The 57,048-nt window shown below is 66.0% G+C and carries 51 protein-coding genes (2 of these 51 only partly in view); 25 read left to right on the forward strand and 26 right to left on the reverse strand.

All coding sequences use genetic code 11. The features are described from left to right. From GUY30_RS16420 to GUY30_RS16440, 5 genes are all read left to right on the forward strand, one after another. A protein-coding gene (locus tag GUY30_RS16420) for a DUF5926 family protein (protein WP_167199925.1) crosses the window boundary here: on the forward strand, positions 1-874 show its 3' portion. It extends 5 nt beyond the left edge of the window; 874 of the gene's 879 nt are visible here — the last part of the coding sequence; its start codon lies off the left edge, out of view; it ends in the stop codon at positions 872-874. 78 nt (positions 875-952) lie between these two features. Continuing rightward, complete coding sequence (locus GUY30_RS16425; protein WP_167199928.1) at positions 953-1,729, forward strand: glycosyltransferase family 2 protein; 777 nt, start codon at positions 953-955, stop codon at positions 1,727-1,729. Then, on the forward strand, positions 1,726-2,664 hold the full coding sequence (gene pheA / locus GUY30_RS16430) for a prephenate dehydratase (protein WP_167199931.1): 939 nt from the start codon (positions 1,726-1,728) through the stop codon (positions 2,662-2,664). The genes GUY30_RS16425 and pheA overlap by 4 nt, the downstream gene beginning before the upstream one ends. A 196-nt stretch (positions 2,665-2,860) precedes the next feature. After that, positions 2,861-4,753, forward strand: coding sequence for an FAD-binding dehydrogenase (locus GUY30_RS16435; RefSeq protein WP_167199934.1), 1,893 nt, complete (start codon positions 2,861-2,863; stop codon positions 4,751-4,753). Then, a complete protein-coding gene (locus GUY30_RS16440) occupies positions 4,750-5,589 on the forward strand; it encodes an SDR family oxidoreductase (RefSeq protein ID WP_167199937.1) in 840 nt (279 codons plus the stop codon). Before GUY30_RS16435 ends, GUY30_RS16440 begins: the two co-directional genes overlap by 4 nt. 26 nt (positions 5,590-5,615) lie before the next feature. Here GUY30_RS16440 and GUY30_RS16445 read toward each other — a convergent pair whose 3' ends face one another. Then, positions 5,616-6,548: an NAD-dependent epimerase/dehydratase family protein gene (locus GUY30_RS16445; protein ID WP_167199939.1), complete on the reverse strand. Its 933-nt coding sequence runs from the start codon at positions 6,546-6,548 to the stop codon at positions 5,616-5,618. 33 nt (positions 6,549-6,581) lie between these two features. After that, positions 6,582-7,361 (reverse strand): enoyl-CoA hydratase, encoded by a 780-nt coding sequence (locus GUY30_RS16450; protein ID WP_167199942.1) that lies wholly within the window; start codon positions 7,359-7,361, stop codon positions 6,582-6,584. A 108-nt stretch (positions 7,362-7,469) separates the two neighbouring features. Between GUY30_RS16450 and GUY30_RS16455 the strand changes: the two genes are divergently transcribed. Both GUY30_RS16455 and clpB read left to right on the forward strand, forming a co-directional pair. Continuing rightward, positions 7,470-8,129, forward strand: a complete 660-nt coding sequence (locus GUY30_RS16455; protein WP_208091443.1) for a cation:proton antiporter family protein — start codon at positions 7,470-7,472, stop codon at positions 8,127-8,129. A 189-nt stretch (positions 8,130-8,318) separates the two neighbouring features. Further along, positions 8,319-10,925, forward strand: a complete 2,607-nt coding sequence (clpB, locus tag GUY30_RS16460; protein WP_167199945.1) for an ATP-dependent chaperone ClpB — start codon at positions 8,319-8,321, stop codon at positions 10,923-10,925. Between the two features lie 362 nt (positions 10,926-11,287). Here the strand turns inward: clpB and GUY30_RS16465 are convergent, their stop codons facing one another. The 3 genes from GUY30_RS16465 to GUY30_RS16475 form a co-directional block, all read right to left on the reverse strand. After that, positions 11,288-12,652, reverse strand: coding sequence for an HTTM domain-containing protein (locus GUY30_RS16465; protein ID WP_228281493.1), 1,365 nt, complete (start codon positions 12,650-12,652; stop codon positions 11,288-11,290). Continuing rightward, positions 12,642-13,430, reverse strand: a complete 789-nt coding sequence (locus tag GUY30_RS16470) for a DUF5819 family protein (RefSeq protein ID WP_167199948.1) — start codon at positions 13,428-13,430, stop codon at positions 12,642-12,644. The genes GUY30_RS16465 and GUY30_RS16470 overlap by 11 nt, the downstream gene beginning before the upstream one ends. 217 nt (positions 13,431-13,647) lie before the next feature. After that, positions 13,648-14,823 (reverse strand): CaiB/BaiF CoA transferase family protein, encoded by a 1,176-nt coding sequence (locus GUY30_RS16475; protein ID WP_228281496.1) that lies wholly within the window; start codon positions 14,821-14,823, stop codon positions 13,648-13,650. A gap of 250 nt (positions 14,824-15,073) precedes the next feature. Between GUY30_RS16475 and GUY30_RS16480 the strand changes: the two genes are divergently transcribed. Together GUY30_RS16480 and GUY30_RS16485 are read left to right on the forward strand one after the other, a co-directional pair. Then, the gene (locus GUY30_RS16480; RefSeq protein ID WP_167199951.1) at positions 15,074-16,108 is read left to right on the forward strand and encodes an agmatine deiminase family protein; all 1,035 of its coding nucleotides are present in this window, start codon (positions 15,074-15,076) and stop codon (positions 16,106-16,108) included. 241 nt (positions 16,109-16,349) lie between these two features. Then, on the forward strand, positions 16,350-16,787 hold the full coding sequence (locus GUY30_RS16485) for a hypothetical protein (protein WP_167199954.1): 438 nt from the start codon (positions 16,350-16,352) through the stop codon (positions 16,785-16,787). Positions 16,788-16,899: 112 nt separating this feature from the next. On the opposite strand, the gene cls is transcribed toward GUY30_RS16485, so the two are convergent. Beyond that, a complete protein-coding gene (gene cls, locus GUY30_RS16490) occupies positions 16,900-18,396 on the reverse strand; it encodes a cardiolipin synthase (RefSeq protein WP_167199957.1) in 1,497 nt (498 codons plus the stop codon). A gap of 232 nt (positions 18,397-18,628) precedes the next feature. Between cls and GUY30_RS16495 the strand changes: the two genes are divergently transcribed. Next, positions 18,629-19,330 (forward strand): NUDIX hydrolase, encoded by a 702-nt coding sequence (locus GUY30_RS16495; protein ID WP_062862988.1) that lies wholly within the window; start codon positions 18,629-18,631, stop codon positions 19,328-19,330. A 115-nt stretch (positions 19,331-19,445) separates the two neighbouring features. Here GUY30_RS16495 and GUY30_RS16500 read toward each other — a convergent pair whose 3' ends face one another. Together GUY30_RS16500 and GUY30_RS16505 are read right to left on the reverse strand one after the other, a co-directional pair. Next, the gene (locus GUY30_RS16500) at positions 19,446-20,333 is read right to left on the reverse strand and encodes an enoyl-CoA hydratase-related protein (RefSeq protein WP_167199960.1); all 888 of its coding nucleotides are present in this window, start codon (positions 20,331-20,333) and stop codon (positions 19,446-19,448) included. Positions 20,334-20,440: 107 nt separating this feature from the next. Further along, positions 20,441-21,730 carry an MFS transporter gene (locus tag GUY30_RS16505; RefSeq protein WP_167199964.1) on the reverse strand — a complete coding sequence of 430 codons (1,290 nt, stop codon included), beginning with the start codon at positions 21,728-21,730 and terminating at the stop codon, positions 20,441-20,443. Positions 21,731-21,964: 234 nt separating this feature from the next. On the opposite strand from GUY30_RS16505, the gene GUY30_RS16510 reads away from it, so the two are divergent. From GUY30_RS16510 to GUY30_RS16520, 3 genes are all read left to right on the forward strand, one after another. Beyond that, positions 21,965-22,405, forward strand: a complete 441-nt coding sequence (locus tag GUY30_RS16510; protein WP_167199967.1) for a TM2 domain-containing protein — start codon at positions 21,965-21,967, stop codon at positions 22,403-22,405. A gap of 169 nt (positions 22,406-22,574) precedes the next feature. Then, positions 22,575-24,158: an FMN-binding glutamate synthase family protein gene (locus GUY30_RS16515; RefSeq protein WP_167199971.1), complete on the forward strand. Its 1,584-nt coding sequence runs from the start codon at positions 22,575-22,577 to the stop codon at positions 24,156-24,158. A gap of 161 nt (positions 24,159-24,319) precedes the next feature. Then, positions 24,320-24,889: a dienelactone hydrolase family protein gene (locus GUY30_RS16520; RefSeq protein ID WP_167199974.1), complete on the forward strand. Its 570-nt coding sequence runs from the start codon at positions 24,320-24,322 to the stop codon at positions 24,887-24,889. A 51-nt stretch (positions 24,890-24,940) separates the two neighbouring features. On the opposite strand, the gene GUY30_RS16525 is transcribed toward GUY30_RS16520, so the two are convergent. Continuing rightward, positions 24,941-25,744 (reverse strand): 3-oxoacyl-ACP reductase, encoded by an 804-nt coding sequence (locus GUY30_RS16525; protein ID WP_208091444.1) that lies wholly within the window; start codon positions 25,742-25,744, stop codon positions 24,941-24,943. 329 nt (positions 25,745-26,073) lie between these two features. On the opposite strand from GUY30_RS16525, the gene GUY30_RS16530 reads away from it, so the two are divergent. From GUY30_RS16530 to GUY30_RS16545, 4 genes are all read left to right on the forward strand, one after another. Next, positions 26,074-27,090: a hypothetical protein gene (locus GUY30_RS16530; protein ID WP_167199977.1), complete on the forward strand. Its 1,017-nt coding sequence runs from the start codon at positions 26,074-26,076 to the stop codon at positions 27,088-27,090. Between the two features lie 123 nt (positions 27,091-27,213). Next, positions 27,214-28,242, forward strand: a complete 1,029-nt coding sequence (locus GUY30_RS16535; protein WP_167199980.1) for a 3-oxoacyl-ACP synthase III — start codon at positions 27,214-27,216, stop codon at positions 28,240-28,242. Positions 28,243-28,250: 8 nt separating this feature from the next. Then, positions 28,251-31,031, forward strand: coding sequence for an alpha/beta fold hydrolase (locus GUY30_RS16540; RefSeq protein WP_167199983.1), 2,781 nt, complete (start codon positions 28,251-28,253; stop codon positions 31,029-31,031). 9 nt (positions 31,032-31,040) lie between these two features. After that, positions 31,041-32,009, forward strand: coding sequence for an NAD-dependent epimerase/dehydratase family protein (locus GUY30_RS16545; RefSeq protein WP_167199986.1), 969 nt, complete (start codon positions 31,041-31,043; stop codon positions 32,007-32,009). Here the strand turns inward: GUY30_RS16545 and GUY30_RS16550 are convergent, their stop codons facing one another. From GUY30_RS16550 to GUY30_RS16560, 3 genes are all read right to left on the reverse strand, one after another. Further along, positions 32,010-32,225, reverse strand: coding sequence for a ferredoxin (locus GUY30_RS16550; RefSeq protein ID WP_167199989.1), 216 nt, complete (start codon positions 32,223-32,225; stop codon positions 32,010-32,012). It lies immediately after the preceding gene. Positions 32,226-32,281: 56 nt separating this feature from the next. After that, positions 32,282-33,325, reverse strand: coding sequence for a fatty acid desaturase family protein (locus GUY30_RS16555; RefSeq protein WP_167199992.1), 1,044 nt, complete (start codon positions 33,323-33,325; stop codon positions 32,282-32,284). A 225-nt stretch (positions 33,326-33,550) separates the two neighbouring features. Continuing rightward, a complete protein-coding gene (locus tag GUY30_RS16560) occupies positions 33,551-34,876 on the reverse strand; it encodes a hypothetical protein (protein ID WP_167199995.1) in 1,326 nt (441 codons plus the stop codon). Positions 34,877-34,982: 106 nt separating this feature from the next. Between GUY30_RS16560 and GUY30_RS16565 the strand changes: the two genes are divergently transcribed. Then, positions 34,983-36,929 carry an acetate--CoA ligase gene (locus GUY30_RS16565; protein ID WP_167199998.1) on the forward strand — a complete coding sequence of 649 codons (1,947 nt, stop codon included), beginning with the start codon at positions 34,983-34,985 and terminating at the stop codon, positions 36,927-36,929. A gap of 75 nt (positions 36,930-37,004) precedes the next feature. Here the strand turns inward: GUY30_RS16565 and GUY30_RS16570 are convergent, their stop codons facing one another. Then, positions 37,005-37,934, reverse strand: a complete 930-nt coding sequence (locus GUY30_RS16570; protein ID WP_167200001.1) for a hypothetical protein — start codon at positions 37,932-37,934, stop codon at positions 37,005-37,007. A gap of 85 nt (positions 37,935-38,019) precedes the next feature. On the opposite strand from GUY30_RS16570, the gene GUY30_RS16575 reads away from it, so the two are divergent. Further along, positions 38,020-38,589, forward strand: coding sequence for a MarR family winged helix-turn-helix transcriptional regulator (locus tag GUY30_RS16575; RefSeq protein WP_167200004.1), 570 nt, complete (start codon positions 38,020-38,022; stop codon positions 38,587-38,589). Positions 38,590-38,686: 97 nt separating this feature from the next. Here GUY30_RS16575 and GUY30_RS16580 read toward each other — a convergent pair whose 3' ends face one another. The 4 genes from GUY30_RS16580 to GUY30_RS16595 all read right to left on the reverse strand — a co-directional run bounded on the left by GUY30_RS16580 (position 38,687) and on the right by GUY30_RS16595 (position 42,842). Further along, entirely contained in the window at positions 38,687-39,172 is a 486-nt protein-coding gene (locus GUY30_RS16580) for an SRPBCC family protein (RefSeq protein ID WP_167200007.1), read from the reverse strand. 148 nt (positions 39,173-39,320) lie between these two features. Next, positions 39,321-40,790, reverse strand: a complete 1,470-nt coding sequence (locus tag GUY30_RS16585; protein ID WP_167200010.1) for an LssY C-terminal domain-containing protein — start codon at positions 40,788-40,790, stop codon at positions 39,321-39,323. 144 nt (positions 40,791-40,934) lie between these two features. After that, positions 40,935-41,984, reverse strand: coding sequence for a MerR family transcriptional regulator (locus GUY30_RS16590; protein WP_167200013.1), 1,050 nt, complete (start codon positions 41,982-41,984; stop codon positions 40,935-40,937). A 168-nt stretch (positions 41,985-42,152) separates the two neighbouring features. After that, positions 42,153-42,842, reverse strand: a complete 690-nt coding sequence (locus tag GUY30_RS16595) for a HEAT repeat domain-containing protein (protein ID WP_167200016.1) — start codon at positions 42,840-42,842, stop codon at positions 42,153-42,155. 99 nt (positions 42,843-42,941) lie between these two features. On the opposite strand from GUY30_RS16595, the gene GUY30_RS16600 reads away from it, so the two are divergent. Then, positions 42,942-43,625 carry a GyrI-like domain-containing protein gene (locus tag GUY30_RS16600; RefSeq protein WP_167200019.1) on the forward strand — a complete coding sequence of 228 codons (684 nt, stop codon included), beginning with the start codon at positions 42,942-42,944 and terminating at the stop codon, positions 43,623-43,625. On the opposite strand, the gene GUY30_RS16605 is transcribed toward GUY30_RS16600, so the two are convergent. Beyond that, the gene (locus GUY30_RS16605) at positions 43,560-43,838 is read right to left on the reverse strand and encodes a hypothetical protein (RefSeq protein ID WP_167200022.1); all 279 of its coding nucleotides are present in this window, start codon (positions 43,836-43,838) and stop codon (positions 43,560-43,562) included. The two genes, GUY30_RS16600 and GUY30_RS16605, sit on opposite strands and share 66 nt — an antisense overlap. Before the next feature lie 110 nt (positions 43,839-43,948). On the opposite strand from GUY30_RS16605, the gene GUY30_RS16610 reads away from it, so the two are divergent. Further along, complete coding sequence (locus GUY30_RS16610; protein WP_228281498.1) at positions 43,949-44,536, forward strand: peptidoglycan-binding protein; 588 nt, start codon at positions 43,949-43,951, stop codon at positions 44,534-44,536. A gap of 112 nt (positions 44,537-44,648) precedes the next feature. Beyond that, positions 44,649-45,008 (forward strand): ArsR/SmtB family transcription factor, encoded by a 360-nt coding sequence (locus GUY30_RS16615; protein WP_025777104.1) that lies wholly within the window; start codon positions 44,649-44,651, stop codon positions 45,006-45,008. Positions 45,009-45,133: 125 nt separating this feature from the next. On the opposite strand, the gene GUY30_RS16620 is transcribed toward GUY30_RS16615, so the two are convergent. The 3 genes from GUY30_RS16620 to GUY30_RS16630 are packed head-to-tail and all read right to left on the reverse strand — an operon-like array spanning position 45,134 to position 47,925. Next, a complete protein-coding gene (locus GUY30_RS16620; RefSeq protein ID WP_167200025.1) occupies positions 45,134-46,069 on the reverse strand; it encodes a DMT family transporter in 936 nt (311 codons plus the stop codon). A gap of 40 nt (positions 46,070-46,109) precedes the next feature. After that, entirely contained in the window at positions 46,110-47,348 is a 1,239-nt protein-coding gene (locus GUY30_RS16625; protein WP_407645289.1) for a pyridoxal phosphate-dependent aminotransferase, read from the reverse strand. A 4-nt stretch (positions 47,349-47,352) separates the two neighbouring features. Continuing rightward, positions 47,353-47,925 carry a peroxidase-related enzyme gene (locus tag GUY30_RS16630; RefSeq protein WP_208091445.1) on the reverse strand — a complete coding sequence of 191 codons (573 nt, stop codon included), beginning with the start codon at positions 47,923-47,925 and terminating at the stop codon, positions 47,353-47,355. Positions 47,926-48,054: 129 nt separating this feature from the next. Between GUY30_RS16630 and GUY30_RS16635 the strand changes: the two genes are divergently transcribed. After that, positions 48,055-48,360 (forward strand): cupin domain-containing protein, encoded by a 306-nt coding sequence (locus GUY30_RS16635; RefSeq protein ID WP_167200034.1) that lies wholly within the window; start codon positions 48,055-48,057, stop codon positions 48,358-48,360. A gap of 230 nt (positions 48,361-48,590) precedes the next feature. Here the strand turns inward: GUY30_RS16635 and GUY30_RS16640 are convergent, their stop codons facing one another. Beyond that, positions 48,591-50,072, reverse strand: coding sequence for a glutamate-cysteine ligase family protein (locus GUY30_RS16640; RefSeq protein WP_167200037.1), 1,482 nt, complete (start codon positions 50,070-50,072; stop codon positions 48,591-48,593). A gap of 127 nt (positions 50,073-50,199) precedes the next feature. On the opposite strand from GUY30_RS16640, the gene GUY30_RS16645 reads away from it, so the two are divergent. Further along, a complete protein-coding gene (locus GUY30_RS16645; RefSeq protein ID WP_167200040.1) occupies positions 50,200-51,372 on the forward strand; it encodes a M20 family metallopeptidase in 1,173 nt (390 codons plus the stop codon). 239 nt (positions 51,373-51,611) lie between these two features. On the opposite strand, the gene GUY30_RS16650 is transcribed toward GUY30_RS16645, so the two are convergent. Next, on the reverse strand, positions 51,612-52,628 hold the full coding sequence (locus GUY30_RS16650; RefSeq protein ID WP_228281499.1) for an FkbM family methyltransferase: 1,017 nt from the start codon (positions 52,626-52,628) through the stop codon (positions 51,612-51,614). A gap of 195 nt (positions 52,629-52,823) precedes the next feature. Here GUY30_RS16650 and menC point away from each other — a divergent pair, with 195 nt between their 5' ends. Next, a complete protein-coding gene (gene menC, locus GUY30_RS16655; protein WP_167200049.1) occupies positions 52,824-53,948 on the forward strand; it encodes an o-succinylbenzoate synthase in 1,125 nt (374 codons plus the stop codon). 59 nt (positions 53,949-54,007) lie between these two features. Here menC and GUY30_RS16660 read toward each other — a convergent pair whose 3' ends face one another. The 3 genes from GUY30_RS16660 to GUY30_RS16670 form a co-directional block, all read right to left on the reverse strand. Continuing rightward, positions 54,008-54,916, reverse strand: a complete 909-nt coding sequence (locus GUY30_RS16660) for a cation diffusion facilitator family transporter (RefSeq protein WP_167200052.1) — start codon at positions 54,914-54,916, stop codon at positions 54,008-54,010. A gap of 215 nt (positions 54,917-55,131) precedes the next feature. Further along, positions 55,132-56,871 carry a flotillin family protein gene (locus tag GUY30_RS16665; RefSeq protein WP_167200055.1) on the reverse strand — a complete coding sequence of 580 codons (1,740 nt, stop codon included), beginning with the start codon at positions 56,869-56,871 and terminating at the stop codon, positions 55,132-55,134. A 174-nt stretch (positions 56,872-57,045) separates the two neighbouring features. Further along, positions 57,046-57,048 carry the end of a DUF3817 domain-containing protein gene (locus GUY30_RS16670; RefSeq protein WP_098731896.1) on the reverse strand. The gene runs 459 nt beyond the window's last position, so the window shows 3 of its 462 coding nt (coding positions 460-462); its start codon lies off the right edge, out of view; it ends in the stop codon at positions 57,046-57,048.

Here is a 57,048-nt window from a genome sequence, read left to right on the forward strand (position 1 = left end):
AAAGAAGTCGAAGCGCTCCAAGGAAGAACTCATCGCCAAACGCCTCGCCAGGGCGCAGGCCACGGCATTCGTCGCACGTCCCTTCGCGGACCTGCCGTTCGAAGCCGACCTCATCTGCCTGCGTGAGCTCGTGCCCGCGGCCACCGCGACCGCGAGGCTGACCGAGGAATACGGCGGCCACGAGGTGACCATCACTTCCCTGCTGCCCGCGGCATGGCAGGCGTGGCACCGCGACGACGGTGAGATCCTGGCCGGAATGCAGGTGCCCGTGTCCTCGACCGACGCCTCCCGCGATGTCGCCCGCGGACTGCTGGCCGCCGTCGATGCCGAACCCGGCACCTCCATCGAAGCCACCACCGAACCCGGCGAGGGCCCGCGCCTGCAGGACATCCTCGACACCTCTCATCCGTTCGACGTCCGCGTGCTCGAGAACTTCGACTACTGGGCCCTGCCCGAGGCGGAGAGCGACCCCGACGTCGCCGCCGCCCTCCAGCAGGCCAACGACTCCGTGGCCCCGACGGAGAAGCTCGCCTCCGTCGACTCCGCCTACTGGACCGAGATGTCCGGCCGCACCTACGTCCGCTGGGCTCGCCCCGAGGGTGAGGACCGCGTCGTCGACGCGATGGCCCGCCTGCAGGCCGAGAACGCCAACGACCTCGGCGGAATCGGCACCTTCCTCGGCTACTTCCGCGCCCACGGCATCATCGTCCCCGTCTGGGAACTCGAGTTCGGCACGCAGGTCGACGACGTCGAAGAGCCCATCGCCGCCTTCGGCAAGCGCCTCGACGAAGCTCTGAACACGACCGAGCCGATGAGCACCGAGGCCCGCCGCGTCCGCTCGGGCATCGTGTCCCGCCAGCTGACCATCCACTGATATCCGTCGCCCCATCACCGAGGCGGGACCCGGGAACGGCGCCCCGCCTCGGTGCCGGTGACGGACAGGAGAACCGACATGAGCGCACAGCCGCACCCTGCCCCCGAGGCGGTCGCTGCCATCATCCCCGCGATGGACGAATCCGCGCGGATCGCTGCCACCGTCACTGCGGCCAAGCAGATCCCCGGGGTCGACATCGTCCTCGTCGTCGACGACGGATCGTCTGACGACACGGGGGTCCTGGCCCGCCGGGCCGGCGCCGAGGTGATCACCCACCCGAAGAACAAGGGCAAGGCCGCGGCCATGATGACCGGGGCGTTCGCTCTGCGCAATCGGGAGATCTCCGACGCCGATCCGGGTGCCGATCCGCACCACCGGGCGCTGCTGTTCATCGACGGCGACCTCGAGGACTCCGCGATCAATACCGCTCCCCTGGCCGCCCCGGTGCTCGCAGGGGAAGCCGATATGACGATCGCGATCCTGCCCACCCAGAAGCGCAAGGGCGGCGGCTTCGGCTTCGTCGTCGGATTGGCGAAGAAAGGGATCGCCGAGCTCTCCGGGTTCGACGCCACCCAACCCCTGTCGGGAATGCGCTGCCTGTCGCGGGAGGCCTTCGACGCGGCCCTGCCGTTCGCCGCCGGATGGGGCGTCGAGGCGGCCATGACCATCGACGTCGTCAACGCCGGACTGCGCGTCGAAGAAGTCGAGTGCGACCTCCACCACCGCGTCACCGGTCGCGATCTGAAAGCGCAGCTGCACCGCGCCGCCCAGTACCGCGATGTCGCCCGCGCCATCCTCGTCCGCCGCCTCCGCGCGAAGCGGAATGGCGATAACCACAAGGAGACCGGCAAGTGAGCCTCAACCGTTTCGCGTATCTCGGCCCCGAGGCCACCTTCACCGAGGCGGCCCTGCTCAGCTTCCTCGACTCCCGGAACCTGCGTGCCGACGCCTCGACGCACCCGATGCGCAATGCACCCTCGGCACTCGATTCGGTGCTCGAGGGCGACTGCGATGCCGCGGTCGTGCCGATCGAGAACTCCCTCGAAGGCGGAGTACCGGCCACGATCGATGCGCTGACGGAGAACGGACGCCTGCAGATCATCGCCGAGGTGGTCGTGCCCGTCCGCTTCGTCCTCGCCGTCAAGCCCGGCACCACCAAGGAGGAGATCTCCTCCTTCGGCTCCCACCCGCACGGCGAGGCACAGGTGCGCGCGTTCATGAACGAGCACTTCCCCGAAGCCGTCTACCTGCCGACGTCCTCAACTGCCGCGGCCGCCAGGGATCTGGCCAATGACGCCGGCGACCATATGGCCGCGGTCTGCCCGGCTCTGGCCGCGCAGCGGTATGGACTCGAAGTCGTCGCCGAGGACATCGGCGACCGCAAGGACGCAGTCACCCGATTCGTCGTGGTCACCCGCCCAGGTCCTCTGCCGACTCCAACAGGGGCCGATAAGACGACCATCGTGGCGGCGCTGCGCTCGGACCGTGCTGGTTCGCTGCTCGAACTGCTCGAACAGTTCTCCAGCCGCGGGATCAATATGTCCCGCATCGAATCCCGTCCGACCGGTGACGGACTGGGCCTCTACCAGTTCTCCATCGACCTGCTCGGACACATCCATGAGGCACGCATGGCCGAGGCCCTGCAGGGCGTTCACCGGGCGGCTCTCACACTGCACTTCCTCGGCAGCTACCCGAGCTCCGACGGAGCCGTGGTGCCGATCGACCCGACGACGACGGACGAGTCCTTCGCCGCGGCCGCCGACTGGCTGGAGTCGACCCTGGGCGCCTGAACGTGTGGTGCGGTGCCCCGTCCCGGCTCGTTGCTGAACGCGGCGCCTGATCGTCCCCTACTCGCCGCCGAATCTGCAATACTGAAGCCTACTGGTAGGTAAGTGTGCGCAGATTGCCAGAAACTGGTCTGTTTCTGGCAATCTGCGCACACTTAAGTCGGTTCACCCGCCGACGAATGCGACAGAGGAGTCGACGATGAGTTCTTTTGGCAGCACGGACCCGTCCCCCACAGCCGATGACCGCGGCGGCAGCTCCGCGGTTGGAGATCTCTCCGCTCCGGGCCGCCCCTCCCCCGATGCGATCATCGTCGGAGCCGGGCTCGCCGGACTCGTCGCCGCCCACGAACTCACTCAGGCCGGCAAGCGCGTGCTCATCCTCGACCAGGAGAACCGCGCGAACCTCGGCGGGCAGGCCTTCTGGTCGCTCGGCGGGCTCTTCCTCATCGACTCCCCCGAACAGCGCCGACTGCGCATCCACGATTCGCTCGAGCTCGCCAAGGACGACTGGGCCACCTCGGCGGGCTTCGACCGAGACGAGGACCATTGGCCCAGGAAGTGGGCGGAGGCCTACCTCGAGTTCGCGGCCGGCGAGAAGCGCGAGTACCTGCGTGACCTCGGACTGAAGCTGACGCCGATCGTCGGCTGGGCCGAACGCGGCGGCTCCGGGGCCGGCGAGCACGGCAATTCCGTCCCCCGCTTCCACCTGACCTGGGGCACCGGCCCCGAGGTGGTCCGGGTCTTCCGCGAACCCGTCGAATCCGCGGAGGCCGCCGGACTCGTCGAGTTCGCCTTCGGGCACCGCGTCGACGAACTCATCACCGAGGGTGGTGCCGTCGTCGGGGTCCGCGGACGCACACTGGCCCTCAGCCACACGGCCCGCGGAGTCGAGTCGAACCGGGAGGAAGTCGCGGACTTCGACCTCCGCGCTCCCGCCGTCATCGTCACCACCGGCGGGATCGGACACAATTTCGAGCTGATGAGGAAATACTGGCCGACCGACCGCCTCGGCGAGTTCCCGGATACGATGCTCGCCGGAGTCCCCGCGCACGTGGACGGGCGGATGCTGCAGATCGCCGAGGATGCCGGAGCCAGCCTCATCAACCGGGACCGCATCTGGGCATATACGGAGGGCATCGAGAACTGGAATCCGATCTGGCCGGGGCACGGGATCCGCATCATTCCGGGACCATCGTCGCTGTGGTTCGACGCCGAGGGCAACCGCTTCCCGGCCCCGAACTACCCCGGTTTCGATACGAATCGGACGATGCGCACGATCCTGGACACCGGACACGACTATTCGTGGTTCGTGCTCAACGAGTCGATCATCCGCAAGGAATTCGCGCTCTCCGGTTCGGAGCAGAACCCGGACCTCACGGAGAAGGACATTCGGATCACGCTCGATCGGGTGCGCTCCTCCGATGCCCCGGGACCGATCGAGGCCTTCAAGAAGTACGGCTCCGACTTCGTCGTGGCCGAAACCACCGAGGAACTGGTCGCGGGAATGAACGAACGCTCCCGGGGACCGGTCATCGATCATGACCACATCGTGGAGCAGATCCGGCAGCGGGACCGGCAGACCGAGCACGGCTTCTCCAAAGATGCGCAGGTCCAAGCCATCCACAATGCGCGGTCCTATCTGGGCGATAAGATCGTGCGCGCGGTCAAGCCGCACAAGATCCTCGACCCCGCGCACGGACCGCTCATCGCGGTGCGGCTGAGCCTGCTCTCGCGCAAGACGCTCGGAGGGCTGGAGACGAACCTCGACGGGCAGGTCCTGGCGGGATCCGGCCCGGCTGCACTCGGCGGGCCCGGTGGCGGCGACAATGCAGGTGGTCCAGGCGCCGAAGACTCGAACACACCGATCCCCGGCCTCTATGCGGCCGGCGAGGTGACCGGTTTCGGCGGCGGCGGAATGCACGGCTACAACGCGCTCGAGGGCACCTTCCTCGGCGGGTGCATCTTCTCCGGCATGCGCGCCGGCCGCGCTGCTGCCAAGCAGGGCCGGGCCGCGGCGACGCAGGTGAGTCTTGAGGCGACGCCTGGACACCCGCAAACCGCATCCGCACCCAACGATGGAGAACACACATGACCACCACCGCGCAGGCAGACCTCACCATCCTTGTCACGGGCGGCACCTCGGGCATCGGCCGAGCCCTCGCCGAGGCGCTGGCGGCGAAGCGCTGCACGGTACTGACGACCAGCCGGAACCCCGACCGCCTCGCACCTGCCGAGCGGATCCCCGGTGTCCGGTATCTGCAACTCGATCTGGCCGACCCGGATGGTCCGGACGCCCTGGCAGAGGAACTCGAGGATCTCGGCCTGCTCGACGACATCGATGTGCTCATCAACAACGCCGGTGAGAGCCAGTCGGGTCCGTTCGAAGAGCTGCCGGCCGAGGCCATTGAGCGACTCTTCCGCACCAACGTGTTCGGACCCGTTCGGCTGAGCCAGCTCGTTCTGCCCGGTATGCGTGCGCGCCGCCGGGGGCGCATCATCATGGTCGGGTCGATGCTCGGCAGCTTTCCCTTGGCCCACCGCAGTTCGTATTCAGCGGCGAAGGCGGCTCTGCGCACTTTCGCCACGGCGGCACGGCAGGAGCTTTCACCCTTCGGTGTGTGGGTGAGCACCGTCGAACCGGGTTCGATCGCCACGGGAATCGGGCTGCGGCGGACGAAGTACCTCGAGGAGGGCTCACCCTATACGGACGACGTCACGACGATGCTCGAGCATCTCGATGCCAACGAACGCGGAGGCATTCCTGCTGAGAAGGTCGCCGCCACGATCGTCGATGCGATGGTCGCGCCGAGGCCGCGAGAGTTCTACGCCGTCGGCAGCAGGGCACCGCTGCCGTTTCTGCTCAAGCGCGCACTTCCGCGCGAACTCCTGTCGAAGATCGTCGCCGCCCAGCACGGTCTGAAGCGGTGAGCGCAGGCGGTCCGTTCCCAACCGCCCTACTGCAGGCGGGACGGGATGAGGTGTTGGGTGGTCGAGATGCCGAGCACCCGCTGCTGCCGGGACAGGTTGTACGTCCGATCCGACTGCAGGTATCTGACGAGGAAGAGCTTCGCTCGGTCCCCGCGCTTGAACACGCCCTTGATCTTGAGCCCCAGCTTCGCCGACACCAGCGCCTTGTCCTTCGCGACACCCTCGATGACGACCTGGTCATAGCCCATCCGAGCAAAGTGAGTGACCACAGCCTCTTTGAGCCGGTACGGAATCGGGTCACCGATGTTGAAGGGACCCGCCGCCGAAGGCACGTCGAGGCAGGCGAGCGCTGCCCGCACCACATTGCCGACATGCGTCAGGGTGATCTTCTGTCGTCCGCCGCCGGGCAGCCGCAGCACACCCTTCTTCGACATCCGCGACAGGAGCGGCATGAGCATCGTCTCCCCCGGACCGTAGACAGCCGCAGGACGCAGGATCGCAGCATCGGGACGGAGCCTCATGACGAGCTGCTCGGCGAGAGCATGGGTGCGAGAGTACGCGTCGGCGAAGTCGTTGGGATCCTTCGGCCCGGCCTCCTCCCACAACTCTGCGTGGGGTTCGGACTCGGAGTACACCGTCGTCGAGGACACATGGACGATGCGAGCCGTCGGGAAGGCGTCGAGGACATTGCGCGTGCCCGTCACCTTCACGTCATAGAGAGCGTCGTCATCGGCGCTGACGGAGGCGATTCCGGCACAGTGGAAGACCGCGGTCACATTCTTGGCCAACGAGGTCACCGAGGCGGACGCGGGTTCGGTGATGTCCCAGTGCTGGAAGTTCACCCCGGGGATCTCGGGATCTCGCCGGCACAGCGCGTAGACCGTTTCGTCCCTTTCGGCGAGTGCCCGTGCAATGGCACCACCGATGAAGCCGCTGGCTCCGGTCACTATCACCGCCACGACGTTCCCTTCCTCATCTTCACAACCGCCGCCTCAGCGACGGTGCTGCCACTGCGGCTCCCTCTTCGTCAGGAAGGCGTCGATCCCCTCCTGCGCATCGGCCGCGACGGCATTGTCCGCCATCACCTGCGACATCCGCGCATAGGCATCAGCCACAGGCAGTTCCCGCTGTTCGTAGAACGCGGCCTTTCCTACGGCAACTGTAGCCGACGAGGCGGACGCAACTTTGAGAGCCAATTCCAAGGTGGCGGACTCGAGGTCGGCGCCGGCGACGACGTCGGAGACGAGACCGAACTTCAGCGCATCCTCAGCGGTCACGAAATCACCGGTCAGCAGCATCCGCATCGCCTGCTTAGCCGGCACCGCACGGGAGAGCGCCACCATCGGAGTCGAACAGAACAGACCGATCTTCACTCCCGGAGTTGCGAATCTGGCCGACTCGGCGGCAACGGCCAGATCGCAGGTCGCCACCAGCTGGCAGCCGGCCGCCGTGGCCACTCCCTGCACCTGCGCGATGACCGGCTGCGGGATGGTCTGGATGAGCTGCATCAGTCGGGCACAGGCATCGAACGTAACCTGCTGCGTCTCATGGTCGGCCCCGCGGATCTCGGTGAGGTCATGACCGGAGCTGAACACATGGCCGGCGGTCGACAAGATGACCGCGCGGACATCGGTGCGGTCGGCCACCTCGTTGAGGGTGTCGATGAGGTCTTCCATGACCGTCAGCGACAGCGCGTTGCGCGTGGACGGCCGATTGATCGTCACGGACGCGACCCCGCCGTCGAGCTGCGCGAATACAATTGATTCCGACATAGCCTCATTCTGCCAAAGGTCACCGGGCCCGGCGCGGAATCTGCGCCGACATTTTCCGCCCGCCTCCGGACACATCCGCCCCAGTGGGAGCGGTTCGGAAGGACTGGCATGACCACACTGCTGATGATCATCGGATTCGGAGCCGCCACCTCGGTGGTGGTCGGACGCAAGAGACGCGAGGAGGATCCGGATGCCGCGCCTTTGAGCGTTCGCGATGCGACTCTGATGACCTGGGGCGGGATGCGCGGTCTGGCCACCGTTGCCCTGGCTCTGTCGATCCCGGCCACGACGAGCGCAGGCGCTCCGTTCCCCGGCCGGTCCTATATCGTCGTTGCGGTTGCGGTGGCCCTGCTGGTCACACTGGTGCTGGCGGGCTTGAGCTTTCCGACGGTCGTCGCCGTCCTCGGCATCGACGACGAAGCGGAGAAGGAGCATCAGGCGACGAGGGACATCGCCCTGCGCGCCTATAAGGCCGCGATGCGCGAGGTCAAGAACGATGACACCCTGCCCGACGACGTCATCGAACCGCTGCGGGCCAGGTTCAAGGTCCTCCATGATCAGCTCAGCGGAACCACCGACGACCAGGCAAGTTCGGAACAGGCGATGGCGTTCAAGGAGCACCGGGAGCAGATGATGCAGGTGCAGAAGAAGGCCATGCAGTCTGCGCGTGCCGCGGTGCTCAAGGCCCGGCGCGAACGCGGCACCGATCCGGAGATCGCCGACCGCGTGCTCCACCGCTTCGACCTCCAGTCAGTCATCACGCGGTAGGGGCTGGTCGGTCCCGACCGGACGGGATTCCGGGCCGGTCCCGGTGGGGCAGGGGCACACATCCGGGCGGGATACTTCGACGAAGATTCCTCTGGAAATTCAAAGTTGAGCGGAATAGACTCAACTTTGTCGATGTTGTTCTTGGTGAGAGTTCAAATCAGCCCAGAATCTTAAGAAGGAGATGCGCAGATGGACGCACAGATGACAACCAAATCCCGGGAGGCGCTGCAGACTGCGGTCAACGACGTCGTCGCCCGGCACAACAACCAGATCGAACCGGCCCACCTCGTGGCCGCGCTGCTCAAGCAGCCCGACTCCCTGGCCTCGGCCCTGCTGACGAAGGTCGGCGCCAACCCGCAGTCGGTGCTCACCGCGATTGAAGCAGTGATCGGCGGGTTCCCCACGGTCAGCGGAGCCTCGGTCAGCCAGCCGGGCCTGTCCCGCGCCGGACTCGAGATGATGAACCTCGCGCAGGAGGAGATGACCGCCCTGGGCGATCAGTTCGTTTCGACCGAGCACCTGCTGCTCGCAGCGGCGGCCGGAGATGACGGAGCCGGTGAGACGCTGCGCGCGAATGGGGCGAACCGGGACGCACTGCTTGCGGCCCTGCCCGAACTGCGCGGAGGCAAGAAGGTCACTTCGGAGAACCCCGAGGAGACCATGCAGTCGCTGGAGAAGTTCGGTGTCGACCTCACCGCCACCGCCCGCGAAGGCAAGCTCGACCCGGTGATCGGCCGCGACAAGGAAGTGCGCCGCGTCGTCCAGGTGCTCTCGCGCAGGACGAAGAACAACCCCGTCCTCATCGGTGATCCCGGCGTCGGCAAGACCGCCGTCGTCGAGGGCCTGGCCCAGCGGATCGTGGCCGGAGACGTGCCCGAATCGCTGCGGGACAAGACGCTGATCAGCCTCGACCTGTCCGCCATGGTCGCCGGTGCGAAGTACCGCGGCGAGTTCGAGGAGCGGCTCAAGGCCGTGCTCGAGGAGATCAAGAACTCCGACGGGCAGATCATCACCTTCATCGACGAGCTCCACACGATCGTCGGCGCCGGCGCCGGCGGGGACTCATCGATGGACGCGGGCAATATGCTCAAGCCGATGCTCGCCCGCGGCGAGCTGCGGATGATCGGCGCCACGACCCTGGACGAGTACCGCGAGAACATCGAAAAGGACCCCGCCCTTGAGCGCAGGTTCCAGCAGGTGTTCGTCGGAGAGCCCAGCGTCGAGGACACGATCGCGATCCTCCGCGGGCTCAAGGAACGCTACGAAGCCCACCACAAGGTCTCGATCAATGACGGCGCGCTGGTGGCCGCGGCGACGATGTCGGACCGGTACATCACCGGCAGGCAGCTGCCGGACAAGGCCATCGACCTCGTCGACGAGGCGGCCTCCCGCCTGCGGATGGAGATCGACTCGGCTCCGGTCGAGATCGATGAGCTCCGCCGCGCCGTGGACCGCCTGAAGATGGAGGAAATGGCCCTGTCGAAGGAGACCGATTCCGCATCGGCCGAGCGGTTGAGCGCCCTGCGTGCCGATCTCGCCGACAAGGAGGAGGAGTTGCGTTCGCTCGAAGCGACGTGGGAGTCCCAGCGTGCCGGCCTCAACCGGGTCGGTGAGCTGAAGACGAAGCTCGACGAACTGCGCTCGCAGGCCGAGAGGGCTCAGCGCGACACGGACCTCGAGACCGCATCCCGCCTGCTCTACGGGGAGATCCCCGCAGTGCAGAAGGAGATCGCCGAAGCCGAAGCAGCAGAGGCTCAGGCCGACGCCGGTCAGACCACGGATCCGATGGTCTCGGACAAGGTCTCGAGCAGCGATATCGCCGAGGTGGTCTCCTCCTGGACGGGCATCCCCGCAGGACGCCTCGTCCAAGGTGAGGTCGAGAAGCTGCTCGAAGCCGAGAACATCCTCGGTGAGCGCCTCATCGGTCAGAAGAACGCCGTCGCCGCGGTCTCCGACGCCATCCGCCGTTCGCGTGCGGGTGTCGCCGACCCCGACCGTCCGACCGGTTCGTTCCTGTTCCTCGGGCCCACCGGTGTTGGTAAGACGGAGCTCGCGAAGTCTCTCGCGGACTTCCTCTTCGACGATGAGAAGGCCCTGATCAGGATCGATATGAGCGAATACGGTGAGAAGCACACTGTGTCCCGCCTCGTCGGTGCCCCTCCGGGCTACGTCGGATACGACGAGGGCGGCCAGCTCACCGAAGCGGTCCGCCGTCGTCCGTACTCCGTCGTCCTGCTCGACGAGGTGGAGAAGGCGCACCCGTCCGTCTTCGACATCCTGCTGCAGGTCCTCGATGACGGCCGCCTCACCGATGGTCAGGGACGTACGGTCGACTTCAGGAACACCATCCTGATCCTGACTTCGAACCTCGGTTCGCAGTTCCTCGTCGACACGAACCTGTCGACCGAGGAGCAGAGGTCCAAGGTGCTCGATGTCGTGCATTCGACGTTCAAGCCCGAGTTCCTCAACCGGCTCGACGACATCGTGCTCTTCGATGCGCTCAGCCAGGCAGAGCTCGCCTCGATCGTCGATCTGCAGATCGCGCACATGGCACGCAGGCTCTCGGACCGTCGGGTCTCGCTCGAGGTCACTCAGGGTGCCGAGGACTGGTTGGCCCTCGAAGGCTACGATCCGGCGTTCGGTGCCCGGCCGCTGCGCAGGCTGGTCCAGCGCGAGATCGGCGACAAGCTGGCCCGCGCCCTGCTCGCCGGCGACATCGTCGACGGAGATACCGTGGTCGTCGACCTGCCCGAGGACCCGGAGGCTACCGGCTTGGAGCTGCGCCCCAAGCGGTAAGCCTCCCGCCGGTGGGTGCGCCTCGCGGGTCTCCCGGCTCCGAGCGCGCCTCGCGGATTCCGCCCGGTTTGAGGTGAGCAGCCCTAGTTTGAACATGGGCTGCTCACCTCAGACTGGGCTGTTCTGCTGACCGTCGCAGGCTGCCTGCGGGAATCACGAGTGTCTGCGTCGACAGCACGAGTGGCTCGCAGCCTCTGCGGCGCAGCTACTTGAGCGGCGCAATGCCGAGAATGGGACATGTTTCTCTGAAATGCTCACCGAAGAAAGTGAGCATTTCAGAGGAACATGTCCCATTCGGCTTCTTTTGACAGTGGTGGACTGCGCGCGGTCTACCTCCGGCGCGGCCCAGGTGCACGTGCGGGCTACGTCTTGCGCGGCCCTGAAGACGTCTTCGCCCCGGACTTCGTCGCACCGCTCTTGGAACCGGAGTTGCCCTTCGAACCGGCACCGCCTTTCGAACCGGCGCCGCGAGCAGCCGAACCAGCGTTCGCCCCGGACTTCGCTGCCTTGGCATTCGAACCGCCACGGGCAGCACCCGAACCGCGTCCACCGCCCGCGGCCACGCCGGCGCCCGCGGCCCCGTCGGCGCCCGCGGCCCCGCCGGCGCCCGCGGCCCCGCCGGTCGACCGCGGCGCCGATGATGCCCACCAATGCCGCAGGTAGACGCTGACCTTCGCGAACGAACGGTCGCGGATGAAGATCGCATCGACGGCGATCATCGTCAGCGAGAACCACGGCAGGCCCATGAGCAGCGCGATGCCGAGGTGGAAGGACAGGATGCCCAGCAGCGCGATGATGCGGGTGTAGCGGTTGAAGAGCATGAACGGGAAAGCGCACTGGAAGAGGATCGATCCCCACGAGATCGCCACGACCATCGGTCCCCACGCCGTCATCAGGTCCGACAGCACCGGCCATGTGCCGAACTGCTGAGTGTGCAGCGGGTTGTACACGGCGAATCCGTGCTGCCAGGCTTCGCCACCGGCTTTGTACAGACCGCCGGACATGTAGATCGCGCACACCTGGAATGCGAGCACGACGATCGCAAGATTGTTGGCCATGATGAGCGCCCAGCGCCACTGCCCGCCGTCGTTGTCAGGGAACTCCGGACTCCGCGCCCGCCGCCTCGCGTCAAGCGACCAGCGACGGGTCGTATCGGCGAAGAGCAGGGCGATCATGAACATCCGGTAGGCGTTGTCCCCCTGGTCGCCGGCCCCGTCGTTGAGCTCGATGAAGCTCACCCACAGCACGAGATAGATCGGCAGGATGATCCGAGTGCGCCAACCGAGGATGATGACGACCGCCAGCAGCGCAAGGCCGATCATCATCGCCGTGAACAGCGGCGGCGTCGTCACCGCCCGATGGAAGAGGGAGAAGAGCCAGATGGTCGGGAAGTCGCTCTTGGGTTCGGCGATCTCCCCATTCCACGCCGATCCCACACCGAAGGTGTAGTGCCGCGCATTGAAGTTCGTGAGGATGAGGCCGAGACCGGTCAACCCGATGAGGATCCGCGTCACCGCCAGCCCGTACGTCGCGTGGTACCGGCCGGTGAGCATCTCCTCGAGCCAGTTCCACCCCTGCGCGAGCTTCGTCCGCACGAGGGTCGTCACCGGGACGAGCCCGAATTCGGGTGCGGATTCCTCCGCCGAGGAGGCCGCGCCGGTCCGGTGGTCCGTGACCTCACCATTGCGGTCGTCCCCGTCCTTGCGGGTCGTATCGTCACTGTTCACCGACGCACCTCACTTCGTCGGAGGCGCAGAAGTACTTCGTGAACTCCTCCTGGGACTGATGTTCTTCGACGACGAGTGCGCGCCACCCCACGGGGACGGGCTGGATGTTCGGACGCTTCGCGTCTTTGTCGTTGCGTTCGGCGAAGGGCACGACGTTCTGACGGGCGGCCTGGTATTGGACGCGCTGGACGTCGTCGCCCCAGATGGCCTTCGCCACCTGCGTCGCATACGCGGTCGCCAGGTGTTCGCTCTCCAGGTACTCCGGAATCGCATTCTGCGGGTCGTCGTACTCCCCCAGCTTCGTCTCCAGCCTGTCGACGGAGTCATCGCCCTTGAAATAGTCGAGTTTGACGATCGCCTTCTGATCGTCGGGCAGCTCTTCCCAGGACCCCTTGATGTCCGAGGCCACTCCGACACCCAGTCCCGCCGACCGCGGCGGGAAGAGCTTGTAGGTCGAGTGGTCGAGCTCGACATCGGTGGCCCGGACCCACTGGGTGATCTCTTCGCCGCTGTCGGTCTTGATCACCGCGCGCACGTCGAAGTAGTAGTCGCCATTGATCGGTTCGGGGGCGAACACGCTCCACGACTGCCCCCACAGCGGGATCATGTACTTGGAGAGCAGGTCACCGGGAATCACCTCCCGCATCGTCGACGCAGGGGCGATCCACAGGAAGCTGGCGAAGATATGGAAGCCCGTGATCGCCATGGCGACGACCATCAGGGTCCGTTTCACCGCCGAACGTCGCCGAGGTGTGACCTCGGTCGGCTCATTGTCCATCTCGGTTCCGGATTTCTCTTGGGAGTACGACAGTCGTCACCGCTGGTCCCGCGCCTCATTGCTGGCGTGGCGGTTCCCTCGGTGACAACACACAGTCAATAGCGTACTTCAGCTGTCCCACTGCCCGCCCGGGCAACGACAGAATCACTCGCGGTCACAGCGCACACGATGACTTGCCGATTCGCGGCACACAGTCGACGTCGAACTCGGCCGAGGTCTACTTGGACGCCCGAAGCCACGCCTTGACCGCTTCGGTGGAATCACCGAGCGTCGGCGGGGCCAGTTCGTAGCTGGGCGGAGTCTCGGACAGTCGGATCGGGTTGCGGACTGTGGGGATGACGCGATCGCCGGTCCCCGTCTCGGCGACGGGCTCGAGTCCCAGCGACGATGCCAGGTCCACACCTTGGGCGATCGAGTTGATCGGCGCACACGGCAGCCCCGCCTCGGTGAGGATGTCGAACCATTCCTGGTTCGTCTTCTCACTCAGCGCGGCGATGAGTTCGGGTTCGAGGTCGTCGCGGTTGACGTTGCGGTCGGCGAAGTTCGCGAACCGTTCATCGGCAGCCCATTCGGGATGGCCGAGCACCTCGGCAAGTCGGGCGAACTGTTTGTCGTTGCCGCACGCGATGATGATCTGCCCCTCGGCGGTGGGCATCGGCTGGTACGGGTAGAGACTCGGGTGCTTGTTGCCCATTGCCTGCGGAGTCACGCCGCCGGCCACATACGCCGAGGTCTGATTCGCCAGTCCGGACAGAGCCGAGGACAGCAGGTTGGTCTCCACCAGCTGACCGACGCCGGTGTCCTTCCGATGGGTGAGCGCACCGAGGATGCCCACCGCCGTGTGCAGACCCGTGATCACGTCGACGACGGCGACACCGGCCTTGACCGGGCCCGATTCCTCGGAGCCGGTGACCGACATGAATCCGGACAGGCCCTGGATGAGCAGATCGTAGCCCGGCTGCGAGTTGCCCCGACCGAACCCCGTCACCGACGCGTAGACGATTCCGGGATTGCCCGCGCTGACCGTCTCATAGTCGAGGCCGTACTTCGCCAGTCCCCCGGCCTTGAAGTTCTCGACGAGCACGTCGGCACGCGCGGCGAGCCGCTGAGCGAAGGCGAGGTCCTCCTCGTCCTTGAAGTCGAGGACGACGGAGTGCTTGTTCCGATTCGCCGTGAGGAAATACGTCGCGTCGTCCCCTCGCCGAGGCGGCGCCCAGTGACGTGTATCGTCCCCGGTCTTCCCCTCGACCTTGATGACGGTGGCACCGAGATCCGCAAGCATCATCGTCGCGTAGGGTCCGGCGAGGACTCGAGAGAAGTCGGCCACGATGGTTCCGGCCAGCGGCCCCGTCCCCCGCCTGCCGAACATCTCCTCCAGATCCTGGTCTTCCACTTCCTGCCTCCTTCGGCACGCGATCGAATGCTGGCTCCGGGTCCGGTGTGCGGTGCCCCGGCCAGCTCTGTGACTCCCTGCCAGACTATACGGACTCTTATGAGCGCTCATCGCCCGGGCTGACTACGTGGACTCTCCCGAACCGTCTGGTGCGCGGATCCAGGGAACGGACCTGCGAAATCCGTCGACCGCCTCGGCGAGATTCTGGCTACACTCGGGCTAAGCGACTGGCCAAGCGAAGGGACGAACGATGACGTTGCACATGCCGGCGGAGACCGCCGCCCAGGACCGAGTCTGGATGGCGTTCCCGTCCTCCGGCTACGCCCTCGGCGATACGGAGTCGGAGGCCGAGGCCGCACGCGCCACCTGGGCCGCCGTTGCCCGTGCCACCAGCGAATTCACCCCTGTAACGGTCGTGGTGACCGAGGCACAGACAGAGCACGCGCGGGCCCACCTCGGCGAGGGCATCAATCATGAGATCACCGTCGTCAATGCCGAGCTCGACGATGCGTGGATGCGCGATATCGGGCCGAGCTTCGTCATCGACGACGCGGGAGCGCTGCACGCGGTGGACTGGGTGTTCAACGGATGGGGCGCGCAGGCATGGGCGACGTGGGATCACGATGAGCTCATCGGACGATTCGTCGCGGACCTCGCTGGGGCTCCCGTGATGTCCTCGGATCTGCGCAACGAAGGCGGCGGATTCCACGTCGACGGTATGGGCACGGTGCTCGCAACGCGCAGCGTCCAGCTCGATCCCGGCCGCAATCCTGGCCTGACCGAAGCCGATGTGGAAGCCGAGTTCGCACGCACGATCGGGGCGAAGAAGGTCATCTGGCTCGACCGCGGACTCCACCGGGACAATCAGACCTTCGGCACGCGGGGACATGTCGACATCGTGGCCGCGATGCCCACCCCCGGGGTCGTCCTCGTCCATGATCAGCGCAATCCCGACCATCCCGACTTCGAATTCAGTCGCGCACTCAAGGAGCAGTTCGCGGCCGAGACCACCGCCGACGGCACCCCCTTCGACGTGGTGCCGATCCCGGCTCCCGAAGTGCTGCGCGACGAGGAGGGGTGGGTCGACTACTCGTATGTCAATCACCTCGTCACCAACGGCGGCGTCATCGCCTGCACCTTCGATGATCCGATGGACGCCGAGGCGGCCGCCGTGCTCGAACGCGTCTACCCGGGCCGGAAGGTCGTCGGAGTCGATGCACGCGAACTCTTCGCTCGCGGCGGCGGGATCCACTGCATCACCCAGCAGCAGCCGAGTCTCGGCTGAGCCTCGAAGCCGGGTCTCAGTTGAGCCGCGCGGGGTACGCCTGCACGCGCCACGTGCCGACCCGACGGCTGTGACGATTCCGCGATGACGACGCGGGTGAATCCATACCCGCACGGGCCCGACTCGGTATAAGGTGGATCTCAAGGGCACAGTCCCCGTGCGCTGCCACATCGTTGCCCGGACCTGTGTCGCACAGCAGAACCGAATACGGTGACGTCGAGTTGCGAAGAGGAGCAAGACCATGAAGAAGAGATTGATTCTCCTGGCCGGTCTCGGAGTCGGATTCATTCTGGGTTCACGCACCGGGCGTCAGAGCTACGAACGGCTGAAGGCCCAGGCTCAGGAACTGTGGACCGACCCGCGAGTTCAGGACACCGTCGAGAAGGCCAACCAATCGATCCGCGAGAAGTCGCCGGCCGTCGCCGATGCCGTCCAGACCGCGGCCGACAAGGTCAATGCCGCCGCAGCCACGAACACTCCCGTCTCAGAGTTCGATGGTGACGAGGATTCGGCTGCCGCGAAGAACACCACGGCCGCGCATGATACAGCGAAGTCGGGCACGACGGCGAAGCACACGCCCTCGCCGAAGGCCCAGGACGTGGTCGCCGATCCCGAGCGTCGCCTCGACGACGAGGGTCCGGCCGGAGTCGCCGACGACGACCAAGAGCCACCCGACTGACTGAGTCAGTCGGCTACGGCACAGAAAGAGGTGAACAGCCCATGTTTGAAACTGGGCTGTTCACCTTTTTCTGTGCCGTTAGCGGATTCCGCCGGCAGCGACCTCTCCGCGCCTACAGCAGTGAGCTCGTCAGGCGGGCCACGTTCTCCAGATACTTCTTCAGCAGCGGTCGCGACTGCCATTCCTCGGCATTGAGCTCGACGGAGTTCGGTGCATAGCGTTCGGCTTCGAGGTCGTACATGCGCTGGGTGAATTCCTTGTTGACGATGAAGAGCGTGGCCTCGAGGTTCATCGCGAAGGACCGTTCGTCCATATTCGACGAGCCGATGATCGAGACCTCGTCGTCGATCATGAGGAACTTCGAGTGCAGCACCGTCGGTGCGTGGTACATGAAGATCCGCACTCCAGCCCGCACCAGCTCGTCATAGTAGGACTGCTGCGCTTTATGGGTCAGCCAGTGGTCGCTCGTCTCCCCGACGTAGAGACGCACTTCGACCCCGGATCTCGCCTCCGTGGTCAGTGCGTGCAGCAGTGATTCGTCGGGCACGAAATACGGTGAGCAGACGACGACGCGGCGGTTGGCGTTGTAGATGAGGTGGTTGAACAGCCGCAGATTGTTCTCGTCTTCGAAACCCGGACCCGAAGGCACGACCTGCGCCTGGATACCGCCGAATTCAGGAGCTTCGAGTTCGAAGCTGTCGGGTTCGTCGAGGATCTCGTCGGTCTCCGAATACCAGTCGGTGATGAACACGGCATCGAGCTCTTCGACGACCGGCCCACGACATTCCACAGACAGGTCCTTCCACTGGAAGCCCTTCCTGCGGTTGCGGGCCTTGTTGTAGGTGCGGTCGATGATGTTCTGCGAACCGGTGAACGCGACCTTCCCGTCGACCACGAGGATCTTGCGGTGATTGCGCAAATCGGGACGCTGGTACTCGCCCTTCCAGGGGCGGATCGGCAGGGCACGGCGCCAGCTGATGCCCGACCGGTCGAGCTTCTTCACGAGCTCCGAATACCCCGGGTAGCCCAGCGATCCCACGTGGTCGATGAGCACCCGCACACTCACCCCGCGTTGATGCGCGGCCAAGAGCGATTCGAGCAGCCGCCTCGTCGTGTCATCGATGGCGACGATGTAGAACTCGAAGTGGACGAACCGCTGTGCTCGGTCGACGGCATCGGCCATCGCCTCCATGCAGGCGTGGTTGTCGACGTGGAGGTCGAAGGAGTTGCCGTGCGTCATCGGCAGGGCACCGAGGTCGAAGTTGAGCTGCGCGGCAGTGCTCAGGGGTTCGGGCATATGGTCTTGGCGCCCGACGATCGCCTGGTGGCGGATCTGATCGCGGAAGAGGTGATTCATCTTCGACTGCTTGTCCCGCCGCCGCTTCGGCAGCTTCGCCGAACCCAGCAGCAGGAAGGCCGCAATGCCCACATAGGGGATGAGGAAGATCGCGAGCAGCCAGCCGAGCGCGACCGACGGCCTGCGATTGTGCGGAATCCACCCGAGCGCGATGATGCGGATGATCAGATCGACCAGCAGCAGGATGATGATCACCCAGTTCGGCCAAGCCTGGTTGATCGTGAAGAACGGATAGATCCCGAAACTGCTCATAAATTGCCCGTTCAGCCCGCCCTGTTCGTCACCGGTTGGGTTATCGGCCTCCGATGGAGGATGTCAGATTGTCACCCATCGTATCCTGCCCGTCACCTGCGCACTCGGCCCACCCCTCCGCCCGTCGCCCGCTCGGGCCCGAACGCACTCGACCCACCCCGCCGACCGCTGCTCGTCGCTTCCCCGGCATACTGGATGAAGACATCAATTGCTGAGAGCGAAGGTGCTGAACGTGATTCGAGACATCAACCCTGAGGGCTCCGACCGTTCGGATACCGCCGACAGCGCGAGCCGCGGTCCCGATATCGCCGACGCCGAGGCGGTCCCGATCAGGCCCGCCGTCAGCGTGCTCATGCTCCGCGACGGGGACGAAGGACTCGAGGTCTTCGTCCAGCACCGGGTGTCGACGATGGACTTCGCCGCCGGTGTCGTCGTCTTCCCCGGCGGCCGCGTCGACCCCATCGATTACACGACCGCACCGTCCATCACCGTCCCCGATCCGCAGGTGCACACCTCCGCCTGGTCGAAATCGACCATCGCCGAGGATGCCGAGGGTTGGCGCGTTCTGCTCGCCACCGCTGTGCGTGAGGTCGAGGAGGAGACCGGCGCGGTCCTCGATCCCGCAGGGCTGACGCCGTGGGCGAACTGGGTGACTCCCCTGGGCCGGCCGAAGCGCTTCGACACGTACTTCTATACGATCGCCGCTCCCGAACTCGCCGCCGCCAAGCATCAGACGACGGAGGCGCACACGAGCGAGTGGCGCTCGGTGACCGGGATCCTCGCCGATGAGGGCGAGGGCAAGCTCAAGCTGATGCGTCCGACGTTCGTGCTGCTGCGTGAGCTTTCGGAGTTCTCGACCGTCGCCGAGGCGGTCAACGCCGACCGGATCATCGACCCCGTTCGCCCGGAGTTCCCCTCCAATCGCGGTTCCTAAGTCACCTCATTCGCCTGAGCCCCACATCCCGCGCCTGAGTCCCGCATCCCGCTGTTCGCAGGACGGCGCGGGCTGTTCGCAGCAGAATGCGGCTGTCCGAGACAGCGCCCGGATCTCAGCCCTTCGCGCGAGCCTTCATCGCAGCCAGTCGAGTGGCGACGACCTGTTTCTGCTCGTCGGTGCCGAGCAGCGCGGCGAGCGCTTCCTGCTCCGCGTCGAGTCCGGTGCTGAGATCGGATTCGTAGGACAGGTCGACGAGCCGCTTCGCCCACACCAGTGCCGACCGTGACTGGCCGGCGATCTGCCCCGCCAGTTCGAGAGCACGAGCCAGAGGATCCTCGGCGACTTCGTCGACGAGGCCGATGCGCAGGGCTTCTTCGGCCCCGACAGTGTCGGCGGTGACGATGAGCTTCTTCGCCTGAGCCGGTCCGACGAGCCGTGGCAGCAGCTGGGTGCCGCACATATCGGGGATGATTCCCCAGTTGAGTTCCATGAGCGAGAGCTTCGCATCGGGTCCGGCCACCCGCATGTCCGCACCGAGGGCGATCTGCAGCCCGCCGCCGAGCGCGGCCCCGCGCACGGCCGCGATGACCGGAACCTCGACGAGCGACCACACATGCACGGCCTTCTGGGCCAGGGCCCGGGCCGAACCGAGTCGCTCTCCGACGTCGACGGCGGAGGCCACGGAGTCCGCCCCACCCGACTCACCGGCGCCGGCGTCCTTCTCAGCTGCCGCTTCCTCAGCGGATGAACGGGTAGCGGCCCCCGCCTCGGCGATTCGGGCGAGCTCGGTGAAGTCGAGGCCGGCGCTGAAGGCGCGACCGCGACCGGACAGGACCACGGCCTTGACCTCACTCGAGTCCTTCAGCGCCAGACCTGCCTCGACGAGGTCTTCGAAGACCTCGCGAGTGAGCGAATTGAGTTTGTCGGCACGGTCGATCTCGACGTGGGCGATGCCGTCGGCGATCGAGCAGACGACGGTCGAATTGGTGGTCTCGGGCATGAGGTGGCCTTTCGAAGACGGTGCCGGTGATGCATCAGCCGGCGGAAGCGGAACACGCTGCGACCGCAGGCTCCCCGGCGCAGGCACCGGCGACCCTGAACGAGCGATCAGTTGCGTTTCCTGAACCCTATCGGAGCTCCCGTCAGGGTCAAGACCAACACGGCGATCAGCGAGGCCGCGCACATGCCGACGACGCCGGGCCACGAGAAATCGGCGAAGAGGACCGCCGAGAGCCAGGCGCCGAGGCTCGTGCCGAGGTAGTAGACGGTGAGGTAGATGGCCGCGGACCGGGTCGAGTCGACTCCCGGCCGGGCGGCGCTGGCCGCCGCGGAGGCGCCCGTATGGCCGAGAAAGAATCCGGCGGTGAGCAGCGACATGCCGATGATGATCACCACGAGCGAATCGACGAGGGTCAGACCCGCACCGGCTAGCGCGATGACCATTCCGGCCAGGGTGATCCGCGTGCGCGGGTACTTCGTGGCCAGGCGGCCGTAATACGTGGTCACGACGGTGCCGACGAGGTAGATGAGGAAGAACAGAGCGACCGCGCCCTCGCTCAGCCGCCACGGGTCCTGCTGCAGGCGGGTACCGAGCATCGTGAATGATCCGCCGAAGACGATCATGCACAGGAACCCGGTGAGGTAGATCCGCCACAGTCCCCCGCGCAGCGGAATCGCTCGCCGAGGCGGCTGTGCACTCCCGGTCCCGCCGTCGCCGACTTCGGTGACGCCGTCACCTGCAGTGACAGCGTCGGGGTCGGCCGCCTCGGTGGGGGTGGGATCCGTGTCGGCCGGGACGGCCCGGCTGCGGGCGGTGGAGAAGAGGTCGTGGCGCAGCAGCCAGACGACGATGAGGCCGAAGACCAGTGACACGACCGCGGTGAACGCGAGGCCTCCGTGCCAGCCGAGGAATTCGGAGGCCAGTCCGGTGAGCAGTCGCGAGCACAGTCCGCCGATCGTGTTGCCGGCGATGTAGATGCCGATCGCTCCGGGCAGGGCGGCGGGTGGCAGGCGCAGGGACAGGTAGGCCATGGCCGTGGCCGGCACCGAGGCGATCGCCACGCCCTGCAGGAACCGGACGACGATGAGCAGCTCCGGAGTCGGAGTGAAGGGAAGGACGAGCGCGAGGATCGCCGCAACGATCACTCCGGCACCGATCTGGCGGGCGTGGCCGATGCGCGGGGCGAGCATGGAGAACGGGATGAGGAAGCAGGCCATGGCCACGTTCGTCGCGGACACGGTCAGGCTCGCCGTTGGTCCGTCGATTCCGTAGGCATCCCGGATCGCCGGCAGCAGACCCTGGGTCTCGTAGAGGACGAGGAAGACGGAGACTCCCGCGAGGAAGACCGCAGCGACGGTACGCCGAGTGCTCGTCGGACTCGGCTCACCTGTGCTCATGAGCTCAACGCTATGCCTCCGATGATCGCGACTCAAACGATTCCGGGTCCCGGACCGTGTGAATCCCGACACCGCGGGACTCGCTGACCCGAGAGGCGTAGTCCCGCGTGGACTCCCTGTGCACCTTCACCAAGATTGTCGCGGATGTGGAGGATAACCCCATCGCCGAGGCGGCCCTGCACTTCATAGGCTGAAGACCAGAATTCGACGCACAGTGAATGGAAGTGCCCAGCGATGACGGCGACCAGCGAGATTCCCGCACTCAGCGCAGACCCCGCGAACCGCCCTGCCGCGCCCTCCCCCAGCGTCCCCACCTCGTCGCTGGAATCGCTTGCGCCAACCGAAGGCCAGCACACGGACGTCCCCGCCAACCGTTCCTTCGTCGTCACCTGGCTGCTGTCGATGCTCTTCGGCATCCTCGGTCTTGATCGGTTCTACACCGGCCGGTACCTCACGGGCGCACTCAAGCTGCTCAGCCTCGGCGGTCTGGGGATCTGGTGGATCATCGATCTCGGCATCGTTCTGGCCGGCGGTCTGCGCTACGGGCGGGGTCCGCTGCGCGGTTACGCCCAGGACAAGGAGATCGCGTGGATCGCCACCGGCTTCACGCTCATCGTCGCCTACTCGCTGCAGGTCGACGAACTGGTCGCGACGCTGGTCACCGGACTGTTCTGAGCAGTCTCGGGCGCCTGTCCTGGTGCGTCCCGGCGGTCTGTCCTGAAGCGTCTCAGCTGACGGTTCTTATGCGGTTCGCCGGCAGTTCACAACCGTCCTAGGTCTGCCTTTCCTGAAATCTGCGCCTCCCGGGTCTAGGCTCGAGGTGAGGACAGTTCAAGGAGGCACTATGAAACGGCAAGTCCCCATTGTCAGAATGGTCACCGGCGACTCGGCAGGCAGACAGTTCGCGGGAGTGGCGGCGGCCGCCTCGGCGATCGGGCTCGGCGCACTCGCCGCGTGGGATCTCACGCAGAAGAAGCACTCGATCCTGCGCAACTATCCGGTCGCCGGCCACGCCCGGTTCCTGCTGGAGTCGATCCGGCCGGAGATCCAGCAGTACTTCATCGAACGCAACTGGGACGGGCGTCCATTCAGCCGGGATACCCGCACCACTATCTACGAACGCGCCAAAGGCACCCACTCCGAGCACGCATTCGGCACCGAGCACGATGTCGACCGCGCCGGCTACGAGGCGCTCATGCACTCGAATATGCCGATCCCCAATCCGCCCCGGCCGCCGCGCGTGCGGGTCGGCGGTGACGAGTGCACTCAGCCCTACGACATCTCGCTGCTCAACGTCTCGGCGATGAGCTTCGGCTCGCTGAGCAACAACGCCATCCGCGCCCTGAACAAGGGCGCGGCGATGGGCGGATTCGCCCACGACACCGGCGAGGGATCCATTTCGCCGTATCACCGTGAACACGGCGGCGACCTCATCTGGGAGCTCGGCACCGGATACTTCGGTGCCCGCACCCCCGAAGGGAAGTTCTCCCCCGAGATCTTCGCCGAGAAGGCCAGGGACCCGCAGGTGAAGATGGTGTCACTCAAGCTCTCTCAGGGCGCGAAGCCGGGCATCGGCGGCGTGCTGCCCGGGCCCAAGGTCACCGAGGAGATCTCGGAGATCCGCGGCATCCCCGTCGGCCAGACCTGCATCAGCCCTCCCGGACACACGGTGTTCTCCACCCCGATCGAGCTCCTCGAGTTCATCCGGCAGATGCGTGAGCTCTCCGGCGGCAAGCCCGCCGGCTTCAAGCTGTGCGTGGGTTCGCGCACGGAGTTCCTCTCGATCGTCAAGGCCATGGTGGAGACCCACATTCTGCCGGACTTCATCATCGTCGACGGCTCCGAGGGCGGCACCGGTGCGGCACCGCTGGAGTTCGAGGACAACGTCGGTCTGCCGCTGACCCAGGGGCTGATGATCGTGCACAACGCGCTCGTCGGCGCGGGGCTGCGGAAGAAGATCAAGGTCGGCGCCTCGGGCAAGATCGCCACCGGCACCGATATCGTCAAACGCCTCATCCAAGGTGCTGACTTCACGAACTCCGCCCGCGCCATGATGATGGCCGTCGGCTGCATCCAGGCGCAGGTCTGCCATACCGGCAAGTGCCCCGTCGGCGTCGCCACTCAGGATCCGCGGCGCGCACGCGCCATCGACGTGCCCACGAAGGCCGATCGTGTGCGCAATTTCCATGACGGAGTCGTCGCCGAGGCGGTCCGGCTCATGGCGTCGATGGGCGCGGCCTCCCCAGAGGAGTTGGAACCGACGATGCTACGTCGCAATGTCTCGGCATCCGAGTCCTGGTCCTACGCCCGCCTCTACGAGTGGCTCAAACCGGGAGAACTGCTCGAAGACACTCCCGAGGAATGGGCCGATGACTGGGCCACGGCCCGGGCAGACACCTTCACCATTCCCCGCGGCCACAGCCGATAGGCCGTCGCCGCAGCCCGGCCACAGCCGCTAGTCCGGCACCGCAGCCCGGCCCCGTTGCCCATCCTCCCGTCGCCGGGATGCCTCCCGTTGCCGGGATGCCGCCCGCTGCCGGGAGATGGGGATGGAATCGGCCTCAGTGAACTCTGTCGAAAGGAACCTTGATGACCACGCTCGTTCTTCTCCACTCAGCCCTGGGGCGCACATCCGGAATGGACGCCATCGCCGAACGCTTCGCTCTGGCCGGCTATGCCGTGCACACCCCCGATGTCTACGCGGGACGGACCTTCGACTCCGCCGAACCGGGAGTCGCTCACTCCCAAGAGGTCGGGTTCTCGACCCTCGTGGATCGAGCGAAGGACGCGTGCGAGGACCTCGGGGATGACCTCATCTTCGGCGGATTCTCGCTGGGAGCGGCACTGGCACAGCAGATGGGCAAAAACGATCCGCGGGCCCGCGGCGTCCTGCTCTTCCACGGCGGCGGCTTCCCGAAGCCGACGCGCTGGCAGGCCGGAGTGCCGGTGCAGGCTCACTTCGCCGTCGATGACTCGTGGCGCAGTCCGGGCACGATCGAGACCCTGATGGAATCCGCGACGAAGGCCGGAGCGCAGGCGGAGTACTTCCTCTACCCGGGCAGCACCCACCTGTTCAGCGACCCGACTACCCCGGACTACCGCGAGGACAGCGCCGAACTGCTCTATGAGAGGGCCTTGGCCTTCCTCGACCGCTTCTGATCGTTCGTCGGCTCAAGGGCTAGGATTCTGGGCGCCGGCTGACAGTCGGCTTCACCCCATGACGAGGCCGTTGTCGACGATGAGGTTCTGACCGGTCACCGCTCTGGAGGCGGGAGACGCGAAGAACACCACCGCCGAGGCGAAGTCCTCCGGAGTCGTCACCCGCCTCAGCGCACTGGCTGCGGCAATCTGGTCGAAGACCTCCTCGGGAGTCGCCGACGACGCATCCGTGGTCCGCAGCAGTCCGCCGGAGACCATGTTCACCCGCACCCCGGCCGGTCCGAGATCCTTCGCGAACGTCCTGGTCAGCGACAGCAGAGCCGCCTTGCCTGCCGTGTAGTCGTGGTACGGCACGACCGGGTCCTGGAACAGATTGGTGCCGATGTTGATGACCCGGCCGGAACCGAGCTCACGGAAACCGTGCATCGCGGCTTGGATCGTGTTGACCGCACCTTCGACCGAACCGCGGAACTGTTCGGCGAAATCCGAATAGTCGATCTCATCGGCCGGTTGGCGCTCATCTCCGTTGAACGAGAAGTCTGCGAGCGCATTGTTGACCACGGTGGATACGGGAGTACCGAACTCGGCGGCCGCGGTTTCGAACATGGCATCGACGGCGCGGGAGTCCGTGACATCGGCCTCGATGGCCACGGCACGTCCACCGCGAGCGCGGACCGCCTCGGCGAGCTCTTCTGCAGTCTCGGCAGAGTACCGGTAGTTGATGACCAGGGCCGCACCCTCGGGCGCGAAGGCCTTCGCGATCGCAGCGCCCAGGCCGCGACCGGACCCGGTGACGAGCACGACCTGCTCATCGAGTGGCAGGGCCTCGGAGGTGAATGCCTGTGGGTTGCTCATCGCGTGTCTCCTTCGGACGTCGGTGGGCGGATGTCGCAGACCTGATCCCACCCTACCCAGGAAGCGGGCTCGCCGAGACTGAGCGGCGCGAGACGGGCAGCAGCGCGGCGATTGTTGGGTCGATCCACGGTGATATCGAGGCTTAGAACACCGCGGATCGACCCAACAATCGCGCAATGGCCGTGCTCGCACCTCCTCCAGCAGGAAGCAGATCGGCCACAGAACTGCCCCGAACCGCGCACACATCGGCCACGGAACGTGCTCTGAGCGGCATGAGTCCATAGACTGAAACGAAGACCACCGTTGTCCATCCCCAGGAAGTCACCCTTATGAACGAGCTCGGCGCCGGCATCTCCATCGGAGTCCTCGCGGCTCTCGTCGTCTTCGTCATCTACTTCGTCGGAGCGAAGATCGGACGATGGCAGCCCCGGAACCAAAGCGCCGGAGCGGGCGCTCAGGGCGGCTACCCGCAGACACAGGGCTACGGTCAGAACCCCTACGGTCAGTCCGGGTACAACCAGTCCGGCCGCCCGTGGAGCAGCGAGGATGAGACTCGCGTCCTTCCCAGCAATTCGCAGGGCTATGACGACGTCGACGCCGATCCGCCACGGGCCACTAAGAACGAACTCGCCGGCAACATCCAGCACTCCGGCCAGATGATCGAGGCCAATCGGCGGGCCGCCACCGCGGCCAACGGCGACACCGTCGCGGTGTTCACCTACATCCTCGGCGCCGCACTCATCGCCGTCGTCGCCTTCGTGTTCTTCAACAACCTGCTGCTTCCTGCCACCATCGGCGCACTGACGGGCGCGATCATCTGCGTCGCCCTCTCGGCGACCTACACGATCAAGCACCTGGACTTCTGGCCGGACAATGCGACGATCTCGATCATCAACCTGCTCGTCGCCCTGGCCGCCTCGATCGTCATGTACATCGGGTCCGTGCAGACGGTGCGCGACAACATCAGCCTGTCCACGATCACCGACTCGTTCGAGGCTCTTCCCTTCAGCGACGGCTTCTCCGCCTTCGCCATAGCCATCGGCGACCGGGTGGTGACGTTCTTCAAGGACTTCGGCTTCCTGGGCTTCGTGTTCCTGCTGTTCATGGGCATCGGCTGCATCATCGTCTTCACCCTAGCGGCGAAGTCGCTCATCGACGTCATGGACTGGCGGATCTTCGCTCAGTTCGGCCACAACGTCACCGATCGTCCCATGTCGTATTCGCGTGCCGTGCGCTTCCAGACCTCGAAGGTCTCACACACTGTGACCTCGCTCGTTCTGGCCGTCATCGCTGTGCTCGCCGCCACAGGATTGCTCTATGACGGCTTCACCTGGTTCACGCGCTGATGAACATCTCAGAAACCGGGCGGTAGGATAGGTCCGGAAATCCCCGTCGTGACGCGTCACGTGCGCGCCTCTGCGGCCGATAACGACACCGACGAACGACCCGAAAAGGGATGAGTACCTCAATTGGCGAACGGCAACGCAACATTTCGGCACTCGAACGTGGCCTTGCTCGGCCTGACCGAGATCCTGGCCCCGAATGAAGTGACCTCACAGGAATTCGACGAGCGCCTCGCCGATACGCTGTCATCCCTCAAACTGCCGACGGGTCTGCTCCAACGCGTCGCCGGCGTCTACGCCCGCCGCAACTGGGATGAACCCCACCAATTCGCCGATGGTGCGATCGCGGCCGGAAAGAAGGCCCTCGCCGAGGCGGGTGTCCCTCCCGACGCCATCGGACTGATGGTCAACACTTCCGTGACCCGTGAACACCTGGAACCCTCCGTGGCCGTCGGCGTCCACGCCGGAATCGGGCTCGGCCCGCAGGCGATGAACTTCGACATCGCCAACGCCTGCCTCGGATTCGTCAACGGAATGACTCTGGCCGCGAACATGATCGACGCCGGACAGATCGAATACGCCCTCATCGTCGCCGGCGAAGACGCCTCCCGCGTCCAGGATGCAACGCTGCGCCGCCTCAACCGTCCGGAGATCACCCGCGAGGAGTACCTCAACGAATTCGCGTCCCTGACCCTGGGCTCCGGCGCTGCCGCCGCCGTTCTCGGCCCGGCCGACAAACATCCGGAAGGCCACCGCATCCTCGGCGGAATCACCCGTGCGGCCACACAGCATCACGAACTCTGCGTCGGCGACCACAACGGAATGTTCACCGACACGAAGGGCCTGCTCTCCGGCGGCATGGAACTCGTCGTCGCCGCGTGGGAGGAAGCCCACGAGACCGGTTGGGACTGGCGGGAGATGGACCGCTACGTCATGCACCAGGTCTCCGATGTGCACACGAATTCGATCACGAAGGCCGCGAACCTCGACCCCGACCGGATCCCCGTGAGCTACCCGGAGCTGGGCAACGTCGGCCCCGCCTCCCTGCCCATCACCCTGTCCCGCGAGGCCGAGAACCTCAAACCCGGCGACCGCATCCTGTGCATGGGCGTCGGCTCCGGCCTCAACACCGCCATGACCGAGATCGAGTGGTAAAGACTTTCATGAGAATTCCTGCACGGCCGGCCACGATTCCCCCGCAGCTGCCCGAGTGGGACCCCGCCTGGTCCCGAATCGTCGAGGCGAGAACCTCCGACGGGACGCATGCGTTCCATGTGCTCGACACGCTGCCCACCCTGACCGCAGCCGGTGTGGAGCCGGCGGGCACGATCGTCGCCCTCCACGGCAATCCGACCTGGTCGTATCTGTGGCGTCGGCTGGCCCGCGCCACCGTCGATGCCGCGCAGTCCGGCGGCCGCGCCTGGCGGCTCATCGCCCCCGACCAGCTCGAGATGGGCTTCTCCGAACGGCTCGCCCACGAGTCGATGCCCGCCCCGAAGTCCCCCGAGGTGCGTCGCATCGCCGATCGCATCGCCGATTTCGATGCCGTCGTCTCCGATCTGTTCGCCGAGGTGGCCGCCACCGGATCCGACACCCACCCGATCGTGACGATCGGTCACGACTGGGGCGGCGTCCTCTCGCTCGGCTGGGCGGCCCGGAACACAGACCGCGTGTCCGCGGCCATCAGCCTCAACACGGCCGTCCACCAGCCCGAGGATGCCCCGGTGCCTGCACCGCTGCGCGCGACCTTGGCCGGGCCCATGCTGCCGACGGCCACCGTGCTCACCGACTGGTTCCTGCGCGTGACACTGAGCCTCGGCGATCTCGATGCCGAGACGAAGGACGCATTCCACGCCCCGTACCGGAAGGCAGAGGACCGGTGGGCGATCGGCAATTTCGTCGCCGATATCCCCGTCGACGACACTCATGCCTCCGATCCCGAACTCCAGCGCATCGGCAAGGACATCGCCGCCTTCGACAAGCCGGCTCTGCTCATCTGGGGCCCGAAGGATCCGGTGTTCCTCGAACGCTATCTGCGGGACCTGCGCCAGCGTCTGCCGCAAGCCGATGTGCACCGGTTCGAAACGGCTTCCCACCTCGTCAGCGAAGATCACGATGTTCCCGGTCTCGTCCTCGACTGGCTCAGCGCCCGGTTCGATTCGCCCGACACGGCGAACACCCCCACCGAGGCGGCCCCCGCGAAGGGATCGTCCGCACGGTCGGGAACGGCCGCCTCGGCGAAGGGATCGACTTCCGATGCCGCGGATGACTCCGCCGACAGCGGCGCGGACGTGCGCGCGGTGACGGCGATCCTCGATGCACGCCGTGACGACGAGGCGATCGCCTCGGTCGACTTCGCACAGAACCCCGCGCAGCAGATCACGTGGCGCCACCTGTGGCACGTCACGACGTCGATCGCGAACGGGCTGCTCGACCTCGGCGTGAAACCCGGGGATCGGGTGTCCATGCTCGTGCCTCCGGGCAACAATCTCACCGCCGCGCTCTATGCGTGTCTGAAGATCGGTGCGGTCGCCGTCGTCGCCGACGCCGGACTCGGCCCGAAGGGGATGACCCGGGCGGTCACCTCGGCAGATCCGCAGTGGATCATCGGCGAGCTGCCCGGACTCACCCTGGCACGAGCCTTCGGTTGGCCGGGGCGGCGGATCTCCGTGCGTCCGCTCGGGCCCGTACGCTTCCGCCTGTTCAAAACGGAGACGAGCCTGACCGAACTCTCCCGCACACCGCACCGGGACGCGCTGCCGACCCCGGCACCGGATGCCGATGCGGCGATCCTCTTCACCTCCGGGTCGACCGGACCCGCGAAGGGTGTGCGCTATACGCATGCGGACATCTCCTCGTTGGCGGCCGTGCTGACCAGGACCTTCAACGTCACGGAGGGCACCGGTCTGGTGGCCGGCTTCCCACCGTTCGCGCTGTTGGGACCGGCCATCGGGGCCACCTCGGTGACACCGGACATGTCGGTGACGAAACCGAAGACGCTCACGGCCACGGCGATCGCCGATGCGATCATCGCCGGACGAGCGACCATGGTCTTCGCCTCCCCTGCGGCCTACACGAACGTCGCCGCGACCGCTGCGGACCTCGACGAGCAGCAGCGAGCAGCGTGCGCCGGAGTCGAACTCGTGCTCTCGGCTGGTGCGCCCGTGCCTCTGGAGCTCATGGACGCCATCGCCGAGGTGTTCCCGAACGCGTCCATCCACTCCCCCTACGGTATGACCGAAGGGCTCCTGCTCACCGACATCGACCGTGACGGAGTCGCTGCCGCCGACGCCACCGGCGGCCTCGGAGTGTGCGTGGGGCAGCCGATCGACGGCGTCGAACTCGCTCTGGCACCCATCGATGAGTCGGGCGCATCCTCCGATGAGCTGCTGCAGGGCGAGGCCGCGCAGGGCCGCCTCGGCGAATTCGTCGTCAGCGCCGCCCATATCAAGTCCGGCTACGACAACCTGTGGCGCACCACTGCGGATTCGGCTCGCGACGATCTGCACGGTCTGACCTGGCACCGGACGAACGACATCGGCCATATCGATGACGCCGGTCGGGTGTGGCTCGAAGGACGCCTGCAGCATGTCGTCACGACGCCACGTGGGCCGGTCGGGCCCGGTGGTCTCGAGGCGCTCATCGACGCCGACGAACAGGTCAGCCGCAGCTCCGTCGTCGGAATCGGCCCCGTCGGCACTCAGGCTCTCGTGGCGGTGCTCGACGCCGAGGGCACCTCGCTCTCACCGGGTCTGGCGCCCTTGGACCTGACGGAACGTCTGCGGGAGACGGTCGCCGAGGCTGGCGGTCATGATCTGGCTGCGGTGCTCGTGGCGCCCGAATTCCCCACCGACATCCGCCACAATTCGAAGATCGACCGTTCCCGCCTCGCCGCCTGGGCCGACAGCGTCCTGGCCGGTGGGCAGGTGCGTGGAAGCGTCTGAGGAGTTGAAGTGAGAATCACCGTCACCGGAGCCTCCGGACTGCTCGGTTCGTCCGTCGCTCGTGAGCTCGTCACCGCTGGTCACGAGGTCACGACCCTGCAGCGTCGCCCCTCTGGGGTCGACGGCGCCACCGATGTGGTGGGGTCGGTGACCGATGCGGCTGCCGTTGAGAAGGCGGTCACCGGCGCCGAGGCGGTCGTGCACTTGGCCGCGAAGGTGTCCATGATGGGTGACCCCAAGGAATTCGAGGCCGTGAACATCGGCGGCACCCGCACTCTCGTCGATGCGGCTCGGGCCGCCGGCGTACAGCGCCTGGTCCATATCTCATCGCCGTCGGTGGCCCATACCGGTGAGTCGATCATCGGCGACGGCGCCGAACCGGCATCTCCGGAGTCTGCGCGCGGCGAGTATGCGCGGACCAAGGGGGCCGGTGAGCGGATTGCCCTGGGAGCGGACTCGTCCGACTTCCGGGTACTCGTCCTGCGGCCCCACCTCATGTGGGGTCCTGGTGACACTCAGCTCACGGAACGGGTCATCGATCGCGCCCGATCGGGGCGGATGCCGGTGCTCGGTTCGGGAGCGGCGTTGGTCGACACCCTGTTCGTCGACAATGCAGTGGAGGCGATCGTCGCGGCGGTGACCGCGGTCGATTCCACCCATGGTGAGGCATTGGTGGTGACGAACGGTCAGCCTCGGCCGATCGGTGAGCTGATGTCACGCATCGCGATCGCCGGCGGTGCGGCGGAGCCGAAGCTGCGCATTCCGGTGGCACCGGCGCTGGCAGCAGGGTCTGTGGTCGAAAAGGTGTGGGAGTTCGGAGAGCATGACGACGAACCGCCGTTGACGAGGTTCCTCGCCGAACAGCTGTCGACCGCGCATTGGTTCGATCAGCGGCGGACGCAGGAAGTCCTCGGTTGGGCTCCCCGAGTCAGCATCGAAGAGGGGCTGGAGAAGTTGGCACAGCACTACCGGCCCTGATCAGCGCGGAGGGATCTGATGCTCGTCGAGCTGGATCGCCTTCGACGGGCACAGGTACTCTGCTGCCCGGACGGCCTCCCGCTGCGATTCGGGAGGTGACGTGTCGTTGAGCTTCGCAAATCCCTCATTCTCATCTGGGTTCGAAGAGACTTCGGGCGCGACGAATCCGCAATTGCCGGACGCAACGCACATGCTCGAATGCAGTGTGATCTTCATCGGTTCGCTCCTGAGTGGTGGATGCGGCACATCGGTTTGAGGATCAGGCATGGACGTCACCCTCGGTATCGTCGCACGAGCGGACAGGTGTAGGGATCCTGTCCTCTCACGCCGACCTGGCTGAGATAGGCGACAACCGTGGCCGCTGCCTCGGTCAGTGTCCTCTCCGTGTACGGGATGTCGTAGCGGGCGCAGCGCTCGCGGACGATCGTCTGCATCTTCGGGAGGCTGGTGCGCGGCGCGGCCGGGAACAGGTGATGTTCGATCTGGAACTGCAGACCGCCGAGGAAGAATCGTGCCACCGGCCCGTCCTTGATATTCCTGGACATGACCACCTGCCTGCGCAGGAAGTCGATGTGGATTCCCTTCTCGACGGTGGGCATCCCGATGTGGTTGAGGGCGAAGGCCCCACCGAGAAGGATCCCGAAGAAGCCGACCTGCACACCGAAGAACGCGCACGCCATGCCGAATGGCAGCACAACGAAGAGAAGCGAGAGATAGCCTCCATGCCGGACCGCGATCAGCACGATCTCGGTGATGCGGTGAGGCACATTCGGAGCCGAGAACAGGGTCTTCAGCGATGCGTAATGAAGGTTCGCTCCCTCCAAGAACAGCAGGGGGACGAAGAACGCGCCCTGGTGACTGGAGAGAAAGGCTCCTATCCCTCTGCGACGGCCCGCGGCGTTGGGGGTCATCGCAATGAGATTGGAGTCGATGTCGGGGTCGACGCCCTCCTGATTCGGATAGGCGTGATGCGTGTTGTGTTTGGCCATCCACCAGCTGAAGCTGAGCCCCATGAACAATCCCGCGATGATGCGCGATGTCCACTCGTTCCATCCCCTTGAGGCGAAGATCTCACGATGGGCGGCTTCATGCGAGAGGAAGCCGAGCTGAGCCATGACCATCCCGATCAACCCGGCAGTGATGAGTTGGAACCATGTGGCTCCGAAGGCGATGACGGCTGCGAGCAAACCGGCCAGAACCACCAGCCAGGCAACGATCCGGCTGAGATAGAAGCTTCGGTGTCGACGCATCAGACCAGCGTCATGGATGGTCCCGCTGAGTTGCCGATACGACTCGACGTACTTGGCGACCGCCATTGATATCACCCCGCCCGAGAATGGTCGACGGGTTCAGAGGCTGGGACCATTTGTCCAGTACTGTGCTAAACCCTTTTCAACATCGTAGGTTCGCTGGTCGTAAACAGCAATGGACGAGTCTCATAGACAGACCACGCACAGCCAGGGGTCGTGCCTCACATAGATTTCCGCGCGGAACTCTTCGCTCTCAAACGTCGACACTCACCCCACGTCGGCGCGAGGGCTTCAGAGCCGGTACTGGTTGTTCTCCTCGGCTGAGGGACCTCTGCGTTCCGGTGCCTGGTCTTCCGCAGTCTCGTCTTCGACAGGCTCTTCTTCAGCCGAGTCTGCAGACTCCTCGGCCTCGTCCGGCATCTTGCCGGAGAGCGCGTCGGCCGACATTCCGGGTTCACCGGTCGGCGGCGCCTCGAGCGAGGAGCCGCTCGCGGATTCGTCGAATTCCTCGGGGTCGAGCGTCGCCGGGTCTTCGGCGGGTCCTTCGAGTTCGGGGTCGGACGCCGAGGCGGACCCGCTGTCACTGACATCGTCCTTATCCAGTGACGAAGCGGACATGGTCACGTTCGTCGTATCCGCAGCCTGTGGGGCGGCGGGCTGGCCCGGGAACGACGGCGGCATCGGCGGAGGCGGCGGCAGTTCGGACGAATCCCCTGACTGCGCGGCTGTCTTCTCATCGGCTTTCGACGGGATGTTTTCGACACCTTCTGCACCGGCGGCATCGGCGGGTGCGATGGGCTTGACTGCCTCTGCGGGCTGCGCGGGCTTCACCAGCAGATCGGGCTTCGCAGACTCAGTGCCACCGGTCGTGTCCTCGCCAGATTTCGGTGTTTCGATCGGTGCCGCGGCTTCATTCGGGGCAACTGCTTCGGACTCCATCGCATCCGCGGGCTGCCTCTCATCCTGCGAGGTCACGTCGTCTCCGGTTCCGTCCGATTCCAGGGACGATTCCGTTTCCCCGTTCGGATCGGCGGCACCCTCGGTCGCATCATCGTCGGCGCCGCTTTCGGGATTATTCTCCTCAGAGGTCGAGCCGTCAGTCGCTTCGGCGTCTGTGGCAGCGGAAGGCTCATCATCGGCACGGTCACCGGCCTGGTCGGTCCCTTCGCTCTCGAAAGACGCTCCCTCGGTGGGAGCCGCCTCCGCAGACTCACCCTCGGCAGCCGAATCACCTTCGGCAGCAGGCGCGCCCTCAGAGGCCGACTCACCGTCGGTGGAGGTCGCCTCGGAGGATTGGGCGGTCGATCCCGGCAGGGCACCGTCGACGCCTTCGAGGCTCACTCCCGCCTCGGCGGCGAGTCGGGCACGTCGTTCGGCACGGGCCTTCGCTCGGTCGTCTTCGCTCTTCTGCGCCTTGGCCTTGGCCTTCGCCGATTCGCCCTTCGGCTGGGTCGGGCGCACGGCCTCCCAGATGAGCAGGACGACGAGCATGGTCAGTCCGACGATGACGCCCATGAGGATCGAACCCCACGGTCGCGCCATCGCAAAGAAGTCGAAGATGGCGTTCAGACCGAACATGACCGCCAGGCCGAGGATCAGTGCAACCAGGAATCTCATAACCCCATTGTGCCCTCTCCTGGTCCGAGTGCAGGGAAATGGGTCGACTTTCGTGCCGATGGCACTCCCCGAGGATGTGCACCCCACCTCTTCACATCACTGTGCCATGCGTCACAATAGGATCATGAACACCACCGAGAACTCCGCACCCAGCTACGACGACGTCGTGTCACGCATCGCCGAGGACCCCGAGGGGTTCTGGCTCGAGCAGGCCAGGAACCACATCGACTGGATCACCGAACCGACGAAGGCCGTCGACGATTCGAATGCGCCGATCTATCGCTGGTTCCCCGACGGCGAGCTCAACGTCTGCTACAACGCGATCGACCGCCATGTCGCGAACGGCCGCGGCGATCAGGCCGCCATCATCTACGACTCGCCGGTCACCGACACCGTCCGTTCAATCACCTACGCAGAACTGCTCGACGAGGTCTCCCGCTTCGCGCGGGCTCTGTCCGACAAGGGCGTGACCAAGGGCGATCGAGTCGTCATCTACATGCCGATGATCCCCGAGGCGGCCGTGGCCATGCTCGCCTGCGCCCGCCTCGGCGCGATCCACTCGGTCGTCTTCGGCGGCTTCGCCCCGAACGAACTGGCCGTGCGCATCGACGACACCGCCCCGAAGGCCGTCATCTCCACCTCCTGCGGTGTCGAGAAGAGCCGAGTCCTCGAATACAAGCCGATGCTCGATGAGGCGATCGAGATCGCTGAGAACAAACCGGACTTCACCGTCATCGTCCAACGAGACGAACACCGCTGCGAACTCGGCGAGACCGACCTCGACTACGCCGAACTGCTCGACCAGACACCCGAGGGCATCGACCCCGTGCCCGTTAAGGCCACCGACGAGCTCTACGTCCTCTACACCTCGGGCACCACCGGCAAACCGAAGGGAATCGTCCGCGATTCCGGCGGATACGCGGTGGCCGGCGCTTTCTCGATGCCGACCGTCTTCGGTCTTCAGCCCGGCGACACGATGTTCACCGCCTCCGATGTCGGGTGGGTCGTCGGGCACACGTACATCATCTACGCACCCCTGCTCGCCGGCGTCACCTCGGTGCTCTATGAAGGCAAACCCGTGGGCACCCCCGATGCCGGAGCCTTCTTCCGCGCCATCGAGCAGCACAAGGTCAACGTCCACTTCACCGCCCCGACGGCCATGCGCGTGGTGCGCAAGGAGGATCCGAACGGTGAGTTGATGAAGAAGTACGACCTGTCGTCCCTGCGTGCGGAATTCCTCGCTGGGGAACGTCTCGATCCCGACACGTACGAGTGGACGACGAAGATCCTCGCCGAGGCGACCGGACGCGACATCCCCGTCGTCGACAACTGGTGGCAGACGGAGACCGGCTGGCCGATCACGGCCAATCCCCTGGGACTGAACCGATTCCCCCTCAAAGCAGGGTCGTCGACGAAGCCGACTCCCGGCTTCCAGGTCGAGGTCGTCGACCCCGGCGGCAAACCCGTTCCGGCCGGAGAGGAAGGGCTCATCGTCATCAAGCTGCCGCTGCCTCCGGGCACCATGGCAACCGTGTGGGGCGATGACGAGCGGTTCATCTCCTCTTACCTCGCCGCCTTTGACGGCTATTACCTCACCGGCGATTCCGGCTACCTCGATGAGGACGGCTACGTCTTCGTCATGGGCCGCACCGACGATGTCATCAACGTTGCCGGTCACCGCCTGTCCACCGGCATCATCGAGGCGGTCGTCGCTTCCCACCCGGCCGTGGCCGAGGCAGCTGTGATCGGCGTCCACGATGACGTGAAGGGGCAGATCCCGCGTGCCCTCGTCGTCCTCGGGGATTCCGCCGAGGCGGCCGACCCGGACACCGTCGTCGACGAACTCGTGGCGCTCGTGCGCAAGGAGATCGGGCCGGTCGCCGCATTCAAACGCGTCGACATTGTCTCGGGTCTGCCGAAGACCCGGTCGGGCAAGATCCTGCGCAAGACGATGCGGCAGATCGCCGACGGCGACGCCGATCCGGCAGTGCCCTCGACGATCGAAGATCGCAGCGTTCTCGATGATCTCGGGGCGGTGCTCGCCCGCAGCTGAGAAGCCGGAGCCTTCAGCACGCAGACGCGATCCGGTGCGAACCTCGGAGGTTCGCACCGGATCGAGGCGGTTACGTTACGAGTTGCGCCCCTGTTCGAAGCCCGCGGCGAATCCGCGCTCGAAGGCCTCTTGGACCTCCTGTTCGCGGCTGCGACGCTCATCGGCCCAGCCGAAGGGGTCGAATCCTCGTCGGCCCGGTCCGAAGCCAGGACCGAAGTTCGGGCTGAACCCGCGGCGTCCGCGGCCTCCCCCGCGGCGGTCACGATCGCCATGCCCGTGCGCCTCGTGGCGGTCAGGGCCGCCTCGGTGATCGTCGTGATTATGGAAGCGTTTGTGATCGTGCGGTCCGTCGTGGCGGTCTGAGTCGTCTCCGCAGCGGTCGGGGCCGAGGTTCTCGACGATCTTCGACAGGGAGGCTTTGAGGTTCTCGAACTCTTCGGAGGTGAGCACCTCTTCGATGTGGTCGCCGACTCCGTCGCGCATATCGCGGAAGCGCTGGCGCAGCTCTTCGGGATCGATGTTCTTCGACGGACCCCAACCGCCCCGCCCGCGCGGCGGACCGTAGGTCACCGGCTCTTCGGGGTAAGCGGCACCGTCGGCGACCACTTCATCGGAGTCCCAGCGACGACGTCCGCGCCGCATGCGCCCGAAGTCGCGAGGGTCGAATCCGGAGTCCGCCGCGACCGAACGGAATTCGCGGCGCAGCACGTGGCTGAATTCGCGCAGCAGCTGCGGCAGATCGGCGTCGGTGTCATTGCTCTTGTCGTCGCCCGAACCGGCGTCGCCCACAGGTTCATCGCCTGCGGTCGCGGCATTGTCCGCGTCGACTGCGTCTGCCGCGCCGAGCTTGTCGCGACCGGCATCAGAGCGTGAGGCATCGCCCGTGGCGGTGTTCTCGTCTGAGTTCATAGAGTCCTCGCTGCCTTTTGCGCCGGCGCCTGCTGCGCCTGCGGTCGGGGTGGTGAAGTCGTCGTTGTCATCGTTGAAGGCTTTGTTATCGGTCATGTCATCTCCTTAGTTGTCATCTGACATGTACATGCAGAATGACATGCAATTCGATTGCATGTCAAGTAGCATGTAAAATCGAATCATGAGCACGAACGATGACATTCAGGCGATCGCCGAGGCGCTCACCCGACTGCAATGGCGGCGCGGGCCCGGCGGTCCGCGCGGATTCGGACCCTTCGGCGGGTTCGGTGAGCACGGTAGACCCGCCGAACGCGGGGGGTTCGGTGAGCGCGGAGGATTCGGAGGCGGTCGGCACTCAGACGACTTCCCCTTCGGCGGCAAGCGTCATCCCGGCGGACCGTTCGCCGCACACGGCCGCGGGCGTGCGCTCATCCGCCTGCTCGTCTCCCTCGTCCAGGCGGGCACGGCACTGGGAGTCAGCGCGCTCGGCGATGCAATCGGCGTCGATCAGCCGCGCGCGTCCCGACTCGTGTCCCAAGGTGTCGAGCTCGGCTTCCTGCGTCGCGAGGCCGACCCGGATGATGCCCGGCGGACCCTCATCGCGCTGACGGACAAGGGCCGCGCGATCACCAACAGGTTCCGCGGCGCTCAGCGTGAGAACGTCGATCAGGCGCTGAGCGCATTCACCGAGGAGGAGCGCGCTCAGCTGGCCTCGCTGCTCACTCGTTTGGCGGATGCCTGGCCGAAATAAGCGTCTCGGCGCCACTCCGGTCAGTCGGCCGTTGACTATTCCGGGCAGACGACTGCTGACAACTCCGGTCAGAACGCGGCCTGCCCGGAGCCTGACCTCAGCTCTCAGCGAGCTGTTTGAGTCGCTTGAGTGACGCGAGCAGATTCTGGGCCGTTGTCGACTGTGCCCGCGGCAGGCGCTGAGGATCGCGCAGCTCGGTCCAGTCATAGGTGTGACGGACCAGGACCGAATCATCCCCTGTCGGTTCGATCTCCCAGACCCACTTCTGCCCGAACGGCTCTCCCCCGACCTCGGAAGGCTTCCAGGCGATGAGCCTGCCCTCGGCGAAGTCGACGATGTGGTTCTCGCGGTCCACTCCCATGGTCAGGGTCGTGAAGAAGGAACCGCCTGTCCCACGCACCCGCTGACCGTCGACGGCCGAACCGAGGTTGTCGTTTCCGTCCCATTCCGGCTGTCGCTGCGGATCGGCGATGAGGTCGAAGACCGCCTCGGCGGGGGCCACAATCTCGATCTCGGCGGTGACCACCCTGAGGACCGGATCGATCGAATCGAAGACGGAAGCATCGGGGGTCTGGTCGGTCATGGAGTCCTGCCTTCGTGTGTGGTCCTGCCTCGGCGTCGAGCTGGGCTGCGGAGTGGATCGGACACGGTCAGAATACACGCGCCCGCCATCGCGGTCCTCCGGCCGACGGCCCCGCCAACGTGGCCTTCGGTTCCGCGAGTCTCCAGCCTCAGTCCTCGAGCGCGCGGTCCTGGCGCTCGGCGCGCAGGGCCGCCGTGCTGAACCGGGTGAACATCCGGGAGGAGTCGCTCGACAGCGCCAACAGCACTGCCACCTGCATCGCGATCGTCGTCAGCGCGTACATGTTCGTCGCCAGGTCGCGGTCGCCGGTGAAGTAGTTCGTCATCGACACGATCACAGAGATCGTCGAGAGAGTGAGGATCCACAGTCGGGCCCGGTTGCTGCCGCGGAAGACCGAGGTCGAAGCGATGACCTGCAGACACCCGATGAGGAGACTGACGCCGACAAGCACTCCCGCGACGATGCGCGTGGCAGTGTCGTCGCTGACGGCCGCGATGTCCGAGCTGTAGTCGACGACTTCGGACCGCAGCCCGTTCCAGTCGAGGAGCATGCTGATCACGTCCCACGCTTGGAAGAGCAGCAGGACGAGCACGAGGGCGGCCCCGACGACGGTCTGCAGGGGGCGCCGCCGCCACAGCGTCTTCGTCACTTCGGACACGCTGCGAGATTCGGAGTAGATGCTGGTGGCGTCGAGGGCCAGCTCCAAACGTTCCGGATGGTCGGCTTCGTCGGCGACCACCTCGGTGACGTCGACGATCGGCAGGTGCCCATCGGTGATGATCGAATCGCCGCCGCCGTTGCGAGAGTGGTATCCGGTGGAGAAGTCCTTGATCCGATCGACCGAGATCGCGTCGTTGACGCTTGTGACGGTGTCGACGATATGGTCGCGTTCGACGTCGGTGTTCTCTTCGATCTTGTGGGTGAACTGGAGGGTGAACAGGGAGATGCCGACGGCTTTGTCGTAGGTACCAGCGGCCAGCCAATCGGCCTGATGACCGCCGGGCAGCAGCCATCCGCTGGGGCATTTCCAGAACCGCACGTGGTGACGCTGCCCCGGATCGCCGTCGACTTCCTGCTGGTAGGCGAAGTCCTGGCGTCGACCGAACAGCAGCAGCGGGGACACCGGAGCCTCCGGGTAGCTGCGATTCGTCACTGTCGAGCGGATGATCTCCCACGTCGAAGCGGGGGTGATGCTGTCGGCGAGGATCCACCCTGCTTCCCGCATCGCGTGGTGGATCTGCGCTTCCTCACCGCGCCAGGCGAGGTTGACCGGATCGCCGAGCAGACCGTCGGAGGTGCGGGTACGGCCGATGAAGTAGTTCGGCACATAGATCTGGGACAGGATGCGGTGCAGTCTGGGCAGAGCCAGGTAGGACACGACTCCCCAGAACACGAGCAGCGTCAGCACCTGCCACCAGCCGAGGCTGAATCCTTTGAGCAGGATCAGCAGCGCCAGCCAGGTCGAGGCCGCACCGGCGAAGAGGAAGAACAGGTAGTCGAGCACCCCGGTGGGCGTGAAGTGGTGTCGCCGAAAGATGAACGGCTGCCTCAGCCGCCGTTTCTGCCCGACCGCCGCGCCGGCTGCATCCGTTCCACTTGTCGTCCCTCCCGTTGCCATGGGCGCCAGTTTAGCCAACCGACTGACGCGCCCGGAATGCGGATTCCCGCCTTCCCCTCACCGAGGTGACCCCACCGGAACCGCTCACGCTCGTCCCTCGTGGGCCGCCTAGCCCCCGCGCCGAGGCGGCCGGTCCGCATCCGTTCACGTTCGCCGTCGACGGCGATTGAGTTCGGCGCGCGCGGTGGCCGCGAGTTCCGGACTGCAGTCGTCACTGAGCTCGGCGATGAGGTCATCGCTGTCGTCGCCGGAGATCTCGAGGAGGACTTGGAGCACTCGGAACCGCGTCGTCGTCTCGCTCGATTCAGCACGTCTGTGCAGTTCGGACAGGATCCCTTCGCCTATGTCGGCATTCGGTCCGGCCGCCTCAACGATGGTGCCGAGGGTCTCCGCCGCCTCGATGTCCTTCGGCCCGTTCATCGCCAGGTCGAGCAGCACGGGCACAGCCTTCGCATCACCTGCTTTTCCGAGGGCGAGCGCGGCGATGCTGCGAATGTCGGAGTCGACGTCGTCGAGCCCGACCTCCAGCGCGTGCCGGATCATCGACGTCGAGTGCGAGCTGAGCTTCTCATCCGGTGTGGTTCTGCGGATCTCGTCGAGGGCGAGCAGCGCGTTGCGGCGTACCTGAGCGGATTCGTCGTCCATTCCCTTCACCACATGCGGCACGGCTTCGGCGCCGGCTTGGGCGAGCGCCCATCGCATGGCCCCCGCCGCGTTGAGCACGGTCTCCTGCAGGACCGCCTGCGCCAGGGTCTCGATCGGCATTCCTCCGTCGACTCCGCTGCCGAGTGCGGCCTTGTGCCTTTGAATGACGTCACGCGATTCGAGGGAACGCATGAGATCGATGGTGTAGAGGAGCGATCCGCCATCGGTCCGGCCGAGTCGAGCGACGGCCTCCAGGTGGTCGAGCAGACGCTGCTCCGCCGCGATCCGCCCCCGCGTTTGGGCGATGAGGTCGCCGAGCACGCTGCCGGGGTCGAAGTCAGGCTCGGACAGCACCCGACCGACTTCGGTCAGAGACATGCCGAGCTTGCGCAGACCCTCGATATGGAAGATGCGACCGATATCGGAATCGGAGTATTCGCGGTAGCCGCCGGACGTCCGCTGGGTGGGTGCCACAAGCCCGAGTGATTCGTAGTGGCGCAGCATGCGCGCGCTCACACCGGAGCGCCGGGCCACCTCGCCGATGAGCAATTGCCACCTCTTCTCTGCTGCTTCTCACTCTATGCCGCAGCCGCCGCCCGTAGGGAGCCCTGGCACTGCATCCATGCGCCGGGGGAAGGGATCCGAGACTCCGGCCGTGTGTCGGCGGGCTTGCCCCACTCGCCGACACACGCACGATCGGACCTTCCCTGTACCGATCTAGACCGTGGTCTCGGATCCCAGTGCGACCACCCGTTTGGCTGCGTCCAAGGCGTGAGCGAAGCCGGCGTCCGGGTCATCGAACATGTCCCGTGTCGCCATGGCGTGAGCCCGCACTGTGTCGTCCTCTGCGTGAAGCTTCTCATCGACCACTGACACGAGATCCTCGCCGAGGGCCACGATCGCTCGGCTGAGGCTCTTCTGCATCTCGATATCACCCCGGCCCAGCTGCATCACCAGGGATGATGCCAGTTCTTCACGATTCTCACCGGGCACCAGGGCAACGGCGGCTCTCCACGCACTGCGAGCCACCTCGGTGTCGGGATGGGCGATGAGGGCCGTGCCGATCCGGGCCGGATCCATGGCCGGCCAGGCCCGGACGTCGCCGACCTTCGACAGAGTGTGCAGGGATTGGCTGATCGCCTGCGGCAGCGGCGAGTCGAGTTCGGCGACGAGGCGGGAAAGGGTGTCATCGGCGGGCAGCCGGGTGAGCGCCCAGGTGAGCATGTCGCGGACGAAGAAGTCCGGTTCGACGCGGCACCGGGCGATGAGCACGTCGAGATCACGGGGCTCGGCCCGCGTGCCGATCGCCATCGCTGCCTGCAGCCGTTGCTGCGGGTGCGATGCGCTCAGCGCGTCGACCAGGCGATCGCCGGTGTCGGTCCGGAGGTCAATGAGTGGATGTGTCATGGTCTCCACCTCCTTAGTCACCCAGTGAAGACCCTGACATCGTGTCAAGGTCAAGCGGACTAGACTCATTTCATTCCCGACCCCGGAATGGAGCCGGGCATGGACAAGGTCGACTTCAAGAGATCGCTGCCGAGCTTCCGCGCGAAACAGGGCCGGTTCGATGTCATCGAGGTGCCGGAAATGCAGTACCTCGTGATCGACGGCCACGGTGACCCGAACACTTCTCCCGATTTCACAGCGGCAGTGACCAGCCTCTATCCGCTGGCCTATGGGCTGAAGTTCTTCAGCAAGCTCGAACTCGGTCGCGACTATGTGGTGCCACCGCTCGAAGGGCTGTGGTGGGCCGACGACATGGCGACATTCACGAGCGCCCGGGACAAATCCGCGTGGTACTTCACGCTCGTGCTGCTCGTCCGGGACTGGTTGGACGGCGGACATTTCGAAGGCGTTGTCGACACTGTCCGGGCGAAGGGATCGGAGCCCCGCCTCTGCGAGGTCCGGTTCGAGACCCTGCGGGAGGGACCGTGCGTCCAGACCCTGCACATCGGTCCTTTCGACGACGAAGGGCCGGTCCTTCAGCACATGCACGCCGACGTCATTCCCGATGCAGGGATGACGATGACGGGCAAGCATCACGAGATCTACCTCAGCGACGTTCGCCGCACCGCGCCGGAGAAGCTGCGCACGATCCTCCGTCAGCCGGTAGCGCCACAGGGCTCAGCCGCCGCTCGACCAGCCTCCGCTGACCGGGGCGGTGGTCCTCACTCCGGCTCCGCCGTCTGAGTCGGCACCTGAGCTCGCGTCGGAGGATGAGGACCCGACCTGCGAGGACTCCGGGTTCGGTGACGAACCAGTCGACGGCGACTCTGCGGAAAGGAAGATTACGGCGACGAGGATGCCGGCAACGGTCAGGATGCCGACAGCGACGAAGGAGAAGACCACGATGAGGCAGGTCATCAGAGGTGGGCGGTTATTGCGCCGAACGATTCTCACCATGGCTCAAGCCTAATGGGCGCCGCTCGCTCCACCGCGCCGTGACCTTCCTGTGACAAAAACCTCGGCGTGGTCTCATGAGTCCTTAAGTTTGTTGCATTATCGTTATATTCATGCCTCGTCTGACTTCATCTCGCAAGGGCCGTCGGTCCGTGCTCACTGGTGCCCTCATCGGGCTCGGGGCGGCAGTGATGGCACTGGTCGTGGGCGCCGTCATCATCCTCAATTCCCCCGTCTCGTTCGGTTCCACGAAGATCAGGCAGATGCAGATGGCTTCGGTCAATCAGCTCAGCGAACAGCAGATCGACAACGCTCGCCTCATCATCGGCGTCGGCCGCGGCGGCAATTTCGACGACCGTGCGATCCGCATCGCTCTGATGACGGCTCTGCAGGAGTCCTCGCTGCGCAATCTGGATTCCGGTGATCGTGATTCGGTCGGACTGTTCCAGCAGCGCCCCTCCCAGGGATGGGGCGAACCGCATCAGCTCACCGATCCCATCTACGCGGCCAAGGCCTTCTACGGGATCAACCCCGAGGTCGAGAACCCGGGGCTCAATCAGATCAATGGCTGGGCCTCCATGACACCGACCGAAGCGGCACAGTCCGTGCAGCGGTCGGCTCTCCCCGACGCCTACGGGCAGTGGGAGTCCTTGGCCGACGACCTCCTCGGCACGCAGGCCGACGTCGAAGCGCTCGACTGACGCGTTCGCAGTCGGCGCCACCAGACGCCTTCGACCGACGTCCCGGCAGACGCGGCCGCCTCGCGGACTCCGATATCGTATGACCACGCCGGTTGTCCGGTAATCTGCACTCATGGCTTCCATTCCCGATTCCGTTCCCGTCAATGACGAGGTCGAGCAGCTCCTGCTCAACCCCGAGGACCATCTCGAAGCCATCACCGAAACCGCCGACCTCTTCAAGGCACTCGCCACACCCTCCCGGCTGAAGATGCTGCTCGTCCTCACCCATGGCGAGGCCACCGTCACGCACATCGTCGAGGCGACCGGTCTGTCCCAGCCGCTGGTGTCCCAGCACCTGAAGTTCCTCCGCGGGCTCCACCTCGTCGGAGTCAACCGCATCGGCCGCGAAGCCTACTATTCGCTCAAGGACGACCACGTCGCCCACATCATCGTCGACGCCATCGCCCACACGATCGAGGCCCACGAACACTGAGTCCCGCCTGGGGCGGGGCTTCCACAGCAAATCCCTCGCCGAGGCGGCCCGCCGTTCCCCGGCTCACCGAGGCAGCCTGCTGTTCCCGTCTCACCGCGGTGGTCTGCGGGTCCGATGGCACTGCGCTACCGTCGTCGGCGACGCTTCAGGGCCTCCGGTCCCCCGCCGACGACCCACACGATGAGGGCCACGAGGACGGCTCCGACCCACTGCCCCGCCTGCAGCCGCTCGCCGGCGATGAGCGATCCGAGGACCACCGCTGACAGCGGTTGGAGCAGCATGAGCGCCGCGGTCATCGGCACCGGCACCAGCGGGCTGGAGATGCTCAGCAGCACCCACGACAGCGCCTGACCGCACACGGCCAGGGCGATCATCCACCCCCAACCGGCCCAGCCGAGGTCGAAGTCGAGCCCGCCGAGAGTCAGCCCGGCCACCGCGGTCATCACACCGGCCGCGATCGTGCCCACCTGAACCGGGGCGACGACGAAGTCTCCGGCGACCTTGCGGCTGTGGTGGATGCCGAAGATGTACACACCGTAGAGCACACCGGACAGAACCCCGAAGATCGCTCCCCGCGTCGGATTCGCCGCCGTCTCATCGGCGCCGAACACCCCACCGGTCAGCAGCATGCCGATGAACATGATCGGCACGCAGCCGATGAACAGCCACCCGGGCCTGCTCCCTCCGAAGATCCACACCAGCGCCGGGAACACGATGACCTGGACGCTGATGAGGACCGTGGACACACCCAGACCGGCGTCGAGCACGCTCTGTGCCCACAGCACATAGTCGATGCCGAGTGCCGCTCCGGAGACCGCAGCGATGATGATCGCCTTCGGCGGGAACCGTCCGTGCCTGCGCAGCTCGAGCACCGCCAGCGGAGCGAGCACGACCACGGCGATCCAACACCGGAGGAAGGCAGCGGTGGGGGCGGTCGCCTCGGCGAGGATGACGAACAGCCCGGCCGATCCCAACAGGACGGCGGCCATGATGATGCCGAGCACCGGCAGGGCCTTCGGCGCAGGAGGCGGCCTTCCAGCCCGCGTCTGAGGTGAGCTCATCGGGCCGCCTCGGCGGGGCTCATCTCTCGAACCTGAGGACTCATCCCATAAAGTCGAGGATGCGGTCGATGGCCTCGGCCGTCCGGTCCGCTCCGACGGCCAACGACAGGCGGACCGAACGGGAGCCGTCGACGGAGTCGAAGTCGTCTCCGGGAGCGAGCGCGACGCCGGTGGCTTCGAGCACCTGCGCACACCACTGACCGGCGGTGTCGAGCCCTGCGCGGTCGAGGATGTCGTCGACGCGGGCGTACATGTAGAAGGCACCGTCGGGTGGGGCCATCTCGCCGAAGCCGAGGTCGTCAGCGGCACTCAGCACATGCTCGCGGGCGCCGGCGAAAGAGGCCACAGCGGCCTCGCATTCGGCATACGACTCGTCGGCGAAGGCCGCAACCGCCGCGTACTGCGCCGGCACCGGGGCGCACAGGGAGAGATTGCCGGTGACATTCTGAGCCGGGCCGACGAGTGCTTCGGGCAGGATCGCCCAGCCCAATCGCCACCCCGTCATCCCCCAGTATTTCGAGAACGAGGAGATGACGATCGCGTTGTCGTCGTGGGCCAGGGCGCACTCCCCGCGGGTGCCGATATAGCTGATGCCGTGGTAGATCTCGTCGGAGATCACCTGCACCCCATTGTCCCGACACCAGTCGACAAGTTCGCCGAGCGCCTCGGGGCCGATCATCGTGCCCGTCGGGTTCGCAGGCGACGCGAGCATGAGTCCCTTGAGCGGGGCCTCGGCATGGGCGGCGGCCAAGAGGGCGACGGTGGGCTGGAACCCCTCGTCGGCGCCGCAGTCGAGTTCCACGACCTCACAGCCCAGCGCGGCGAGGATGTTCTTGTACGCACCGTACCCAGGCCGGGCCAGAGCCACCCGGTCACCGACGTCGAAGCAGGTGAGGAAGGTCGTCTGGAACGCCCCCGAGGACCCAGTGGTCACGGCGATGCGGTCGGGTGCGATGTCGAGTCCGTACCAATCGCGGTAGTGGGAGGCGATGGCCTCCCGTAGTTCGGGGATGCCGAAGATCGGCGAGTACCCGAGTCCCGTGCCGTCGCGAGTGACCTCGGCGGCGCGGGTGAGCACGGGGCTGGGCGCGCCCTGGGTCGGTTCGCCCAGGCACATCGCGATGGTGTCGCGGCCTGCGCGCTGCATCTGCCCGACGGTGGCGACGATGCCCATCGCCGCGAAGGGTTTGACGAGTCCCGAGCGGGCGGAGGCGGCCGGACCGGAAACGGCGGGGGCGGACGTGGTGGGGGCCGCCTCGGCGGGGGTGGATGAGGTCATCGGTTCACTTCTTCTCATGCGGGAGGCGGCCGAGGGTGTAGAACTCCGGATTCGGGACCATCCCGGAGATGTGGGCCATGCGGTTGGACAGGCCGAAGAAGCCCGTGATCGCGGCGATGTCCCAGGCGTCCTCGTCGTCGAATCCGTGCTCGGCGAGTGCCGCATGGTCGGCTTCGCCCACGGCCCACGGTTCCTCGCAGACCTTGACCGCGAAGTCGAGCATGGCCATCTGACGTGGGCTGATATCGGCCTGACGGTAGTTCACGGCGACGACGTCGGCGATGAGGGCGTCCTTCGCGAAGATCCGCAGCATCGCCCCGTGCGCGACGACGCAGTAGAGACACTGATTGATCGCCGAGGTGGCCACCACGATCATCTCCCGATCCGCCTTGGTCAGATTCCCCGTCTCCTTCTCCATGAGCGCGTCATAGTAGGCGAAGAACGCGCGGAATTCGTCCGGTCGGCGGGCCAGGGCGAGGAAGACGTTGGGCACGAAGCCCGACTTCTCGGCGACCTCGAGGATCTGGGCGCGGATGTCATCGTCGACGTTGTCGATGTCAGCAAGTGGGTATCGCATATCCCTCATGCTAGCCCGGGTGGATCGGTTCGGGTCGAGCCCGTTCAGGGCGATACAGTGAGGGCATCAGGTCCGTCCCGGCTTCGGCGCGATTCCGCTGGGGCCGTTCACGTATCGAAGGAGATCAGCATGACCGCAGACAGTGCAGCAGACACCGGTTCGACCGGCGATGTGCAGCTCGACAACGGTGTGTTCCGGGTGACGAAGTGGACGATCCGTCCCGACGGCGTCATCCCGATGCACAAGCATGAGTACGAGTACGTCGTCGTGCCGATGGTCACGGACACGATGCTCGTGCGCAATTCGGACGGCACCGAGATCCGCGCCGAACTCGAGGCCGGAGTCTCGTATTCGCGTCCGGCAGGGTCCGAGCACGAGGTCTCGAATCCCGGAGGCAGCGCCGACGTCGTCTTCGTCGAGGTCGAACGCCTCTGAACCTCCGGCCGCTGCCACGCTTCGATCGAGTGGGTGACACCGGTCGCCACGGCTGCGGTTGCGCACAAGCGACGCGTACAGCGCTCGCTTAGGTGGGCGAAATGGTCACGCCCACCGCTGAATTCCGTGACCATTTCGCCCACCTAACGCCGGGTATTCGCCCCCGACCGGTGCGAACCCACCTCTAGGAGTCACTCCACCCCGAGACGCATCTGGCCTCAGCCGCACCCTCAGGAAGTGGGGATCTCCCAGGTGTGGACGGGCTTCCCGGTCGCCTGGTTCGCCAGGTAGGCGTCCATCATCGCCCTGATGCCCTCCGCGCGTTCGGGTGAGTCCTGTCGGCTGTCGGGGGCGAGGCTCTCGAGGGCCTTGAGCTGCCAGGTCGCGCCGTTGACGCGGTTTTCGGCACGGCCTTCGATGATCGACATGTATTCGTCGATGACGTCCTTGTCGATGTTCAGCCGTGACAGTCCGCGCCGGGCCTGAGGTGCGAGCACATCGGTGACGAGGTCGGCCACGCCGATGCGGCCGATCTTCGGCCACGTCACTCGGGCCTCGATTCCGTCCTTGGCGCAGGCGATGAAGTTCTCCTCCGCTTCGGCGAAGGACATCCGCGACCACACGGGACGGTTCTCACCGACGAGGAATTCGGCCAGGCCGTAGTAGAAGGCCGCATCGGCGACCATGTCGACCGGGGTCGGTCCGGCCGGCAGCAGCCGGTTCTCGACGCGGATGTGGGCGCCGCCGTCACCGGAGTTGTAGATGGGGCGGTTCCAGCGCCATACGGTGCCGTTGTGCAGATTGAGCTCGAAGAGCTTCGGGGCGTCGGCGGCACGGAATTCGACGAAGTCCTTGATCTCGGGCAGCAGCGGCGGGAAGTAGCGGACGTTCTCCTCGAAGAGGTCGAAGACGCTGGTGATCCACCGTTCGCCGAACCACACGCGGGGACGCACACCCTGGTTGACCAGTTCGGGTGTGCGGGTGTCGATGGACTGCGCGAAGATCGGGATCCGGGATTCGTGCCACAGCTTGCGGCCGACGAACAGCGGTGAGTTCGCTGCCATCGCCACCTGCGCCCCGGCGATCGCCTGCGAGGCGTTCCAGGCGTCGGCGAATCGGTTCGGCGCCACCTGCAGGTGCAGCTGCATCGACGTGCAGGAGGACTCCGGAGCGATATCGGAGAACTCCGCCTTGTACCGCTCTTCACGGCCGAGTTCGATGCGGACGTACTCGCCGCGGGCGTCGATGACCGAGTTGCTCAGCGCCTCGTACCGGTTCTCCTCGGTCATCCACTTCTCGTCGGTGAGGAACTCGGTGGTCAGGGTCGGCAGGGTGCCGATCGACACCGCCTTGAGTCCGTCCTCCTCGGCGGCCTTCTGCGCTTTCTCCAAGCGGTGGGCGACACCGGCCTCGAGGGTCTTCAGCCCGCGCCCGGCCACCTGGAGCACCGGATGATTGAGTTCGAGGTTGAAGGCGCCGATCTCCGATTGGTACTCGTCATCGAGTCGAGCGAGCACCTCCTTGTTGCGCAGGCTCGGCTGGTTGCCCTCGCCGACGAGGTTGAGCTCGAGTTCGAGCCCGATCGTCCCCGCCGATTTGAAATCCGCATGACGAAGGTAGGTATCGAAGAGCTCGAGGTTCTCCGCGAGCTTCTCCCGATACAGTGTGCGTTCCTCTGGCGTGTACCGCTTCGAGCTGACTGCCTCACCCATAGGACTAGCAAACCACAGACGGCTGGGTTTGTGCGCGGCCGTTGTGCGGGCGGGGCGTGCATCGCCTCCGTCCTGCACCATCCGGACACCTGCGGTGTCGGCAACCGCCGTTCCGTAGACTCGCATCATGACTTCGACCACATCACCCGCACCCCAGCCCGCTGACTTCGTCGAACAGGCGAAGCGACGCTTGCCCGACATGCTCGCCGACATCGAACGCGTCATCTCCCTCGAGACTCCCTCACATGACAAGGCGGCCGTGGCCGCAGGTGCACGGGACTTCGCCGCGCTCCTGAAGGACCGCCTCGGCGCCGAGGCGGAGCTGCTCGATATCGACGGCACGGCCCACCTGCGCCTGCGCTTCGGCACGGGTCCCGCCCGAGTCGTCCTGCTCAACCATCAGGACACGGTGTGGCCGCACGGCACGCTCGAGCGCATCCCCTTCTCCACCGCGGACGGCATCCTCCGTGGTCCCGGCAGCTTCGACATGCTCACCGGGGCGATCATGAGCGTGCACGCCACCGCAATCGTGGCCGACCACCTCGGCGAGGGCGGGCTGGACGGTCTGTCGATCCTCGTCACTGGTGATGAGGAGATCGGGTCGGTGTCCTCCTCGGATCTCATCCGCGCCGAGGCGGCCGAGGCGAAAGCCGTGTTCGTCATGGAGGCGAGCGCCGACGGCGCGCTCAAACTCGAGCGCAAGGGCACGAGCGACTACGTCCTCAAGTTCACCGGCAAGGCCTCACACGCCGGCCTCGAGCCGGAGAAGGGCATCAACGCGGGCATGGCCCTGGCCCTGACTCTGCCGTTGGTGGCCGATCTGGCCGACGCCGAGGCGGGGACGACGGTGGTGCCGACCGTGATCAGTGCGGGGACGACGGCGAACACTGTGCCAGCCGAGGCCCGGGTGAACATCGATGTGCGCGCCCGCACCGCGGCCGAACTCGAACGAGTGGATGCGCAGATCCGCGAACTCGCCGCGAACCCGCAGGTGGAGGGCTCGACGACGGAGATCCTCGGCGGGATCAACCGGCCCCCGTTCGAAAGGGAGCAATCGGCTGCGCTCTTCGACCGGGCGACGGCTCTTGCCGGCGAACTCGGACTGCCCGCGCCACAGGGAGTGTCGGTGGGCGGCGCCTCGGACGGGAACTTCACCGCCGGCGACGGCATCGCCACCCTCGATGGGCTGGGTGCCGTCGGCGATGGAGCGCACGCCGAACATGAGCACGCTGTCATCGACGAGATCGCCCCGCGCACCGCTCTGCTCGCCGCTCTCATCACCGATCAGCTGCAGGGCTGAAGGGGGTCGGGGGCCGCGGCTCCTCCCTCTCCGCAGTTAAGTGTGAGCAGATTGCCGGTTTCGAGCCGAAAATGTGCAATCTGCGCACACTTACCTGGCGGTAACAGCAGTCTGTAGGCGCCGACCTGGCCCGCCGCCGCCATTGATAGTGGCGAAGAGTCCGAAATTCCCCCTGAATTCGGACTCTTCGCCACTATGAACGCAGGTTCACGCTAGTTTCGCTCCCTGCGGTCGCCGGTTCAGTCGACCGGGTACCCGGCGGCGCGCATCTCGTCGGGCGACTTCAGCGTGAACAGCCAGTCGCGCAGGTGCGCATCGGGCCTGATCGTCGTCTTCGCGTACAGCCGGTCTTCGCCGACGAGGTAGTAGTGGTAGCCATGCTCGCCGAGGTGGCCCATGAGTTCTCGCGGCTCCGCGCGGTCCTCGAGCACTTCGCACAGAATGTCCGGGTGCACTGCAGCGAGGAATTCCTGCCCGTGGGCGAAGACGTCGTTCTCCCCGCCTTCGACGTCGATCTTCACCGTCACGCGCGGCCTCTCGCTCCGATCTGAGCCGGCGGGAATGTCATCCTCCCCCGCCTGCGGCTGTGCGTCTCGCCGCCCCGATTCCCCTGCCAGCACCGCGGGAAGGAGAGCGTCGAGGGAGGTGAAGCGCACCTCGGCGTCGGAGTCGAACTGCATATCCGAGGAGTAGAACGACGGCAGCGCCGATCCCCCATCCCCGATGGGCACCTTCATCCAGGTGTCGGGGCTGCCTACTCCGGTCGGGTGGACGGTTGCCCGGCGATTGAAGCCGTTGCGGTCGATGTTCTTCTCCACGCCCGCGACCACTGCGGGGATGATCTCGAAGACGTGAGCGCGCACATTCTCGTTCGCGGCGAGGACCGCCATGGTGAAGACCCCGGTGTAGGCGCCGATGTCGAGGAAGACGTCCGCGTCGGCGCTGAGTGCGACCATCAGGTCGAGGGCGAACGCGTCTTCGGGTTCGGTGCGCCGGCCCTTCCCCCAGTAGAACTCCTTGGCGATCTCGCAGCGGAAGGGTTCGACGAGGATGAAGTCCGCTCCGCCTGCTCTGCCGCGGATTTCGGTGAGTTCGATGGGAGCCGGGAGTCGGCCGATCTTCAGCCCTCTGAACCGGGGCGCGATCGTTCGCAGCAGAGGATGGAGCGCCGGCTGCGCGAGGGCGGTTTTGACCGGCAGCTTGAGGCCGAACCAGGACTGTCTGCGCGCGGTGAAAGTGCGCAGGTGATCGTTCACGACGGTGGCCCCCTTGCTGACAGGAAGACTTTTCCTCACACTATCAATGCTCGGCCCGCCGCTCCAGGGCTCCCGACCTAAGCGGTCCAGAGCTTCGGCCCAAGCACTCCGGCCTCCGACCTCAGCTCTCCACGGTCCTGGCATAAGGTGGAAGCGAAGACCCATCCGCCCCGTTGCGAAGCAGGAGCCCGGCACATGAAGCTCAAGTCAGTCACTCTCCACCAAGTATCGATTCCTCTCGTCACCCCGTTCGAGACCTCGTTCATGAGGGAGACCGAGAAGGACTGCTACCTCGTCGAAGCGCTCTTCGACACTCCGCAGGGTGAGATCACCGGGTGGGGAGAGTCCGTGGCGATGATCTCTCCGCTCTACTCCTCCGAGTACGTGGCTGCCGGGATCGATGTCACTCGCCGCTGGCTGGCTCCGCTGCTCTTCGACGTCGACGACCTCAGCGCGGAGACGGTGTCGTGGCACCTGCGTCACGTCATCGGCCACCCGATGGCGAAGTCGGCGCTGGAGATGGCTGTCATCGAGGCTCAGCTGAAGATGCACAACCAGTCGTTCAAGGACTACCTCGGCGGAGTCGTCGACTCCGTGCCCTCGGGAGTGTCGGTGGGCATCCAGGATTCCGTCGAGGAGACCGTCAAGGTCATCGGCGGCTACCTCGAAGAGGGGTACGCCCGGATCAAGCTCAAGATCAAACCCGGCAAGGACATCGCCCCGGTGGCCGCCGCGCGCAAGGCCTTCGGCGACGATTTCGGTTTCCAGGTCGATGCCAACGCCGCCTACACCCTCGTCGATGCCGCACATCTGCGACGCCTCGATGAGTATGGTCTCCTGCTCATCGAGCAGCCCCTCGGCGAAGCCGACATCCGCCAGCACGCCGAGCTCGCCAAGCTCATGGACACCCCGATGTGCCTCGACGAGTCGATCGTCTCCGCCGAGGCGGCCGCTGACGCGATCATGCTGGGAGCCACCTCGGTGATCAACATCAAGCCCGGACGTGTCGGCGGGTTCATCGAGGCGAAGAAGATCCACGATCTCGCCGCCGCCCACGGGGTGGCCGTCTGGCACGGAGGAATGGTCGAGACCGGCTTGGGGCGGGCGGCGAATGCGGCGCTGGCGTCACTGCCGGGCTTCACACTGCCCGGCGACATCTCCGGATCGAACCGATTCTTCCACGAGGACATCACCGAGGAGATCGTCATGTACGACGGCAAGGTCGATGTGCCCACCGGCGTCGGCTTCGGCGTCTCGATCGACCTGGAGAAGCTCGAGCGCTCCCGCACGGATTTAGTGGAGATCCTGCCCGGACGGTGATCCACCTTCGCCGAGGCGGCCCACCCCTGATCGGTCACTGATCGACAGTGTGGGCCGCCTCAGTCGTGGGTGTGGGTCTCCTCGGCGGCATCGACGGCCCGGTCGAACTGGAAGGTCGAGTGTTCGATCGCGATCTTGTGATGCTCGGTCAGGCATTCCTGCAGCGCCTTGAGGATACGCGGGGCATGCCCGTCATAGAAGCAGTCATCGGCGAGAACGACATGAGCGGTGAGCACCGGCAGGTTCGAGTCGATGCGGGTGATGTGGAGGTCGTGGACTTCCTGCACATGCTCGACCGCTTCGAGATGCTCGCGGACCTTGTCGAGGTCGAGCTCCTTCGGCGCCTCTTCGAGCAGGATCGACCCGGTCTCGCGCAGGATGGCGAACGCCCTCGGAACGATGAGTGCCGCAATGATCAGGGCGGCCACGGCGTCGGCACGGTCCCAACCGAAGAGCCAGATCGCCAGGGCAGCGAGAATCACGGCCACCGAGCCGAGCGCGTCGGCGATGACTTCGAGGAACGCCGCTTTGATATTGAGGGAGTCTTCCTTCGACGAGCTGAGGATGACGATGGAGACGAGGTTTCCGACGAGGCCGATGGCGCCGAAGATCAGCAGGCCCGGACCGGGCACCTCCGGCGGGAGGAAGAACCGACGGATCCCTTCGATGAGGCTGTAGACGCCGAGGCCCAACAGCAGAGTCGCCTGCGCTCCGGCCGCGAGCACTTCTGCCCGGCGGAATCCCCAGGTCTTCTGTCCGACCGTCGGCCTGCTGACCAAGCTCGCCGCGAAGAGTGCGATGCCGATGCCGATGAGATCGACGGCGTTGTGGCCGGTGTCGATGAGCAGCGCGAGACTGCCCGTGACCACCGAGCCGATGAGCTGAAACACGAAGATCGTCGCGACGATGCCGAAGACGATCCGCAGCTGCCGCCGCGAACCCGAACCATGCGCATGATCGTGAGCCATAGATACCTCCTCGACTCAACACATTAACATATGCACATTTATTTATGCATCTAATCAATCTCGACGAAGAATAAGAGCACACCGGGCCCTTGCCGCAGGGCACATCGTCGCCCGGCCGCCCAGCACCGTAGCGCGCGCCACTGAAGAAACGGCCGCCGAGGATGTCCTCGGCGGCCGCTGCCTGCATGATGTGGTCGCCCCTCCCGGGGCGGCGGTCAGCTCTGGGTGCCCTTGCTGTCGTCGTCCCGATCATCGCCGGGCTCATCGCTGTCAGGGATATCTGCCGCATCCGCCCCGGACGCGCCTGAACCGCTCTCGTCGAGGCGGCGCTTCGCCTCATCGATATAGGCCTGCACATCGAAGCCGGTGGCCTTCTTCACCTCGTTTCCGATCCGGTCGAGATCGACGCCGCTGTCATCGAGGAAGGCCTTCGGGTCGAACCCGGCGCCTTTCGATCGCGGACCAGCAGACGCATCGTCTGCGACGACTCCGTCGACGACTTCGTCCGAGGCGAGGCCCGTCCCGGACGAACCACCTGGGGTGTTCCCGCCAGGACCGCCGTTTCCACCGGGCCCGCCCGAATCTTCACCGCTCGCGCCGGCTCCACCGGAGCTCTTCGCCTTGGCCACGAGGTCGGTGAGGTCGACACCGGTCGTTCCCCGCACGACTTCGAGGACCTGCGAGAGGTTGTTCGACACGGAGTTCGCGAGCTTCGACTCGCCATCGGTGGACACGATCGAGAGGTCCTTGATGTTCGCGTACGGCGCGACGAGCTCGCCGGCCACGGTCGGCAGAACCTCGAGCACCTTCGACAGCACGGCCGCGTCGTTGAACTGCTTGTACGCCTCGGCCTGAGCCCTCAGCGCTTCGGCTTCGGCCTCACCGCGAGCACGGATCGCATCAGCTTCGGCTTCGCCTTCGAGGCGGATCGCTTCGGCGTCCTTCGAGCGGCGATGCAGTTCTGCGGCCGCCTCGGCCCGACCCTGCGCCTCGATCTCGTACGCACGGGCGTCGGCGGCGGCCTGCTGCCGGTAGCGTTCGGCGTCCGCGGGTCGGCGCACCTCGGCGTCGAGCTGTTCGGCACGCAGCTCCGCAGCTTCCTTCGCCACGATCCGGTCCTTCTCGAGCAGCTTCTGCTTCTCGGCCGCGGCGGCCAGCGGGCCGGCGTTGTCGGCAGTCGCCTGCCGCTGATCGGCCTCTTCCTTGAGCGCAGCGCGGCGCAGAGCCAGCTGCTGCTGCTGTTCGGCGATCGCCTGATCGGTCAGCGCCTGCTGCTTCTGCGTCTCCTCGTTCTGCTGCGCCTGCTCGACGGCCGACGCACGGCCGGCGTTCGCCTCGGCGATGGCGGCGTTCTTCGCCACCTCGGCGGCCTGCGGGCGACCCCAGTCGCGCAGGTAGCTGCCTTCGTCCTCGACCGCCGAGATCTGGAACGTGTCGATGATGAGGCCCTGGTTGTTCATCGAGTGCGCGGATTCCTCCTGCACCTGCGCGGCGAAGGAGGCGCGGTCCTGGATGATCTGCTCGACGGTGAGCGTGCCGACCACGGCGCGCAGGGTACCCGAGAGGATCTCCTTCGAGTAGTGGTCGATCTGGTCCTGCTGGTCGAGGAAGCGCTGTGCGGCCTTGCGCACATCATCCTCGGTGCCGCCGACTTTGACCTGGGCGACTCCGCGCAGACGCAGGGCGATGCCGTTGATGGAGATGCCGTCGATCTCGACGGAGATCTGCCGCGAGGACAGCGACAGGATGAACGCCTTCTGCACGATCGGGTAGACGACCGAGCGGCCACCGATGACGATGCGGCCGGTCCCCGAGGCGCCCGAGGCGTTCCGGCCGGTGATGATGAGCGCCTCGGACGGTGAGGCGATCTTGTACGAGCGCAAGATCACGAACAGCGCGATCAGGATGATGATCACGAGGACGCCGATTCCTCCGGCGCCGAAGAGCAGGTCCATCAGTGGGCCTTTCATCGCAGTGGGATGTGCCGACCGACCGATCGCCGGCCAGCCCCTTTCATCCTAGGCCAGCCCACTGCGTCGCAACAGGGCAGAAACTCGCCGAGGCGGCCGGCCCGGTCGTCTCTCGCGCGGCGATCGTCAGCCCTCGCCCCACCGGCGCAGTGATCAAGTTCA

The organism is Brevibacterium pigmentatum, assembly GCF_011617465.1.
Classification (GTDB): domain Bacteria; phylum Actinomycetota; class Actinomycetes; order Actinomycetales; family Brevibacteriaceae; genus Brevibacterium; species Brevibacterium pigmentatum.

What these genes read in the sequence shown, in the direction of transcription:
- GUY30_RS16425 (WP_167199928.1), top strand. Translation starts at nt 953, where the DNA reads ATGAGCGCACAGCCGCACCCTGCCCCCGAGGCGGTCGCTGCCATCATC.
- GUY30_RS16435 (WP_167199934.1), top strand. Translation starts at nt 2,861, where the DNA reads ATGAGTTCTTTTGGCAGCACGGACCCGTCCCCCACAGCCGATGACCGC.
- GUY30_RS16440 (WP_167199937.1), top strand. Translation starts at nt 4,750, where the DNA reads ATGACCACCACCGCGCAGGCAGACCTCACCATCCTTGTCACGGGCGGC.
- GUY30_RS16450 (WP_167199942.1), bottom strand. Translation starts at nt 7,361, where the DNA reads ATGTCGGAATCAATTGTATTCGCGCAGCTCGACGGCGGGGTCGCGTCC.
- GUY30_RS16455 (WP_208091443.1), top strand. Translation starts at nt 7,470, where the DNA reads ATGACCACACTGCTGATGATCATCGGATTCGGAGCCGCCACCTCGGTG.
- clpB (WP_167199945.1), top strand. Translation starts at nt 8,319, where the DNA reads ATGGACGCACAGATGACAACCAAATCCCGGGAGGCGCTGCAGACTGCG.
- GUY30_RS16470 (WP_167199948.1), bottom strand. Translation starts at nt 13,430, where the DNA reads ATGGACAATGAGCCGACCGAGGTCACACCTCGGCGACGTTCGGCGGTG.
- GUY30_RS16480 (WP_167199951.1), top strand. Translation starts at nt 15,074, where the DNA reads ATGACGTTGCACATGCCGGCGGAGACCGCCGCCCAGGACCGAGTCTGG.
- GUY30_RS16485 (WP_167199954.1), top strand. Translation starts at nt 16,350, where the DNA reads ATGAAGAAGAGATTGATTCTCCTGGCCGGTCTCGGAGTCGGATTCATT.
- cls (WP_167199957.1), bottom strand. Translation starts at nt 18,396, where the DNA reads ATGAGCAGTTTCGGGATCTATCCGTTCTTCACGATCAACCAGGCTTGG.
- GUY30_RS16500 (WP_167199960.1), bottom strand. Translation starts at nt 20,333, where the DNA reads ATGCCCGAGACCACCAATTCGACCGTCGTCTGCTCGATCGCCGACGGC.
- GUY30_RS16505 (WP_167199964.1), bottom strand. Translation starts at nt 21,730, where the DNA reads ATGAGCACAGGTGAGCCGAGTCCGACGAGCACTCGGCGTACCGTCGCT.
- GUY30_RS16510 (WP_167199967.1), top strand. Translation starts at nt 21,965, where the DNA reads ATGACGGCGACCAGCGAGATTCCCGCACTCAGCGCAGACCCCGCGAAC.
- GUY30_RS16515 (WP_167199971.1), top strand. Translation starts at nt 22,575, where the DNA reads ATGAAACGGCAAGTCCCCATTGTCAGAATGGTCACCGGCGACTCGGCA.
- GUY30_RS16520 (WP_167199974.1), top strand. Translation starts at nt 24,320, where the DNA reads ATGACCACGCTCGTTCTTCTCCACTCAGCCCTGGGGCGCACATCCGGA.
- GUY30_RS16525 (WP_208091444.1), bottom strand. Translation starts at nt 25,744, where the DNA reads ATGAGCAACCCACAGGCATTCACCTCCGAGGCCCTGCCACTCGATGAG.
- GUY30_RS16530 (WP_167199977.1), top strand. Translation starts at nt 26,074, where the DNA reads ATGAACGAGCTCGGCGCCGGCATCTCCATCGGAGTCCTCGCGGCTCTC.
- GUY30_RS16540 (WP_167199983.1), top strand. Translation starts at nt 28,251, where the DNA reads ATGAGAATTCCTGCACGGCCGGCCACGATTCCCCCGCAGCTGCCCGAG.
- GUY30_RS16550 (WP_167199989.1), bottom strand. Translation starts at nt 32,225, where the DNA reads ATGAAGATCACACTGCATTCGAGCATGTGCGTTGCGTCCGGCAATTGC.
- GUY30_RS16555 (WP_167199992.1), bottom strand. Translation starts at nt 33,325, where the DNA reads ATGGCGGTCGCCAAGTACGTCGAGTCGTATCGGCAACTCAGCGGGACC.
- GUY30_RS16560 (WP_167199995.1), bottom strand. Translation starts at nt 34,876, where the DNA reads ATGAGATTCCTGGTTGCACTGATCCTCGGCCTGGCGGTCATGTTCGGT.
- GUY30_RS16565 (WP_167199998.1), top strand. Translation starts at nt 34,983, where the DNA reads ATGCGTCACAATAGGATCATGAACACCACCGAGAACTCCGCACCCAGC.
- GUY30_RS16570 (WP_167200001.1), bottom strand. Translation starts at nt 37,934, where the DNA reads ATGACCGATAACAAAGCCTTCAACGATGACAACGACGACTTCACCACC.
- GUY30_RS16575 (WP_167200004.1), top strand. Translation starts at nt 38,020, where the DNA reads ATGAGCACGAACGATGACATTCAGGCGATCGCCGAGGCGCTCACCCGA.
- GUY30_RS16580 (WP_167200007.1), bottom strand. Translation starts at nt 39,172, where the DNA reads ATGACCGACCAGACCCCCGATGCTTCCGTCTTCGATTCGATCGATCCG.
- GUY30_RS16585 (WP_167200010.1), bottom strand. Translation starts at nt 40,790, where the DNA reads ATGGCAACGGGAGGGACGACAAGTGGAACGGATGCAGCCGGCGCGGCG.
- GUY30_RS16595 (WP_167200016.1), bottom strand. Translation starts at nt 42,842, where the DNA reads ATGACACATCCACTCATTGACCTCCGGACCGACACCGGCGATCGCCTG.
- GUY30_RS16600 (WP_167200019.1), top strand. Translation starts at nt 42,942, where the DNA reads ATGGACAAGGTCGACTTCAAGAGATCGCTGCCGAGCTTCCGCGCGAAA.
- GUY30_RS16605 (WP_167200022.1), bottom strand. Translation starts at nt 43,838, where the DNA reads ATGGTGAGAATCGTTCGGCGCAATAACCGCCCACCTCTGATGACCTGC.
- GUY30_RS16610 (WP_228281498.1), top strand. Translation starts at nt 43,949, where the DNA reads ATGCCTCGTCTGACTTCATCTCGCAAGGGCCGTCGGTCCGTGCTCACT.
- GUY30_RS16615 (WP_025777104.1), top strand. Translation starts at nt 44,649, where the DNA reads ATGGCTTCCATTCCCGATTCCGTTCCCGTCAATGACGAGGTCGAGCAG.
- GUY30_RS16620 (WP_167200025.1), bottom strand. Translation starts at nt 46,069, where the DNA reads ATGAGCTCACCTCAGACGCGGGCTGGAAGGCCGCCTCCTGCGCCGAAG.
- GUY30_RS16625 (WP_407645289.1), bottom strand. Translation starts at nt 47,348, where the DNA reads ATGACCTCATCCACCCCCGCCGAGGCGGCCCCCACCACGTCCGCCCCC.
- GUY30_RS16630 (WP_208091445.1), bottom strand. Translation starts at nt 47,925, where the DNA reads ATGCGATACCCACTTGCTGACATCGACAACGTCGACGATGACATCCGC.
- GUY30_RS16635 (WP_167200034.1), top strand. Translation starts at nt 48,055, where the DNA reads ATGACCGCAGACAGTGCAGCAGACACCGGTTCGACCGGCGATGTGCAG.
- GUY30_RS16640 (WP_167200037.1), bottom strand. Translation starts at nt 50,072, where the DNA reads ATGGGTGAGGCAGTCAGCTCGAAGCGGTACACGCCAGAGGAACGCACA.
- GUY30_RS16645 (WP_167200040.1), top strand. Translation starts at nt 50,200, where the DNA reads ATGACTTCGACCACATCACCCGCACCCCAGCCCGCTGACTTCGTCGAA.
- menC (WP_167200049.1), top strand. Translation starts at nt 52,824, where the DNA reads ATGAAGCTCAAGTCAGTCACTCTCCACCAAGTATCGATTCCTCTCGTC.
- GUY30_RS16660 (WP_167200052.1), bottom strand. Translation starts at nt 54,916, where the DNA reads ATGGCTCACGATCATGCGCATGGTTCGGGTTCGCGGCGGCAGCTGCGG.
- GUY30_RS16665 (WP_167200055.1), bottom strand. Translation starts at nt 56,871, where the DNA reads ATGGACCTGCTCTTCGGCGCCGGAGGAATCGGCGTCCTCGTGATCATC.